We start from the raw sequence: 54606 nt of genomic DNA on the forward strand, positions 1-54606 counted from the left end.
ATGACGTGCTGAAGGCGATCGATCTTGCCACCGGCGTGCAGACCGCGACGGTCAACGCCAACGGCACCGCGACGCTGGCGACCGCAACCGGCCAGTCGAACTCGACGATCAATACGTCCGGTCAGCTCAAGATCTCGACCGGCGTCAATGCCGACCTCTCGATCACCGGCACCGGCAATGCACTGAATGTGTTCGGGTTGGCCGGCAACACCGGCAGCGCGTCGGCGTTCACTGCGGCGCGCACCTCCGGCATCGGCGGCATTGCCGGCAAGACCTTGACCTTCTCCTCCTTCAACAGCGGCACGGCGGTCAATGTCACCTTCGGCGATGGCACCAACGGCACGGTCAAGACGCTCGATCAGCTCAACACGCAGCTTCTGGCCAACAACCTGGCTGCCACGATCGACGCCAACGGCCGGCTGACCATCACTGCATCGAACGACTACGCGTCCTCGACGCTTGGCTCGACGACCGCCGGCGGCGCGATCGGCGGCACGCTCACTTCGGCACTGACGTTCTCGACGGCTTCCACCCCCGTTCAGGATGCGGTTGCGCAGACGGCTCGTGCGAACCTGGTGTCTCAGTACAACAACATCCTGAACCAGATCGACACGACCTCGCAGGACTCTTCCTTCAACGGCGTCAACCTGTTGAACGGCGATCAGCTCAAGCTGGTGTTCGACGAGACCGGCAAGTCGAGCCTGAACATCACCGGCGTGACCTACAACTCCAAGGGTCTGGGCCTCGCCGCGCTGACCGTCGGCGTCGACTTCATCGACAACGCCGCGTCCAACCGCGTGCTGACCAATTTGAACGCCGCGTCGAGCACGCTGCGCTCGGAAGCGTCGGCGCTTGGTTCGAACCTCTCGGTGGTGCAGGTTCGTCAGGATTTCAACAAAAACCTGATCAACGTGCTGCAGACCGGCTCGTCGAACCTGACGCTGGCCGACACCAATGTCGAGGCGGCGAACAGCCAGGCGCTCTCGACCCGCCAATCGATCGCGGTCTCCGCGCTGTCGCTGGCCAACACCTCGCAGCAAAGCGTGCTCCAGCTGCTCCGCTAGTAAGCAACTGAACTAACTCAATAAAATCGGGCGGCGGGGCTTTTGCTCCGCCGCCCTTTTTTGCGTTTTGAGGCAGGGAAGGGCGTACACCAGCCATTAACCCTGTCCCTTAAACCGGCGTTAACCATACTTTAAAGGAGAGCCCCTAAAACTGGACAAAAGCCCGCTTCCGAGATCGCGCGGCCGATTCGTATCCGGTTCAAGAGGAAGACCTGCCAATGTCCAACATCGTTCTCTCGGCGTCCGTTCGCCAGAACCTGTTGTCGCTGCAGTCGACGGCCGACTTGCTGGCCACGACGCAGGAACGGCTGTCGACCGGCAAGAAGGTCAACACCGCGCTCGACAATCCCACCAACTTCTTCACGGCGCAGGGGTTGGACAACCGGGCGAGTGACATCAGTAACCTGCTCGACGGCATCAACAACGGTGTGCAGGTGCTCCAGGCCGCCAATACCGGTATCACCTCGCTGCAAAAGCTGATCGACTCGGCGAAATCGATCGCCAACCAGGCGCTGCAGACCACGGTCGGCTACTCCACCAAATCCAACGTCTCGACCACGATCCCGGGTGCGACGCCGGCGGATCTGCGCGGCACGACCTCTTATGCGAGCGCGACCGCCAACAGCAACGTGCTCTATACCGGTGCGGCAGGCGGCGTCACGCCGGTGACGGCGGCTGCCGCGCTCGGCGCTTCGCTGGGTTCGAATGCCGGCACCTTTGTCGGCGGCACGGTGAACGCGGCCGACGGCAGCACTGCGCTCGCCGGCACGGACACGCTGCTCGGCACCACCACATCCACTACGTTCAGCACGCCGCCCGCGGACGGTGACACCATCACCGTGAACGGCAAGACTATCACTTTCCGCACCGGCTCCGCCCCGGCGGCGCAGCCGACCGGCTGGGGCCTCAATCCCAGCGGAAGCATCGCCACTGACGGCAACGGCAACTCGATCGTCTATGAGGGAACGGCGGCAGCGCCGAAGGCGACCGTCAACGACGTGCTCAGTGCGATCGACCTCGCCAGCGGTGTCAAGACCGCGACGATCAGCGCAGGTGCTGCCACGATCGCGACCAGCGGTGCGACCGTCGGTACGGTCCAGACGCCATCCTCCATCACGGCGGGCGCAGTCACGCTGAAGAGCTCGACCGGTGCTGACCTCAGCATCACGGGCAAGGCCGACTTCCTCAACAAGCTCGGCCTGACGGCCGCGACCGGCGCGGGTAATGCCAGCGTCACTGCAGACCGGTCGACGACGTCGGGCTCGCTGGGGTCGCTGGTCCAGGACGGTTCGACGCTGAACATCGACGGCCACACCATCACCTTCAAGAACGCGCAGACGCCGCAATCGGCGGCGAGCGTGGCCAACGGCTATGGCGTCAGCGGCAACGTCGTCACCGACGGCAACGGCAACTCGACGGTCTATCTGCAGAGCGCGAACCTGACCGACCTGCTCAATTCGTTCGACCTTGCCACCGGCGTCAAGACCGCCAGCCTGTTTAACGGTGCTGCGACGCTCAACCCCACGCCGGGTCAGATTCCGTCGTCGGTGAATTCGAGTGGCCAGCTGGCGATCTCGACCGGCATCAACGCCGACCTCTCGATCACTGGCACCGGCAACGCGCTAAGTGCCTTCGGTCTCAGCGGCAACACCGGGACGGCGACGGCATTCAGCGCGGCGCGCAACTCTGGTGTCGGTGGTGTCGCTGGAAAGACCTTGACGTTCTCCTCCTTCAATGGCGGTACGCCGGTCTCCGTCACCTTCGGCGACGGCACCAACGGTACGGTCAAGACGCTCGACCAGCTCAACGTCCAGCTTCAGGCCAACCACCTGACGGCGACGATCGACGCCAACGGCGTGCTGACGGTCACCACCGTCAACGAATACGCCTCCTCGACGCTCGGCTCGAGCACCGCGGGCGGTGCGGTCGGCGGCACGCTCACCAGCGTCCTTGCCTTTACCACCGCGCAGCCGCCGGTTCAGGATCCCGTCGCGCAAACGGCGCGTTCGGGCCTGGTCAGCCAGTTCAACAACATCCTGGCGCAGATCGACACCACGTCGCAGGATTCGTCCTTCAACGGCGTCAACCTGCTCAACGGCGATACGCTCAAGCTCGTCTTCAACGAGACCGGCAGCTCCACGCTCGGCATCAACGGCGTGGTGTTCAACTCGGCGGGTCTTGGGCTGAGCAATCTCGTCCCGGGCACCGATTTCATCGACAACGGCGCGACCAACAAGGTGCTCACCAGCCTGAATGCGGCCTCCAGTACGCTGCGGTCGGAAGGCTCGTCGCTCGGTTCGAACCTGTCGATCGTGCAGGTGCGCCAGGACTTCTCCAAGAACCTGATCAACGTGCTGCAGACCGGCTCGGCCAACCTGACGCTTGCGGACACCAACGAGGAAGCGGCGAACAGCCAGGCGCTGTCGACCCGCCAGTCGATCGCGGTCTCTGCACTGTCGCTGGCCAACCAGTCGCAGCAGAGCGTACTGCAGCTGCTCCGCTAATTCGCAAACGCAGAATCGAATCTCGAAACGGCACGGCGGGGCTAAAGCTCCGCCGTTCTTTTGAGGGAGTTCGCTAAGACAGGATTAGCTGAGATCGATGTGCATGATGCAGTGCAAGTTTACAGCTTGCATCCGCGCATCTAACCTCGCGCCTACGAAGAACTCCGCGACCCGTAATAATCCGGAGTGCTTCCATGCGTACATGTAAGCAAATCTTAAGCGCTACTGCATAGGGTTGGGAAAGAAATCCTTAAGCCCGTTCAACGGGCTAGGAAGCTTCCAAGGTGTGATTGATGTCGAATTCCGCTGCCTCGGCCTACGCGCGTGTTGCAACGACCACCGCATCTCCTCGTGACGTCGAGGCGCAGACCCTGCTCAAGGCAGCCAATAAGCTCCAGGACGCGATCAACGCCGCTGATCCCTTCAGCGAGCAGACCACGCAGGCGCTGATGTTCAACCGCAAGCTCTGGACCATCTTCCTCAGCGAAGCCATGCGCGAGAACAATCCGCAGCCGCTCGACGTCCGGCAGAAAATCGCCAACATCAGCGTGTTCGTGCTGAGCCAGACTGCTGCGCTTCAGATGAGCCCGCAGTTCGATCACTTCCGCCCGCTGATCGAGATCAACCGCAACATCGCCGCCGGTCTGTCCGGCCGGCCGTAAGGGAGCCTCGTGATGTCCGACATCATGAGCATTCTGTCGACCGCGTATAAGTCCAACGTCCTCTCGAGCACGTCGGGCTCGTCCAAATACGTTGCGGTCGATTCGTCGCTCTACCAGGGCAACTGGACCGGCAGCTATTCCGACGGCAAGAAATTCTCGCTCAGCGTCTCGCAGGTCGATGGCTTCCGCGCAGGTCCACTATCAGAGTGACGGGACGTCCCAGTACCAGCAGGTGCTGATCAAGGATTCTTCCTTTCGCTTCGGAAATACGAAGTTCACGCTGACCGACACGGGTACGGCGCAGATCAAGAACGTCGTCACCGATCCTGCGACCGGTTCGACCTATCTCGATACGGCCCAGGCCAAGCTCGACACCTGATCGTCAGGCGCTGAGGTCCGTGTTGAGCGGACGCGAGGGCTCCGACTTCAGATCCAGTGCATGGAAATAGGCTCGCCGGCGCAGCATCGCCTCGTCGGGGAACTGATTGACCACGGCATCGGTCCGGTCGTTGACGACCTGGAAGACCATGGATGCGGACGCCTGGTCGAACACGACCTGACGCGAGATGTTCGCATTGCTCTGCAGGTCATTGCCCGCAGCCGCGCTCGTATCGCTTGCGGCGACCGTCTGGCTCACCGGCAAATCGGTTTGAACGGCATCGTTCGCCGCCGAGTTCGACGTCGTCACGATCTGCGCTGGGGCCGGTATCCCCACCGGCCTGATGCTGAAATCTGTACTCATGGCAGCCTCCTGGTTGCCTCGTGTGAGTCAAATCCCAACCCCTCTCAATGCGCAACCATGGAACACCAGGATTGAACACCCGGTAAGCAAACGTGACTAACCGCGCGACGCTGTCGCCGCCCGGTTTTTCGTAAAATTGGATGGAGTTCCTTGTCTGCGCTCAGAGCGTGCGGCTGACCGCGAGCGGCGTGATGTGACGCGGGCCAGCCGTGGCGCGGCGTCCTGCCGCCGTATAGGTGTTCGGCACGTTGCGCTTCTGGATCTCGGCATTGACGCCGCGCACGACGCTCTCGGAGACCGCATGCGCGGTCGCGAGTACGGTGAGATTGACCTGAAGCATGGCGCGGAAGGCGTCGTGATGCCGGTGCAGCGTCGAGAGCAGCTCGGGCGCGGATTTCGCAAGCTGGGCCTGGTTGGCTTTCAACTGGTTGACAGCGCCGACGTAACGCCGCGACAGTTCCTGCTTCTGGCTTTCGAGCGTCATCGCCTCGCGGACCTTGCCGGCGCGGACCAGTTCGGTCTCGCGCTCGATCAGGCCAAGCAGGGCGCTCATCGCGTCCATCAGGTCCTCGGTGAGCTTGCGCGCCTCGGCGTTGCCGGGGGTGTTGTTCGCGCGCTGCGCAGGCATCGGCTGACGTGAGGCGTTGAAGTGGTTCATCTCGAATGGACCTTATGCCGTACGAAGAGTGGTTCTGGCCTGCTGCATGATCAGGGTACGGTAGACGTCGCGGGCGATACCGACGCCGCCGGCATTGGCAAAGTTCTTGGAATATTGCTCGGTCAGCATCGAACGCCATACACCGGTACCCGGCGTGTCGCCGAACGGGCCTTCGCCCTTCAGGCCCGAGGTCATCTGCGCGAACATGCTGTTGAGGAACATGCCCTCGAAATCGGTGGCGGTCTTCTGGGTCTTGGCCTGCTGTTGCGGCGAGACTTTTTGAAGTGCGGCGGCGAGCTCGAAGTCGGGCCGGCCGTTGCGGCTTTCGACGGAGAAGGCGGGGTTCGAGACGGCGGCGGTGACGGCGTGCGCCGTGTTGATCATACCGGTCTGCATCACATCACCTCGATATCGGCCTCGATCGCACCGGCGGCTTTGATTGCCTGGAGGATGCTGATGAGGTCGCGCGGGCCGATGCCGAGGCCGTTGAGGCCGTCGACGAGCTGCTGCAGCGAGACGCCGTCCTTGACGACGGCAAACTTCCTGCCGTCCTCGGTGACGCCGACGCTGGAGCGCGGCGTGACCACGGTCCGGCCCCGCGATAGCGGATTGGGCTGGCTCACCTGCGGGCTCTCGGAGATCGTGACCGTGAGATTGCCCTGTGCGACCGCGACGGTCGCGACGCGGACGTCGCGGCCCATCACGATGATGCCCGAGCGTTCGTCGATGATGATCTTGGCGGCGAGGTCTGGATCGACCTGGAGCTGTTCGATCTCGGTCAGGAACGCGACCACGTTGCCCTTGAATTCCGGCGGGATCGTCAACTGCACCGTCGAGGGATCGATCGGCTCGGCGCTTTTGACGCCGAGATAGTCGTTGATCGCCGACGCAATGCGCTTGGCGGTGGTGAAGTCGGCGTTGCGCAGCGCGAGCCGCACGTTCGGCAGGCGATTGAGCGCGAACTCGATCTCGCGCTCGATGATGGCGCCGTTGGCGATGCGGCCCACGGTCGGAACGCCGCGTACGATCTTGGCCGCTTCGCCCTCGGCCTGGAAGCCGGAGATCGCGAGCGAACCCTGGGCCACCGAGTAGACGTTGCCGTCGGCGCCGAGGAGGGGGGTGACCAGCAGGGTGCCGCCGCGCAGATCCTTGGCGTCGCCGAGCGCGGAGACGGTGACGTCCATGCGCGTGCCTTGGGTGGCGAAGGCCGGCAGATTGCCGGTCACCATCACGGCGGCGACGTTGCCGGTACGGATGGTGGCGCCCCGAATATTGACGCCCATGCGCTCGAGCATCGCTTGCAGCGACTGCTTGGTGAAGGGGATGTTGTTGAGGGTGTCGCCGGTGCCATTGAGGCCGACGACGAGGCCATAGCCGATGAGCTGGTTCTGCCGCACGCCTTCGATGTTGGCGAGATCCTTGATGCGCGAGGTCGCACTCGCGGACGCGACCGAGAGCGCCAGCGCTGACAGCACTGCGCAGGCCACCCCAAAAATCTTCACCCAACGAACGCTTGGCATCCTCTGCTCCCCGAGGCTCCTCATATCTCGGACCATCTGCGACACTCCCATGACGAGCTGGTCCGACGCTTTCCTTGCGAGCGCTGTGCCAACACAGGGCGGAGGGCTTAGGCGATTGAAGAGGTTGAATAAATCTGTTGCGACCGATATCAGCCGGTGTTGCCCGTGAGGAGCGAAACTGCCGCCTGTCGGCAGATTTTGCCGGGCCGTTTACGCCCCGTTAACCATAAAGCGGCGAATGTGGCGCATCGATCACCCGGATTGCTTCGATGCGCATCTACGGACCGAATGGCACCACGCTTGGAACGCCGGCCAGCCAGGCCAGGCGAACGAGCTCCGGCACCTTCGTGCTGCCTGACACGACGTCTGCGCAGGACACGCGCGCGGCCGCTGCGCCCAAGGCCTCCGCCAACATCGATGCGCTGCTCGCGCTGCAAGGTATCGAGGAAGATCCGGTCGAGCGCCGCAAGCGCTCGGTCGCTTGCGGCAAGACCGCACTCGACGTGCTCGACGATCTCAAGATGGGACTCTTGTCCGGCAATTTCGACGCCTCGACCGTGATGCGGCTGCGCGATGCGGCGGCGAACCTGAAATCCTCCTCTGGCGATCCCGGTCTGGATTCCGTGCTGTCCGAGATCGAGCTGCGCGTCGAGGTCGAGCTGGCAAAGGCCGGGCAGGGCTGATCGTCATTCCTGCAATCTAAAGCGTCTGCGAAACGGCCTTATGCCGCTTCCTCCTTCAACTGCGCATCGTAGCGGCGCTGGGCGGCGAGCACGTCTTTCAAATTTTCCTCGGCCCAATCGCGCAAAGGATCGACAGCGGCGGCGAGTGTCACGCCGAGCTGCGTGATCGAATATTCAACCGTCACCGGCACGGTCGCGATGGCGCGGCGCGTGATCAGGCCGTCGCGTTCGAGCGACTTGAGAACCTGGCTCAGCATCTTCTGCGAGATGCCTTCAATGGTTCGGCGCAACTGATTGAAGCGCATCGGGTCCTCGCGCAGCAGCAACAGGATCAGCACGGCCCATTTGTCGCCGACGCGATCGAGGATCTGGCGCGTCGGGCAATCGGCGGCATAGACGTTGGGTTTCATCTCGCTTCCTCGGGCTCAGCTCAGCTTGCCGGTTACTCCTATGTAATCAGGTAAGCACAAAGTGCTCTCTTAACACCAGCATTCATTACGATATCTAGTAACTATTGGTTACTACAGAGGCGAAGGAGCCTTCCATGAAGATCGCAGTTGCCGGTGCCTCGGGCCGGGCCGGTTCGGAAATCACCAAGGAGCTGTCCCGCCGCGGCCATGGCGTTACTGCCATCGCGCGGAACCCGGAGAAGATCGCGGTACTGCCGAACGTCACGCCGACCAAGGGCGATGTGCTCGACCAGGCGGGTCTGGCTAAACTCTGGGCCGCGCATGACGTTGCGGTAAGTTCCGTCCACTTTTTGGCGAGCGACCCGCACAAGCTGATCGGCGCGGCCAAAGACTCCAAGGTTGGGCGCTATCTGGTCGTCGGCGGCGCTGGCAGCCTGGAGGTCGCTCCCGGCGTCAAACTGGTCACAACCTCCGGTTTTCCGGCCCAATACAAGGCTGAGGCAGAGGCGGGTGGGGTCTTTCTCGACCTGCTGCGACAGGAAAAGGAACTGAACTGGACCTTCATCTCGCCCTCGGCGCTGTTCATCGAGGGGGACCGGACCACCAGGTTCCGGCTTGGCACCGACCAGCTTCTCGCAGATGCGAACGGCAAGAGCTGGATCAGCTTCGCCGACTACGCCATTGCGCTCGCCGACGAGATCGAGAAGCCGGCTCATCTGAGGCAGCGTTTCACGGTCGGCTACTAGGCTTTTGGCCGCCCCCGGGCCCCTGCGGATAAACCTTCCTGTGCAAGGGCTTGGGGGCGCTAACTGCGCTATTAAGGAAATATTGTCTGTCACAGGTGGCCGCTATATAAGCCCCGGCTCACGGACCCCGTTCCGTTCGCGAGTCGTTGCTTACCCAGATAGGCCGCCCTTGGAAAAGTTGAAAAACTACCGACCGACCGAAAAAGAGCCTTTCATGAACGACCGGCAGAAGGAGTACTTCCGTTTGAAGCTCCTCGCCTGGAAGGATGAGATCCTCAAAGAGTCCAAGCTCACCCTGCAAGCCTTGCAGGAGGAGAACGTGAACCATCCCGATCTCGCTGATCGGGCATCGTCCGAAACCGACCGTGCCATCGAGCTCCGCGCCCGCGACCGCCAGCGCAAGTTGATCGCCAAGATCGACGCCGCGCTCCAGCGCATCGAGGACAATAGCTACGGCTATTGCGAGGATACCGGCGAGCCGATCTCCTTGAAGCGGCTCGAAGCCCGGCCCATCGCGACGCTCTCGGTGGAGGCGCAGGAGCGCCACGAGAAACGCGAGAAGGTCTATCGCGACGAATAGAGTCCGAGCCGCAGAGATGCGGCTCTTTGTTTTTGGACTCACGGTGCCGCTTGAGCGCCGAGACCGGTATTTTGCCTGTCGTTTGCCCCTGCGCGGGTCGACGCTCGCGGAATTGCGAAAATGAATCGCGATCAATGGGCTAGAGTCCATTCCTCCGAGCTCACGTGAGTTCAGATGAGAGACAGCTTTCACTTCAGGTGCGGGAGGTTTTGCGAGTCGCATCAACGAGATCGACCGGCATCGTGAGGCTGTGGCGCAGCGGGCTTCACCCATCGCTGCAACTAGGGCCTCGCGCGGCGCGGCGGGACGGCAAGCGCGCTTTTCCATAAGGCCCAGACCAACTCAATATTCTCTTAAACGCCGGCGGCACCCCGTAATCGTTCGGTCAGGGGGTGAGCAGCGCTTGTCAGGCCCGGGCGGGGATGCTCCACTGCCGCCCTCGATTGTATTGCGTGGGAGGCGGCGCCGATGGACAAAATTCTCGAAGCCGCAAAGGCGATCGCGCTGGCGCGCCGCAACCATGCGCCGCTCGCGGCGCTCGAGGTTCCGCCTGATGACGAGGCCGAGGGCTATCAGGTCCAGCGCGCGCTGCACGATCTTTTGCTGAAGAATGTCGGGCCGCTGGTCGGCTACAAGATCGGCTGCACCAGCCAGGTGATGCAGGACTATATCGGCATCCCGCACCCCTGCGGCGGCGGCGTGTTCCAGAAGGGCGTGCACGACAGCGGCGTCAAGCTCGCGGCCTCCGGCTATGTCCGTGTCGGCGTCGAGTGCGAGATCGCCGTACGCCTGAAGCGCAGCCTCGCCGCCGGCGAGGCGCCGTTCACAGCCGAATGGGTCGGTGAAGCCGTTGAAAGCTATCATCCCGCGATCGAGATCGTCGACGACCGCTACGTGAAATGGGAGACGATGGGCGCGCCGACGCTGATCGCAGACGATTTCTTCGCCGCCGGCTGCGTGCTCGGCGCCTCCGTTCCGCGCTCGTCCGTGCCGGACCTGAAAGCGGTCAAGGGCCGCGCCCTCGTCAATGGCGAGGAGGTCAGCCACGGCACCGGCGCCGACGTGCTCGGCCATCCCCACAACGCACTCGCCTGGCTCGCCAACCACCTCGCCGCCGAAGGCAAGGGTTTGCATGCGGGACAGCTCGTGCTGACCGGCAGTTTGGTGAAGACACTGTGGCTGAAAGCCGGCGACAAGGTGCGGATGGAACTGGACGGGCTGGGGGTGGTGGAGGCGGAGTTCACGTGAACTCTCTCCGTCGTCATTGCGAGGAAGCTCTTGCGACGAAGCAATCCAGAGTCTTTCCGCGGAGGCAGTCTGGATTGCTTCGCTGCGCTCGCAATGACAGAGCTTGTGGCGGCGGCTCAGCCACATTGCTGACCACTGACCTGCAGCTCGCTTAGCAACAAGCAAAATACATGCGGCCCTCGCCAGGGGAGCTGGCGAGGGCCGCGTAGTACATCGTCGTTCGCGCCTAGGTTCGCGAACACGATGTGGGAGCTCGGGAGAAGGCTAGAAGGGCAGCAACACGTCCATCACTTGCTGGCCGTAGCGCGGTTGCTGCACGTCCGTGATCTGGCCGCGGCCGCCGTAGGCGATGCGGGCCTGCGCAATCTTGCTGGAATCAATGGTGTTGTCGCTCTGGATGTCTTCGGGGCGTACGATGCCGGCGACCACGAGCTCGCGGATCTCGTAGTTGACGCGGATTTCCTGTTTGCCTTCGACCACGAGGTTGCCGTTCGGGAGCACCTGGGTCACGACCGCCGCGACGTTGGTCTGCAAGGCTTCCGTGCGATTGACCGAGCCCTTGCCGTCGCTGGAGGCGGTGGAGTCGGCGGTGAGGATGCGGCCGGGCAGCACCTTCTGCGCCTGAACGCCGAGCGTCTTTGCGCCGATGAAATCGGTGATGCCCGAATCTTCCGAGTTGGTGCGGCTGCGCTGGGTCTCGTTGGAGAGGTTGGCCTTGTCGGTGATGTTCACGGTCACGGTCAGGAGGTCGCCGACATGGGTCGCGCGCTGGTCCTTGAAGAAGGCGCGGCTGCCATTGCGCCACAGCGAGTTCGGATTGTACGAGGCGACTTCCGGCTTCGGCATCGGCATCTGCACCGGCTTGTAGCCGGGCTGCGTCGTCGGATTGTCGATCGCCGACAGTTTGGGTTGCTCGCCGATCTGCGACAGGCGATCGATCGATGAGCAGCCGCTCGCGAGCGCGCAAGTGGCGAGCAGCAGGCCGGAAAGCGCGACGCGACGAAGACGGGAAGCCGAACTGAACGAGGACATGACTTACTCTGACTTGGCTGGAGCTTGCGAGGCGCGAACTTGCGGGATCTGGGCTTGTGCGACTTGAGCCGGAGAGGCGGGGGCCTGGACCAGGTTCCGGAGGAGGGCTGCAGTGTCGACGGGTGCGGGCGCTTCGTCGCGCTTGAGCGAGGAGGTCTGCTCGACCGCAGGCGCGATCGGCGCGGACTGGCTGGCGCCCTCCACGGTCACCTGGCCACGGGCGGTGACGATACCGGTCAGCGTACGCTTGGTCTGCAAGTTGAGGACGCTCACGGTGTCGCCCTCGGCGCCGCTCTCGATCGCCTTGCCGCGGGTGGTGAGATAAATCCCCGGGACCTGGTAGATGACGGTGACGCTCTGGTCGCGGGCTACGAATTCGGGCTTGGCGATGTCGGCAACGCGGATCGGCGTGCCGGCGCGCATGGGACGACGAAGCTGCATGCCGACGGCGCGCTCGCGCAGCGCGGGCTCGCCGGTCACTTCGGATTTCGGCCGGCGCTCCTGCGCGACGTCGGAGGATTTCAGCATCTCACTGCGGTCGATGTCGTGGGTCAGAACGGCGACCTCGACGGTCTCGATCGCGGTGCCGGTCAAGCGCAGCTTGGTCGGCACCGGGTTGTTGTCGTTGCTGATTTCGAAGGCGATGTCGAAGCGGCCGCCGCGGGCGTCGTAGCGGGTCGCGACCGGCTGGAGCATGCCGGTGTTGGAGGCGTCGAGCCGCATGTCGGAGACGCCGCGGTCGAAGGTGACGGTGATGTTGGCGGCCTCGCCAAGGCCGAAGCGGCGCTCGAGCGCGGAGGCGACCGCGTTTTCGAGGTCCTTGTTGGCGAGCGTGCGGGCAAGCCGCGTGACCTGGACTTCCCTGATGTCGCCGGTCATCACGCCGATCACCTGCTTGGCGCGGAGCACGCTCAGCACCTGCGCGACCGGCAGCGCGCCGGTGGTGCCGAGATCGGGCGATCGATAGACCGGGATCAGCGCGGCCGAGCCGGCATTGTCGATGAGGTCGCCGACCCGGACCACATCCGAGCTGACTGTGACGCTGGCGCGCAGCGTCGGCGTGGCAATGCCGTCGTCGGCGGCCTGAGCCGGCAGTGCCAGCACGAGCAGGGCGGAGAGGGTGATGAGCGTGGTGCGGATCATGATCATCACCTCAGCGGAACAGCGCCGTGGTCGATTGCATCATCTGGTCGGCGGCGCTGATGACCTTGGCGTTCATCTCGTAGGCGCGCTGCGCGGCGATCAGGTCGCTCATCTCCGACACGACGTCGACATTGGCCTGTTCGAGGCTGCCTTGCGTGATCTTGCCGTAGCCTTCGGAATTCGCGGTGCCGTCCTGCGGCGGGCCGGACGACGTCGTTTCGGTGAACTGGTTGCTGCCGACCGGCTGCAGGCCAGCCTTGTTGATGAAACGGGTCACGCCGATCTGGCCGAGGACGGTGTTGCTCGACGAGCCCGGCAGCGTCACCGTCACCTGGCCCTGCTCGTTGACGGCGATGCCCGAGGCGTTGTTCGGGATCGTGATGGTCGGCTGCACCGGATTGCCCTGCGCGGTGACGACGCGGCCCTGATTGTCCATCTGGAACGTACCGTCGCGGGTGTACTGGTAGGTACCGTCAGGCATCAGGATCTTGAAGAAGCCTTCGCCGGACATCGCGAGATCGAGGTCGTTGCCGGTCTGCGACAGCGTGCCCTGCGTCATGCTGCGCGGCGTGCCGACGGTCTTGACGCCGCCGCCGATGTCGACGCCGACCGGCAGGATCGTGCCCTGGTCCGAGGCCTGTGCGCCGACGCGACGGACGTGCTCATAGATCAGGTCCTGGAACGCGGCGGTCTGCTTCTTGAAGCCGGTGGTGCGCAAGTTGGCGATGTTGTTGGAGATCACCTGAACGTTGAGTTCCTGTGCCGCCATTCCGGTCGCTGCGGTGTGAAGCGCCTGCATCTCAGTTCTCCTTCAATCAGGCCGGAACGTCGGCGAGTTTTTCGATCGCCGATTTGTGGAGGTCGCTCTCCTGCTGGAGCAGGTTGGCGATCGCGGTGTAGCTGCGCATCACCTCGACCATGCGGCTCATCTCGCCGACCGAATTCACGTTCGACTTCTCGACGTAGCCCTGCTGCAGGGTGGACTTGCTGTCAGTCTGCTGGTTGGCGGAGCCGGCGCCGTAGAGATTGGCGCCGAGCTTGGTCAGCTTGGCCGGATCGTCGAACGTCACCATGCGGATCTTGCCGCGGATCGAGTCGGTCTTGGCAGTGCCCTCCAGCACCGTCACGGTGCCGTCGGCGGCGACGTTGATGTCGTGGTCGGTCGGCTGGAACACGATCGGACCGCCGGTGCCGAGCACCAGGTTGCCGTCGGAGGTCATGAGCTGACCGGTGCTGCTGAGCGCGAACTTGCCGTCGCGGGTGTAACGCTCGGCGCCATTGGCCTGCACGGCGAAAAAGGCGTTGCCGCTGATCGCCATGTCGAGCGGGTTGTTGGTCGCCTCCATCGGCCCCTGGCCGACGTCGCGGTAGGTGCCGCGGTCCTGCACATAGGAGACCCGGCGGTCGGAGCCGACGAAATTGTCCTCATGCGCGTTCGAGTTGAGGTACTCCTCGAACAGCGAATGGTCGGCTTTGAAGCCGTTGGTATTGGCATTGGCGACGTTGTTGGCGATGACATCCATCTGCCGTTCCAACGTCATCTGCCGTGACAAGCCGATCAGAAGCGCATTCTGCATCGGTAAATCTCCCCTGCGTGAGATCCGCCATTTCGCTCTCCCAAGCGCCTCGGCCGATCCCGTGAAAGAGGCTGTCAGGTTCTCCCAAACCGTTCAGTCTCACCCCTCTCTGAGCGAAAGCCGTGCCAACTCGAAATAATTCGAAATTACAGAGGCTTGGCTATTTTCCGACGTCGCTGGCAGGGGGCAGAAAGGTTCTGTTAGCCATGTTTGCCCGGCAGATTTTTCCTAGTGGAGACCCAATCGAAAGGTTCCGTTAACCATTATTACCGTAGCGTTTGCTTGTAAGAGGAGCGCTTTGCGCTGGGGCATTTGTATCGCGTCACTGTCTGCCAGGAGGCTTCGCTCTTTCGACCCTTTTTGAGATGAGCGAGCCCGGACGATCATGGCGGATGAAGCGGAAAGCGGCGCAGGCGCGGAAGCCGCTGCCCCCAAAAGCAAGTTCAAGCTGATCCTGATCGTCGTCGGCGCGCTGGTCGTGCTCGGAGGCGGTGCCGCGACCTGGTTCCTGTTCTTCCATCATGGCGACGCCGAGCACCATGCCGAGGCCGCGCCCCCACCGAAGCCGCCGGTGTTCGTCGAGGTGCCAGACATGATGGTCAACCTCGCCGGCGCGCCCGGCGAGCGCGTGCAGTATCTGAAACTCAAGATCGTGCTCGAACTGAAGGAAGAGAAGCAGGTCGAGGCGATCAAGCCGACGATGCCGCGCGTCACCGACATCTTCCAGACCTATGTGCGCGAGCTCCGCTCGTCCGACCTCAACGGCTCCGCCGGCATCTTCCGCCTCAAGGAAGAGCTGACCAAGCGCGTCAACGCCGCGGTCGCGCCGGTGCAGGTCAGCGCGGTGCTGTTCAAGGAAGTCGTGCTCCAGTGAGGATGCAGGCGAAGGTGATGGGCTAGCGTCATGGCCGGCAACGAGCAGATGGACCAGGATGCGATTGCCGCCCAATGGGAGGCGTCGCTCGACTCCGAGGATCCCGCGGAGGCCGCGAAGGCTGCTGCCGAAAACGAACTCTCGGAGACGATGGCCCTGCAATGGGCGGCCATGGTCGAGGATGGCAGCCGCGACCTCGGCAACGGAAAGAATTCCGGCGAGCGGGTGCTGTCGCAGGAGGAGATCGACAATCTCCTCGGCTTCACCGTCGGCGACGTCACGCTCGACGACCATTCCGGCATCCGTGCGATCATCGATTCGGCGATGGTCTCCTATGAGCGCCTGCCGATGCTCGAAATCGTCTTCGACCGCCTGGTGCGGTTGCTGACGACCTCCTTGCGCAATTTCACCTCCGACAACGTCGAAGTCTCGCTCGACCGCATCACCTCGGTGCGCTTCGGCGACTATATGAACTCGATCCCGCTGCCCGCCGTCCTCACCGTCTTCAAGGCCGAAGAGTGGGACAATTTCGGCATGGCGACGGTCGATTCCAACCTGATCTATTCGATGATCGACGTGCTGCTCGGCGGCCGCCGCGGCTCGAGCCAGCTGCGCATCGAGGGCCGGCCCTACACCACGATCGAGACCGAGCTGGTCAAGCGGCTGGTCGAGGTGGTGCTGGCAGATGCCGAACAGGCGTTCCGGCCGCTATCGCCGGTGACCTTCACGATCGACCGGCTCGAGACCAATCCGCGTTTCGCCGCAATCAGCCGTCCGGCCAATGCCGCGATTCTGGTGCGCCTGCGCATCGACATGGAAGATCGCGGCGGCAACATCGAGCTGCTGCTGCCCTACGCGACCATCGAACCGATCCGGGCCGTCCTGCTCCAGATGTTCATGGGCGAAAAGTTCGGCCGCGACCAGATATGGGAAGGCCATTTCGCCACCGAGATCGTCCAGGCCGAGATCTCCGTCGACGCCGTGCTCTACGAAGCCGACATTCCGCTCAAGGAGCTGATGCGGCTGAAGGTCGGCGACACGCTGCCGCTGGACATGCGCGCGGATGCCAACGTCACCGTGCGCTGCGGCGACGTCATGATCACCGAAGGACGCATGGGCCGGGTCGGCGACCGGGTCGCGATCCGCGTGACGAAACCCTTGCGCAAGCCAAGTACGACACTTGCGATGTTCGAGAAGGTGGACGAACAGAACAAGCTGATGGAGGCCCCATGAACCACTCCCTAGGAATGGCGATCGAGACGCTGGTGGCTATCCTGCTGATGCTCACGATCGGCTACTGCATGCTGCTCAACAAGCGGCTGACGCGGCTGAAGGCGGACGAGCATTCGCTGAAGGCTGTCATCGGCGAGCTGATTACCGCGACCGAGATCGCCGAGCGCGCGATCGGCGGGCTGAAGCTGGCTGTGCGCGACGTCAACGAGAATCTCGGCAGCCAGCTTGCCGCCGCCACGCAGATGTCCGACCAGCTCCACAAGCAGCTCGGCGAAGCCGACAACGTGGTGCGCCGCCTCTCCAAGATTGCGATCGCGGCGCGTCCGGTGACGAATCCGGAAATGGCGACCGCGACCGCGCCCGCGGCCAAGCCGTCGCCTGCGAAGGCGGTGGCAGCTGCCGCCGAAGCCTTCTCCGAACGCCGAAGGTCCAACGGTCTTGCCGCATAAAGCCAGGGTATGAAGTCATTCCGTAACATCCGCGTCATTCCGGTCGTCCTGGTTGCGGTCGCAGGTCTCGCCACGCTAAAAGTGGCGGGGCTCGTGATGAATGGCGGCTATGTCTTCGATTACCAGCCGAACTCGACGAAGAAGTCCTGGGCGCAGGAAAATTTGAACTTCCCGACCGGGCGAGACGACCCTGACATCACCGGCTCGACGCATGGCGCGCCAGCGGAAGCGCCGAAGCCGGCCGCGCCCGAGACCAAGCTCGAGGGCACCCCGGTCAAGATGGACGAGGCCCAGCCGCAGGTCTCGGCCTCGGAGCGCGCGATCCTGGAACGCTTGCAGGCGCGCCGCCAGGAGATCGAGTCCCGCCAGCGCGAGATCGATATCCGCGAGAGCCTCTTGAAGTCGGCCGAGAAGCGCATCGAAGGCAAGGTCGAGGAGATGAAGGCGGTGGAATCCCGCATCACCGCGACCCAGGCCGAGCAGAAGGCCGCCGAGGCCCAGCGCTTGAAGGGCCTCGTGACCATGTATGAGAGCATGAAGCCCAAGGACGCCGCACGGGTGTTCGACCGGCTGGAGATGGGCGTGCTGATCGAGATCGCCTCGGCAATCGCTCCGCGAAAGATGTCCGATATCCTGGGACTGATGTCGTCGGAAGCCGCCGAGCGGTTGACCGTCGAAATGGCCCGTCGTGCCAATGGGGGCGGGGATCAGGCTGCCTCCGCCGGTGATCTCCCCAAGATCGACGGCAAGCCGACGCAAAAGCCGAATTGAGGGCTCATACTTAAGAAGTCCTTAATTGGCAAAATCTACATTCGAAGGCATCGGCCGGCACCAGTGTCGGCGTGGACCCGTCGAACCGGAAGAAATGCCGCCAATGGCGCGAGAGGCTGCCGCTGGATCTGTGTCGCGAGCCCGCGCTTTGGCGCTGGGGCTGTCGCGCCATGTCCGAAAGGCGCACCTGCTGGCAGCCTGCCTTCTGATCGGCCTCGGTTCGCCTGTCCAGGCGGCCGATGCGGTCCGGGGCGAGGCGAGTTTTTCGGCCAGCGGCGGCTTCGCCCGTCTCGTAATCAAGCTCGGCGAGGACGTTCCCTCCGAGGTCACGACCGCCGGCTCCATCCTCATCATCCGCTTTGACCGGCCCGTCGACGTTCCCGTCGATCGCGTGCCGGAAGGTGCGCCCGATTACGTCAACTCGGCCCGGCGCGATCCTGACGGCAGTGCGATCCGGCTGTCGCTGGCGCGCCGTGTCACCGTCAACACCATGAATGCCGGCGAGCGCACTTTCGTCGACCTGATGCCGGAAGGCTGGAAGGGGCCGCCGCCGAGCCTGCCTCAGGAAGTTGTCAAGGAGCTTGCCGAGCGCGCGCGTGCGGCCGAGCGTGCGCTGCGCGCCCAACGCGCTGCTGCCGAGAGCAAGAAGCGTCCGCAGATCCGTGTGCGCGCCTCGGTACAGCCGACCTTCGTGCGCTTCGCGTTCGAGATGCCCGACGGCGTCGGCGTCTCCTCCGTGCTCAACGAGCAGAAGCTGACGCTGGCTTTCAACGCCAATCTCAGTTTCGACCTCGCGGATGCCGTCGTCGCAGCGCCGCCGAATGTCGCTTCGATCAAGCAGAAGTCCGATATCGACCAGACCAGTGTCGAGATCGCGCTGATCGGCGATTCCGATGTGCACTCCTTCCGCGACGACAAGAACTACGTCGTCGACATCGCGTTCCAGCCTGACAAAGGCAAGGCGGCTGCGACGCCTGAAGCCACTATCGCGAAGGCCGAATCCGGCGGTCACGGACCCGCCGCCGAAAAGCCGGCGGTCGCAAAGCCGAAGGACGCTCATCGCGAGATCACGCCGCCGACCTCGGAGGCGATTGCGCGCGAAGCCAAGATCGAGGTGACGCCCGAGGCGAAGTCAGAGGCGAAGCCGGAAGCACCCGCCGCGATGCCCCCCGCTGAGGCACCGAAGCCGGCACTGGCGGTTGCAGCACCCGTCACCGAACCGCCGCACGCCCAAGCGCCCGGGGAAGTACCCAAGGAAGCCGCCGCACCGGTCACGCCCGTCAAGCCAGCGGCACCTGCGGTTGCCGAAGCGCCCAAGGAGGTCGTCGAGGAAGCGGCCAAGGAACTGGTCAAGGATGTTCCTAAAGAGGCCGTAAAGGCCGAAACCAAGCCTGCGCCCAAGCCAGCACCTGCTGAGGCGCAAGCCGCGCCGCCGGCTCCTGTTGCCAGCGTCGATGCGCGCCGTGACAGCGATGGCCTGCGCGTGACATTCCCGCTTCCTGTCGCAACGCCGGCCGCCGCGTTCCGCCGCGGCGACACGGTGTGGCTGGTGTTCGACTCGCAGAAGCCGATCGACGTCGAGGCGATCCGCACCAAGGGCGGCGCGATGATCGGTGAGGTCACCCGCATGCCGCTCGAGAAAGGGCAGGCGGTGCGCATCCGTCTCACCCGTCCGCTGGTCTATTCGCTGACCAGCGAGGAGGTGGGCAAGGAGACCAACTGGCTGCTCACGCTCGCCGACAAGATCCAGGCGACGCCGCTGCCGCTGATGATGTCGCGCAACATCACCGATCCAGCGCTCGCCAACATCGCCATCCCCTTTTTCAATCCGGGCCTGTTGCACAAGCTGACCGATCCCGACGCCGGCGACATGCTCTACGTCGTCACCGCGCAACGGCCGGTCCGCGGCTTCATCAAGCGGCAGGATCTCGTCGATCTCTCGCTGCTGGAATCCGCGCACGGCATCGCGATCCGGCCGAATTCCGACGAGGTCGGCGTCGAGGTCGGATCGGATAAGGTCATCCTCGGCAAGAAGGGCGGCCTGACGCTGTCGCCGGTCGACGTTTCGGCCGAGCGCGCACCGACCGCGGTGCGGCCGGTCTTCAATCCCGAGGGCTGGCGCAAGGGCCAGGCGGAAGATTTCTGGACCCGCCAGAGCGATCTGATCATGGCGATCTCGGCCGTCGAGCCGGCGCAGCGTTCGCTGCCGCGGCTCGATCTCGCCCAGTTCTACATGTCGCGCGCGATGTATCACGAAGCCAAGTCCGTGACCGAATTGATGCTGTCCGATCCCCTCAACAAGGAGGAGAGTGCTGCGCTAATCATCCACGCGATCGCGAGCATCCTGATCGGCCGGCCGGCACAGGGCCTGAAGGATCTCGCCAATCCCGTGATCGGCAACAGCCACGACTCGCAGCTGTGGAAGGCGCTCGCCTATGCGCGCCAGGGCAAATGGGCGGATGCCCGCGAAAAATTCAAGAACGTCGAATTCGCCATCGCCTCGCTGCCGCTTGACATCCAGCGCATCGTGACGATGGACGCGATGCACGCCTCGCTCGAGGTGAAGGACTATGCTGGCGCCTCCAAGCGACGCGGCGAGATCGAGGTCATCGGCGTGTCGCCCGAGGCTGCGCCCGGCTTTGCCGTGCTGCGCGGCCGGCTCGCCGAAGCGCTCGGGCACGACAAGGACGCGCTCGACGACTACAAATTCGCGGTCGCCTCGAATGATCGGCCAGCCGCCGCCGAAGCCAAGCAGCTCGAGGTCGCGCTGCGTCAGAAGCGCGACGAGATCAGCAAGGAAGACGCGCTGCGCGAGCTCGAGACGCTGTCGATGACCTGGCGCGGCGACGCGGTCGAGGTCAAGACGCTGCAGATGTTGTCGCAGATGTATTCGGAGAACGGACGCTATCGCGACGCGCTTACCGCGGCGCGCACAGCGACCAAGCTCCAGCCGAACGCGGAAGCCTCGCGCCAGGCGCAGGATCTGGCGTCGGATCTGTTCACGCAGATATTCCTGGGGCCGAAGGGCGACGAGCTGCCGCCAGTCGAGGCGCTCGGGATGTTCTACGAGTTCCGCGAGCTGACGCCGATCGGCCGCCGCGGCGACGAGCTGATCCGCCGCCTGGCCGATCGTCTCGCCTCGATCGATCTGCTCGACCAAGCCGCGGAGCTCCTGCAATACCAGGTTGACCACCGCCTCGAAGGCGCGGCACGTGCGCAGGTCGCAGCCCGCCTTGCCATGATCTATCTCGCCAACCGCAAGCCCGACATGGCGATCACGGCGTTGCGCGCGAGCCGCATCAGCGATCTCTCCGGCGAGTTGCGGCAGCAGCGCCTGCTGCTCGAGGCGCGGGCGCAGAGCGACGTCGGCCGCCATGATCTCGCGCTCGACATCGTCTCCAATGTCTCGGGCCGCGAGGTGCTGCGGCTGCGGTCCGACATTTTCTGGGCGGCGCGGCGCTGGCGCGAGTCCGCCGAGCAGATCGAACTCTATTACGGCGAACGCTTCCGCGACTTCAAGCCGCTCAATGCAGTGGAGAAGAGCGACATCATCCGTGCCGCCGTCGGCTATGCGCTCGCCGACGACTCGATCGGGCTGTCGCGCTTCCGCGAGAAATACGCCCCCCTGATGAGCGAGAGTGCGGACCGGCTCGCCTTCGATATCGCCAGCAAGCCGGCAGGTGCCTCGAGCGCCGAATTCGCCGAAATCGCAAAACTCGCCGCAAGCGTCGACACGCTCGACGGATTCCTCCGCGAGATGAAGCGGCGCTTCCCCGACGCCACCGCGCGTGCACCCGCCGCTCCGCAGGCCAAGGACGAGACCGATCACACCGGCTCGCTGCCGACGATCCCCGTCGTGCGGCAGATCAAGATGACGCGGTAGGAACCTGCTGCTTCTGGCCTCTCGACAGGTGCCGGGCGAGACGGCAACCTATGCGCCTTCATGCCGGGAGAGCGTTGATATGAGCAAGCCTGCCAAGACCGAAGCCGAACTCATCGCCATGGCGCGGGCCGAGTTGAAGGTCCATGCCGACGGTCCCGATGGCTTGACCATCTCGATCGTCCGCGACGGCGATAGCTGGGAGTTCCGCGCCGATGCCGACCAGACGACACGGGATAGGCCCGGCTTCCCCGAAAGTGTCGCCATGCTGGTGCAGATCGGCGATCACCTCAGCAAGCAGTATGACGTGAACGGGTAGGGGCCGATGGCCACTATCCCCCGTAACTCTGCACTAAACTCCCGGCCACCAGCGACCAGCCGTCGACCAGCACGAAGAAGATCAGCTTGAACGGCAGCGAGATCGTCGCGGGCGGCAGCATCATCATGCCCATCGACATCAGCACCGAGGCGACGACGAGGTCGATGATCAGGAAGGGGAGGAACAGCAGGAAGCCGATCTCGAAGGCGCGCTTCAGCTCGGAGATCATGAAGGCGGGGACGAGGATGCGCAGCTCGAGCTCGTCGGGCGTGGCCGGCGGCGGCTCGCCGGAGAGGTCCAGAAACAGCTTCAGGTCTTTCTCGCGAACGTTCTTCTGCATGAATCCGCGCAGGGGGACGGAGGCGCGCTGGAGCGCGTCCTCGACGCTGATCTGGTTGGCGACGAGCGGGCGGATGCCGTCGTCGTAGGATTTTTGCAGCACCGGCCCCATCACGAAGAAGGTGAGGAACATCGCCAGCGCCAGGATCACCGAGTTGGGCGGCGCGGTCGCCGTGCCCATCGCGGTGCGCAGCAGCGACAGCACGACCACGATGCGCGTGAACGACGTCATCATGATCAGGATCGACGGCGCGATCGACAGCACCGTGAGCAGCGCGATCAGCTGGATCGCGCGCTCGGTGACGCCGCCACCGCCCGCACCGCCGCCGCCGCCGAGATTAATGCTGATGTCCTGCGCATGCGCAGGCATTGCGAGCGACGTCGCGGCGATCAGGACAGAAAAAAAGAATACTCTACGCGGGAAGGACGGCAGCCTCACGAAGACGGCTTCGGACGGCCGAGCAGCGAGGCCATCTCGTCTTCGAGATTTTCAAAGCTGGTCTTCTCCGGAGCCGGCCTGGCCGGCGGAGCGGGAGGTGACGGCGGCTCGCTGCGTGCGGCGCGCGGCGGGGCTGCGGGAGGATCCGGCGCAACCGGCGGGGCGATGGTCTCGCCGGAGGGACGACGGAGCGCCGCCTCGAGGCGCTGGGCCATCTCGGCGAGATTTTGCTCGGCACTGGACGGCGCGGCAGCCGCGGCCGGCGGAGCAACGGGCGGAGCCTGCGGCACGGGCGGAGGAGGAGGCGGTGGCGCGGCTGCGCGCTCGGCACGCACCGGCGGCACCTTCACCGGCTCGCTCGCGCGCGGCGGGCGCGGCATCAGCGGCGGCTCGCTGCGCGCAACGCGCGGCGGCATCGGTTCGGGCGAAAAGCCGCCGAGTGCCGGTTCGCCGCGGCGTTCGGCCAGAGCGGGCGCCGGCCGGCGGACTTCGTCGGCGAAGGACGGACGGGCGGGCCGCGGCGGCGGCTCGGGCATCTGCGGCTCGGGATGATCGAGCACTTCGGGTCGCGGCGCTTCGTCGGCCCAGCTGCCGACATCGGGCATCGGGGCGAGGCGCGGCGGCTCGGCGGCGCTGGGACGCTGCGGAATCTGGTCGCGGCCAGCGGCGGCGCGCACGATATTCGGTTCGACGACGATGTCGGTCGGGCCGCCGATCATCAGGAGATGTTCGACATTGTCACGGCGCACCAGCACCAGGCGCCGGCGGCCATCGACCGCGGCAGCGTCGATCACGGCAAGCCGGGGCATCCTGCCGCGCTGAGTGTTGGCGCCGAGCCGGGTGGTCGCGAATCGGCGGACCAGCCACGCCGCGACGCCGATCAACGCCAGCACGACGATGAACGCGACGATGAAGGTGATAGGGCTACCGTTCATACCTGTCCCCGGTAAATGGCGCTTCTCTCGTGCCTATGGTCGGATAGGCCGACCATCGACGTGCGATGCCCCAAAACTGCGATTTCTTAACGTCCCGCGGCATGTTTTGCCGTCCCCAACTCTTAATAACCTATGAATCGCCCGATCCAAAACGACTTCTTGGCCTGTGCAGGGACCGCCAAGCGGTTGGGTTAATATGGCTTTTGTAGCGCGTAGAATCACGGGGGGGAGCAACGCCTGTCTCAATCAGAAACATGGATCCACCGCGCCTTAACCACCTGTTAACCATACACGCGGCAAATTCTGCCTAGCTTCGGACCCCAGGGTCAGCAAGAGGCGGAAGGAGCCGCAACGATGTCCATCAACGATCTTCCGGTGCTGTCGGCGCTTCGCACCAAGATGCAGTGGCACCAGGAACGCCAGCGCGTCCTGTCCGAGAACGTCTCCAATTCCGACACCCCCAATTTCCGGCCGCGCGAGCTGATCGAGCCGAAATTCGACAAGACCGGCGCCCCCACAGGCTCGATGGGGCCGCTGGCCTTGGCCGTCACCAGTGCGTCGCACATGACGCCGTCTGGGGCCTCGAGCTTCGACCAGAACAAGAATGCGGGTTTCGAGACCCGCCCCGCGGGCAATGCCGTCAATCTCGAAGAGGAGATGACGAAGTCCGCCAACAACCAGATGGATTATGCGGCGGTGACCTCGCTCTATTCGAAGAGCCTGCACCTCCTGAAGACCGCGATCGGCAAGGGCTAGAGCTAAGAGAGGCGCATCATGGCGAATGACAGCAGTGACTTTGCCCGCTCGATGGCGATCGCGACCTCCGGGTTGCGAGCGCAGGCCGGGCGCATGCGGGTGATTTCCGAGAACATCGCGAATGCGGATTCGACCGCGTCGACCGCCGGCGGCGATCCCTATCGGCGTAAGGTGCCGACGTTCTCCTCGGCACTCGACCGCACGCTCGACGCGCAGGTCGTTACGCTCGGCAAGATCAAACCCGACCAGTCCAACTTCCGCGTCAAATACGAGCCGAGCAATCCAGCGGCCGATGCCACCGGCAACGTCAAATATCCCAACGTCAATTCGGTGATCGAGATGACCGACATGCGCGATGCGCAGCGGTCCTACGAGGCCAACGTCAACATCATCAGTGCGACGCGCCGGATGATCCAGCGCACGCTCGACATCCTCAAGAGCTGAACAGGACACCTGAGCCATGGCAACACCGTCAATAGCGGCCAATGCTTATGCCAACCTTGCGCGCGTGCTGGAAAATACCGGCGCCGGCAAGGGCAGCGAGGCGAGCGGGCAGTCCTTTGCCTCGCTGCTGAAGGACGCTGTCGGCAGCGTCATGGAGTCCGGCCGCAAGTCTGACGCCCAGACCGTGGCGATGGCCTCCGGCAAGGCCAACGTGATGGACGTGGTGACGGCGGTCGCCGACACCGACGTCGCGGTGTCGACGCTGGTCTCGGTCCGCGACCGCGTGATCGCGGCGTATGAAGACATCATGAAGATGCCGATCTGATGGGGATGGCGAATGGCGAGTGGCGAATTGTTCCCATTCGCAACTCGCTACTCACCATTCGCTTTCTTGCTGCCATCAAGAGAACCAACAACGGAAGTTTGAAATGACCGGACCCGAGACCCTCGACGTCGCCCGCGATGCGATCTGGACCATTGTGATCGTCTCCTCGCCGCTGATGGTGGTCGGGCTCGTGGTGGGCGTGATCGTGTCGCTGTTCCAGGCGCTGACGCAGATTCAGGAGCAGACGCTGGTCTACGTGCCGAAGATCCTGGCCATCTTTGCCACATTGCTACTGGCGTTACCGTTCATGGCCGACGCGCTCCATTCCCACATGCTGCGGATCTCGTCGCGAATCATCGGCGGCTGAGGCACTATGCGCCTAACATGCGCATCGACGTCTCGTTGCTGCCGGCGCTTGCCGCGGCCTTCATGCTCGCCTTCGCCCGGATCGGTGCGATGGTGATGCTGCTGCCGGGGCTCGGCGAGACCAACATCCCGACGCGGATCAAGCTGTCGATCGCGCTTCTTCTGACGCTGATCATCCTGCCGCTGCATCGCAACGCCTACCAGGTCGACATGGGCTCGCTCGCGCCGATGCTGGTGCTGATGCTTCATGAAATCGTGATCGGCATCGTGCTCGGCGCAACCGCGCGCGTGACGCTGTCGGCGCTGCAGGTCGCAGGCGCCGTGATCGCACAGCAGATGGGGCTAGGCTTCGTCACGTCGGTCGATCCGACCCAGGGGCAGCAGGGCGTCCTGGTCGGCAATTTCCTCACCATGCTGGGCGTCACGCTGCTGTTCGCCACCGACAGCCATCATCTGGTGATCGCGGCGTTGAACGACAGCTATGCGATCTTCGCGCCGGGCGAGACCATGTCGAGCGGTGACGTCGCCTCGCTTGCCACGCGGGCCTTTTCCGCCGCGTTCCTGCTCGGCCTGCAGCTGTCGGGACCGTTCCTGGTGTTCGGCCTCGTCTTCAATATCGGGCTCGGCGTGCTGGCGCGGCTGATGCCGCAGATGCAGGTCTATTTCGTCGGCGTGCCGCTGTCGATCTTCGCGGGCTTCATGGTGCTGGCCGTGGTGCTCACGGCGATGATGGGCACTTACCTCGACTACTTCATCGGTGTCATGCACCAGATGCTGCCGCTCAAGTAGGTGATCGATGGCGGAAGACAACGATCCAGAGAGTCAAACAGAAGACCCGACGCAAAAACGTCTCGAAGAGGCGCTTGAACGCGGCGACGTCGCCAAGAGCCAGGAGATCAACACCTGGTTCATGATCGCGGGCGGCACGCTTGTGGTCTCGACCTTCTCCGGCTCGGTCGGTAGTGGATTGCTGACGCCGATGCGCAATCTGCTTGCCAATTCCTGGATGATCAAAACCGACCCCGGGAACCTGCTCGCGCTGATGCAGCAGGTCGAAGTCGCGGTGTTCGCGGCGGTCGGCGTGCCCTTGCTGATGCTGGTGCTGGCTGCGATTGCCGGCAACCTGCTCCAGCACCGGCTGGTGTGGTCGGCGGAATCTCTCACGCCCAAATTCAGCAAGCTCTCGCCGGCTGCCGGCTTCAAGCGCATCTTCGGCAAGCAGGCCGGGGCCAATTTTCTGAAGGGCATCGGCAAGCTCGTCGTGCTCGGTGCGGTCATGACCACGGTTCTGTGGCCTGAGCGGGACCGCATGGAGGCGATGGTCAGGCTCGATCCGATGGCCATGCTGGGCGCCACCACCAGCTTGACCGTTCATCTGCTCGGTGCAGTGGTCGCGGCGCTCGCGATCATCGCCATTGGCGACTATTTCTTCCAGTATCGCAGCTGGTTCCAGCGTCAGAAGATGTCGCTCCAGGAGATCAAGGAAGAGTTCAAGCAGTCCGAAGGCGACCCGCATATCAAGGGCAAGCTCAGGCAGTTGCGCCAGCAGCGCTCCAGGAAGCGCATGATGGCCGCGGTTCCCAAGGCCTCCGTGATCATCACCAACCCGACCCACTATTCGGTGGCGCTGTCCTACGAGCGCGGCATGTCGGCGCCGATCTGCGTCGCCAAGGGCGTCGACAACCTCGCCTTCAAGATCCGGGAGATCGCGCGCGAGCACGACATTCCGATCGTCGAGAACGTGCCGCTGGCCCGCGCGCTTTATGCGACCGCCGAAATCGACAAGGAAATCCCCGTCGAGCACTACCATGCGGTCGCCGAAGTCATCGGCTACGTCATCCGGCTGAAGCGCGGTTTCAGCGCCGCGCAGCAATAAAACCCCCGGAAAGTACCGGAAATGGCTGTAAACTGGGAATCAGCGTACCTTTCGCCCCTGCCGCCCTTGCGTCCGCGGGTCCGATTCAGGCAGGGAGGACCCGACGTGCCCCGTGGCGCGTTGATTCTCTGCCGACAGGCCATATCAGCGTGAAATGACTGCCGAGACCGACCACGACCTGTCACGCGAGCCCGTTGCGGCGCATGAGCCGTCGCCGCGATCTGGCAGCATTGCGCTGGTGCTGCTGGTGGCCACCGGCCTCGTCGCGGTCGCCATCGGGCTGATGACGCTCGGGCGCGCGCAGGCGCAGCCCTATATCCTCGGCATCCTCGCCGTGCTGGCGATGATCGGCCTCTTCAACTTGTTCGCCTTCGCCGCTGGAATCATCCGCTTCGTCGACCGCAATCTCGATGATCCCGTGATGGGTCGAATCGCCGATCACGCCTTCGACGGCCTCGCGGTGACCGATCCGCGCGGCCACGTGGTCTATTCCAACGCGGCCTATCTGACGCTGACCGGCGCCTCCGGCCCGCAGGACGTGAGGCCAGTCGAGCGCGTCTTCATCGGCAACCCTGACGTCTCCGAAGCGGTGTTCCGCCTGCTCAAGGCGGCGCGCGAGGGCAAGCGGCAGCAGGAAGAGGTGCGCATTTCCGGTCAGGACGGCAGCCACGGGCGCTGGCTGCGCATGCGCGTGCGCCCACTCGGCACCGGAAAGCGCGAAGCCAAATATGCGGTGTGGTCGATCGCCGACATTACCCGCGACCGCGAGCGCCAGGAGGACGTGTTCCAGGAACTCCAGCACGCGATCGAGTATCTCGATCACGCGCCGTGTGGCTTCTTCTCGGTCAATCCCGCCGGCGAGCTCGCTTACGTCAACGCGACGCTGGCGAACTGGCTCGACTATGATCTTGCCGAAATCGGCTCGGGCGACCTGAAGCTCGCCGACATCGTCTCCGGCGACGGCGCTTCGCTGCTGTCTTCGATCGTGGCGGTGCCGGGCGAGGTCAAGACCGAAGTCTTCGACATCGATCTGCGCATGCGCACCGGCAAGACCATGCCGGTTCGGCTCTATCACAAGCTTGCCTTCGGTGCCGACGGCGCGCCGGGGCCGTCGCGCACGCTTGTGATCAGCCGTGCACGCGACGAGCGCAGCGATCCCGATCGTGCCGCCGAAGTGCGCTTCATGCGCTTTTTCGACCACACGCCGATGGCGATCGCCACCGTCGATCGCGGCGGCAACGTCGTGCGCGCGAACGCGCGCTACGCCAAGCTCGCGCAGGGCCTCGGGCTCGACAGCGCCAGCAAGTCGATCTTCCGCGCCGTCAATGCGCGCGACCGCCATTTGGTGATTGCGGCCATCAACCAGGCCGCCGAAGGCCAGGCTGACATCTCGCCGGTCGAGGTGGCGCTGGAGGGGACCAAGGAGCGCTGGGGCCAGTTCTTCGTCACGCCGGTGGATGCGGCCGAGAACGACGCTGAAGCTGCGATCGTACATATGCTCGAGACCACCGAGCGGCGCGCGCTGGAGAACCAGATCAACCAGTCGCAGAAGATGGAGACGGTCGGCCAGCTCGCCGGCGGCATCGCCCACGACTTCAACAACGTGCTTTCCGCCATCATGATGGCGAACGACTTCCTGCTGAACGCGCACAAGCCGACCGATCCGTCGTTCCAGGACATCATGCAGATCAAGCAGAACGCGACGCGGGCAGCGACGCTGGTGCGGCAGCTGCTCGCGTTCTCGCGGCGGCAGACGCTGCGGCCGCAGGTGCTCGATCTCGGCGATGCGCTTTCAGATCTCACCATGTTGCTGCGCCGGCTGATCGGCGAGAAGGTCAAGCTCGAGACCATCCACGGCCGCGATCTCTGGCCGGTCAAGGTCGACGTCTCCCAGTTCGAGCAAGTCATCGTCAACCTCGCCGTGAACGCGCGCGACGCCATGCCCGACGGCGGCAAACTCATCATCCGCACCGCCAACGTCAACACCGAGGACGCGGGCAAGCTCGCCTACAAGGGCATGCCGGCGGCGGATTATGTGCGGATCGAGGTCGCCGACACCGGCACCGGCATCCCCGCCGATATCCGCGACAAGATCTTTGAACCGTTCTTCTCGACCAAGGAAGTCGGCAAGGGCACTGGCCTTGGCCTTTCAACCGTGTACGGCATCGTCAAGCAGACCGGCGGCTTCATCTATGTCGATTCCGAGCCGGGGCAGGGCACCTCATTCCACATCTTCCTGCCACGCCATCACGCCGAGCCGGAGGTGCAGGTCGAGCAGCCGGTGGTGGCAGTTGGCGCCGCGAAGGACGCTGCGCCCGGAGCAGGGGAGGCCAAGCCCCGTACCGATCTCACGGGGCAGGGCACCATCCTGCTGGTCGAGGACGAAGAGGGCCTGCGCGCCCTGAACGCACGCGGCCTGCGCTCGCGCGGCTACACCGTCGTCGAGGCCGAGAACGGCGTCGAGGCGATGGAGCTGCTGGACGAACAAAGCGGCGGGATCGATCTCGTCGTCTCCGACGTCGTGATGCCGGAGATGGACGGGCCGACGCTGCTCAAGGCCATGCGGGAGAAGAACCCCGACATCCGCTTCATCTTCGTCTCCGGCTACGCCGAAGATGCCTTCGAGAAAAGCCTGCCCGAGGGACAGCAGTTCGACTTCCTGCCAAAACCATTCACGCTCAGCCAGCTCGTGGCGGCGGTGAAGGAGACGATGACGAAGCAGGGGTGAGGCTTAGCTGTCGCCCCGGCAAAAATCAGGACGACATCGCGGAGATATCATGTGCAAAGCGCCGGTAACTGGCGACCACAGTTCCCGGCCGCACCTCGCCAAACCCACGGCAAATATGGGCTTTGGCCATATCCCCGCGACTGAGGGCCGCAGCCGGGGGTTCCAGAACCGGCTTCCATTTTGTAGAAGGCTGCCCATCTTACTGGCACGTCCCCATGCCGGGGATTTGGGAAACGAACATGAATTTCTCGCAATGGTCCCGCACTCTCGTGAAGACGATTGCCGTCGTCCTGGCGCTTGCGCTGCCGACGGCACTTGCGATGTCCTCCGCTGACGCCCGCGTCGGTGGCGGCTTCTCGTCGGGTTCGCGCGGTGCGCGGACGTTCTCGGCCCCGCCGTCGACTACGACCGCGCCGGGCTCGACCTCGCAATTCAACCGCACCTACAGCCAGCCGGGCGCCGGCATGAACACGGCCGCGCCCGCGCGCGGCGGCCTGTTCGGCCGCGGTGGTGGCTTCCTGGGTGGTCTTGCGGCCGGTTTCCTCGGCGCAGGCCTTCTGGGCATGCTGTTCGGCGGTGGCCTGTTCGGCGGCCTCGGCGGGTTGTCGTCGATCCTGGGTCTGATCATCCAGATCGTGCTTGTCGTGTTCGTGGTGCGGCTGGCGATGTCCTGGTGGCAGCGCCGTAACACGCCGCAGGCGGCCTATGCCGGCACTGACGCCGGTCCGGGACCGCAGACTAGCTATCGCAGGGGCCTCGGTGGAGGTGTCGGCAGTGGTCTTGGTTCAGGTCTTGGCGGCGGTTTCGGCTTCGGCGCCAACAATGCGCCGCTCGAGATCAAGCCTGATGACTACGAGGCGTTCGAGCGCCTGCTCGGCGACATCCAGGCCGCGTGGTCGAATGAGGACGTCGCCAAGCTGCACACGCTCGCGACGCCGGAAATGGTCTCTTATTTCGAGAGGGATCTCGCAGAGAACCGCGCGCGCAATGCCGTCAACAAGGTGACCAACGTCAAGTTGTTGCAGGGCGATCTCGCGGAATCCTGGCGCGAAGGCGAGACTGACTATGCAACGGTGGCGATGCGCTTTGCGCTCACCGACAAGACGGTCGACCGCAACACCGGCGCGATCGTCGCCGGCAGCGAGCAGCCGGGCGAAGTCACTGAAGTCTGGACGTTCGCTCGCCGCGCGGGCAACGCCTGGGAATTGTCGGCGATCCAGCAGACCAACTGATCGCGCGCGATCGGAGACACCAGGGCGTCGTGCTTCCAGCACGGCGCCTTTTTCTTTTGGACGTCTCGCATCGCGGCCCCGGAATAAGCGGACGCGCGTCGGGTTGACATCAGGCGGCCAAATACAAACACAATTGGGAGGACAAGATGATCCGCATCGAGAAATCCGTGACGATGTCAGGCCTCGCGCTCGCCAAGACTGCGCTGGTAATGGCCTTGCTTGCGGCGCCAGCGGCGCAAGCACAGTCGGCTGGCATGACCTTCTTCGTGACCTCCAACGGTCTTGGCAAGGGTGCCGATCTCGGCGGCCTCGATGGCGCCGACGCGCAGTGCCAGAAGCTGGCGCAGGCCGGCGGCGCCGCCGCAAAAACCTGGCACGCCTATCTCTCGACGCAAGCCGCCGACGGCAAGCCCGCCGTCAACGCAAAAGACCGCATCGGCAAGGGACCGTGGCAGAACGCCAAGGGCGTGGTGATCGCCAAGGACGTTGCCGATCTGCATGGCGCGGCCAACAACCTGACCAAGCAAACCGCGCTGAGCGAGAAGGGGGACGTCATCAACGGCCGCGGCGACACGCCGAACCGGCATGACATCCTCACGGGATCGCAAGCCGACGGCACCGCCTTTGCCGCGGGTGACGACAAGACCTGCAAAAACTGGACGTCGAGCACGCAAGGTGCGGCGATGCTCGGTCATGTCGATCGTCAAGGTCTGCGCGACGACGAGCCGTCAAGGTCCTGGAACAGCTCTCACCCCTCGCGCGGACCCGACGGCGGCTGCTCGCAGGCCGATCTGAAGACCACCGGCGGCGACGGCCTGCTGTATTGTTTTGCGGCGAATTGAGAGGCTCTCTCCTCCGTCATTGCGAGCGCAGCGAAGCAATCCAGACTGTCGCCGCCGAGGGACTCTGGATTGCTTCGCTGCGCTCGCAATGACGAGTGTGGGGCGTGAGCATCTGGCCCCCACGCTGACGGAACCTTCGGCTGCGTGTTACATTGGTTCCGTCGCTTCCACGCTCACGGACCCCTCCCATGAAATACGAGCTCTACTACTGGCCCGAGATCCAGGGCCGCGGCGAATATGTGCGGCTGGCGGTGGAGGAGGCGGGTGCGGCTTACGACGACGTCGCACGCGGCCCGCGTGGCACGGCCGCGATGATGAAGATGATGGAAGCCCACAAGGGTACGCCCCCCTTTGCGCCGCCGTTCCTGAAAGCGGGCAAGCTCGTCATCGGCCAGACCGCCAACATCCTGCTCTATCTCGGAGCCCGTCATGCCCTCGCGCCGAAGACAGAAGCCGGAAAACTCTGGGTGCACCAGCTTCAATTGACGATCACCGATCTCGTGGTCGAGGTCCACGACACCCATCATCCGCTCGGCCCTTCGAAGTACTACGAAGACCAGAAGCCGCCGGCGAAGAAGCGCACCGCCGACTTCTGGGACGAGCGCGTGCCGAAATATCTCGGCTATTTCGAGCAGCTTCTCGAGGACAATGGCGGCGCTTACGTCACTGGCCGCAAGGTGACCTATGTCGATCTCTCGCTGTTCCAGCTTGTCGATGGCCTGCGTTACGCCTTCCCCAAGCGCATGAAGGCGTTCGAGAAAAAAATCCCCGGCCTCGTCGGCCTGCACGACCGCGTGGCCGCGCGGCCGAACATCAAGGCCTATCTCGCAAGCGAACGCCGCATTCCCTTCAACGAGCAGGGAATCTTCCGGCGCTATCGCGAGCTTGACGCGTGACTCACCATATGCCCGGCAGCAGGCGGTAGCGCACGCGCGCCGCATAATCGGCATAGCCGGGCAGGCCCGCGATGAGCGTGCGCTCCTCGATGCGGATGCGGACCGCAAGCAGCACCAGGAAGAGCGGCGCAATCGCCAACCCCCACCACGAACCGAGGATCAGCGGCACGCTGGCGAAGAACAGGATCATGCCGCTGTACATGGGATGGCGGACATGGGCGTAGGGCCCCGTCGAGATCACGCGCTGCGCGCGCTCGGTCTGCAGCTTCACCACGGGCGCGGCGAACGAATTCTCGCGAAAGACCCACAACGTGAACAGTGTGGAGGCGAGGAACAGCACGAAGCCGAGCGCCTGCCATGCGGCGTTCATGTTGGATGCAAGATGACGCCGGTCGAGCCCCATTGCGACAAGCCAGCCCAACATCGCCACGACGAACACGACCATGAAGACCTTGTCGGCGGCTGGCTGGTCCCTCTGCAGAACGGGGCGCAGACGTTCGGCCAGAAGCGCCGGATCGATCCGATAGAGCCACCAGCCGCAGATTGGGCCGAGCAGGATGGAGATAACGAGAAGTACCCACGCGCCAGGCCAATGCAGCGTGCCGGCGGCCGCGAACAGCAGCGCGCCCATTCCGGCGGTGAGAACAGTGTTCTGCAGCAGCAGGCGTGCGATCATGCGCGGTTCCCCGGACAGTCTCGCACGAGTATAGCCGCGCTATCCGGCAAAGCTGCGGCCGGACGCGCGAAAAGCCCGGTCAACCGGACCGGGCCTTTCATCGCAGGCAAGCCGGATCAAGCGAGCTGATCGATCCGCGTGCCCTGGCCCGGCGGCAGCGGCGCGGGCGGCGTCGGCTGATAGGTCGGGTCGTTGTCCTTGGTCTTGGTCTGGTCGTCCGGCTGCCTGGTCGTGTCGTAGCTCGGGACCACGACGGTGACAGGCGGCGGCGCAACACTGGAGACGCTCATCCACAAATCCTCACAGATTGAAACGATTGATCCTGCCCCGGAGCGGACGAAAGCTCCGTCAAACCAATCGTTAAAATGCGAGGGATCCGGTGCTGTTTCCTCGTCATTGCGAGCGGAGCGAAGCAATCCAGGCTGTCACCGCGGAGGGACTCTGGATTGCTTCGCTCCGCTCGCAATGACGGAGTGTGTAGCCTACTCGTCCTTCGGCCGCGTGATCGAGATCGCGGCGTCGGTCTTGGTGCGCGTGCATTCCATGTTGAGGCGCTTGTAGCGCATCGCGATCTTGTCGCCGCGCAGCAGCCCCATGCGCTTCAGGCAGCGCGTCGCGCCAGTCGTGGTGTCGTCCTTCGTTACCGTGAAGATAATCGCGGCCGCGGAGGCAACGAGGTCATAGAATTTCGGCGTCGGCTTGCGGTCGCCCTTGGCGTAGAGTTCGTTGGAATAGGTTTGTCCCTGGGAGCGGCAGCCGAGCGACAGCTCCTTCGCCGCCGGGTGGGTGAGGTAGATGATGTTGGCTGCCTTGAAGGTGACCTTCAGCCCGTCGATGCCGCCGGCGAGTTGCTTTGCGATGTCGTCGCACTGGTCCGCGCGCGCAGGCGCGGCGAGGGTCACAAGGCCGATGATGGCGGCGGCGACAACAACCGCGCCGCGGACGTCAAGTTTGAAAATCATGATGAAAAGCCCCTTAGGGCGTGCATTCAACCGTTGCAGCGCGCGAAGCGCAAGGGGTGCAACCCGGCTTGATGGGCACAACCACAGTCACCGGCTGATCGAAGGAGGGCTCCAGAAAATGGCCTCTATGGCACCGAATCGGGATGCCCCGGCCGCGCCGGAACGCCTTCCCTTTGTGGCAAAAAAGCTTAGAACGCTTCTATGCTTAGAGGCCCGCGAGGGCTCCAAAACCCCGAGATTCGCCCATGAACGCTCCCACCGCCTTCCCCGACGCCTCAAAACCCGTTCCGCCCTATAAGCACACGCCGCTGTTCCCGCTGGGCAAGGACGAGACGCCCTACAAGAAGATCGCGGCCGAGGGCGTTCGGGTCGAGAAGGTTTTGGGCAAGGACATGCTGGTGGTGTCGCGCGAAGCGCTGCGGGCGCTGTCGGAGGCGGCTTTCGGCGACATCAATCACTACCTGCGCCCCGGCCATCTGAAGCAGCTCCGCGCGATCCTGGAGGACGGCGAGGCGAGCCCGAACGACAAGTTCGTGGCGCTGGATTTCCTGAAGAATGCCAACATCGCAGCCGGCGGCGTGCTGCCGATGTGCCAGGACACCGGCACCGCGATCATCATGGGCAAGAAGGGCTGCAACGTCATCACCGACGGTGACGACGAGGCCGCGTTGTCGGAAGGCGCGCGCGATGCCTATTTGCGCCGCAATCTGCGCTATTCGCAGGTGGCACCGCTCTCGATGTACGAGGAGAAGAACACCGCCAACAACATGCCGGCGCAGTGCGAGATCTACGCCGAGGGCGATGACGCCTACAAGTTCATGTTCATGGCGAAGGGCGGCGGCTCCGCCAACAAGAGTTTTCTGTTCCAGGCCACACCCTCGGTGCTGACCAAGGACCGGCTGCTCGCCTTTCTGAAGGAGAAGGTGTTGACGCTCGGCACCGCGGCATGCCCGCCCTATCACCTTGCGATTGTGATCGGCGGCACCTCGGCTGAGCTCTGCATGAAGACGGTGAAGCTTGCTTCCGCTCGCTATCTCGACGCGCTACCAACCCACGGCTCGCCCGACGGCAACGCGTTCCGCGATATCGAGATGGAGCAGGAAATTCTGAAGATGACGCAGTCGCTCGGCGTCGGCGCGCAATTCGGTGGCAAGTATTTCTGTCACGACGTGCGGGTGATCCGCCTGCCGCGCCACGGTGCGTCGCTGCCGATCGGGCTCGGCGTGTCCTGCTCGGCCGACCGCCAGGTGCTCGGCAAGATCACCAAAGACGGCGTCTATCTCGAGGAGCTCGAGCACAACCCGGCGCAATATCTGCCGCAGGTCGAGCAGTCGCTTGGCGGCGAGGTCGTCAAGATCGACCTCAACCAGCCGATGAAGGACATCCTTGCGACGTTCTCGAAGTACCCGACCAAAACACGGGTCTCGATGACCGGCACCATGATCGTCGCGCGCGATAGCGCGCATGCCAAGCTGCGCGAGCGGCTGGAGAAGGGCGAGCCGCTGCCGGACTATTTCAAGAACCATCCGGTGTACTACGCCGGCCCGGCCAAGACGCCCGAGGGCTACGCCTCCGGCGCGTTCGGTCCGACCACTGCGGGCCGCATGGATTCCTTTGTCGACCAGTTCCAGGCCGCGGGCGGCTCGATGGTGATGGTGGCGAAGGGCAACCGTGCGCCCGCCGTGCGCGAGGCCTGCAAGAAATATGGCGGTTTCTATCTCGGCTCGATCGGCGGTGCGGCGGCGAACCTCGCCGAGCACTGTATCAAGAAAGTCGAGGTGCTCGAATATCCCGAGCTCGGCATGGAAGCGATCTGGCGCATCGAAGTCGTCGACTTCCCGGCCTTCATCATCATCGATGACAAGGGGAATGACTTCTTCAAGGAGTTGAATCTCGGCTGAGGCTACCTCCCAGCGCCGTCATTCCGGGGCGCGCCTCTTGGCGCGAGCCCGGAATCCATCAGGCTCCAAGGTTGGTGGAAAATGGATTCCGGGCCTGCGCGCTTCGCACGCATCCCGGAATGACAGTGAGCGAGCCTTAAGCTTTCGTGCCCGTGAACGGAAAACTGCCCATCGGGCCGATGCCCATCTCGCCGCTCATGCTGTCGCCGGAGACCTTTCCGATGAACTCGAGCGTCAACGGCATCGGATTGGTGATGGAAACCTTCCAGTTGACGGCGTCGCCGCTGACCGTGCCGTCAAAAATCTCGGCGGTATTGCCTTCCGCACCTTGCGTGCCCGTGAGCGCGCCGCCCGCTTCCTTCAGGCTCAGCGTCGCCTGGCGCTCGCCCATCGGCGTCGTCATGGTCAGATTCCAGTTGCCGTCCACAGCCATTCGCGTCTCCCGAACAATGTCCCGGCAGGCTGCGATGATCCGCAACCCGTCCTGGGTCGAGCCTATAGCGCAACTTGAAGCCGCTGCCTAACACCCCCTTGAGCGGCAATCAGGCGCGGGCGGCCGCGCGCCGCCGGCTGGTGACGACGAGCCGCAACACCACATACTGCACGGCAAAGGCGAGGGCCTTGGCGCCGCCCGCGACCGCCGAGATATAAAACGCCCACAGCTTCAGATCGCCGGTCGATGCGACCGCGATCGTGCCGGCGCCGAGGGCGAACATCAGCGCGGCCCAGGCATAGCCCGCAGCGGTGACGTATTCGGGCGCGGTCTCGACCACGATCGGCGGCATGTAGCGGAGCATCCAGCCGCGCTTGAGCATGATCGCGCCGATGGCGAAATGCGCGATCGCGGGCTTTGCCAGCATGAAGCGGGGATCCTTGGTCAGCAGCGTGACCGTGCCAAGCACGATGACGAGGGCGACGCTTGCATAGGTCATGTAGCCGAGCTCACGCCCCTTGACGCGGGCATAGATCACTTGCGCGATCGCGCCGGCAATCGCCACCGACGTCGCCAGGATGACGTTGTCGGTGACCAGATAGATCGCCAGGAAGACGATGGCCGAGAGGAAGTCGGAAGCGAGGCGGGCGAATACGTCCTTCATGGTCGGTCCTGTCTCACTGGGCTTCGGGCAGCGCGCCGGCGGGCGCACCATACTTGATCTGGCGATATTCGGGATACCACTTGGTGAAATAGATCGCGCTGTTGCGGGCGGCGAAGGCGACCGCGAGGCCCAGCCACACCGGCAGGCCCGGGAAGTAGAGCAGCACGATGTTGGCGGCCATCATCAGCAGGGCGGCCACCGTCCATGCGGCGGTGATGACGTAGTTGGCGGTGAGGAAGCCGGGCATCGCCGCGGTTTCGGCCGGCACGGATTCGATTGCGTATTGCAGCGTGAAGGGCCGGCGCGCCAGCATCGAGCCGAGCGAGATGATGAAGATGCCGATATCGACCGACAGCTTGACGCCGAGCGCGCTCAGCTTCGGATCGAACAGCGCGAGGGTGAGGCCGATGCCTGCAAACAGGATCGTCGAGCCCGCGGCCAGGATCTTCACCGAGCGACCGCGGGCCACGTCGATCGCGATAGTGGCGAGGCAGATCGCGGAGGCCACGAACACGCTGGTCGTGGCCGACGTCACCATCATCAGGAAGGTGTAGACGCCGTAGGGGGCAAGGATCAGGAAAATCGTCATGGTCGCCTCGGTCGAACCAATCTTTACGATGTCAAGATTGATAATTCAGGGTCGATGCTGGGTCAATCGAAATCTTTACAGTGTCAAAATGACGTGAATGACCTGCAGAAACTGAATCGTTGCAATGACTTGATCGGCCAATTCATCGGCGAATGCGGCCCAGGGCAGGCGCGACAGGATGGTCAGAGCGCAGGAGATCAGCAGGCCGATGGCTGGGAGAGGGGGCTAGGCTGCTCCCACCCAATTGCCATGAAAGCCGTCGGGTACGCGATGGCCGAGCTGTACCAGCGCGGCGGGGCCGGCCTCGATGTCGGTGGCATTGAACACGGCGAGGTCGCTGCGGTTTTCGCGCGCGCGCCAGACCACCGCCAGCAGCCAGCCGTCGCCTTCCGCCGCATCTGTCGATCGCGCGACGAACACAGGTTCGGAGATGGTGTCGCCGGTCGGCAGCAGATATTGCCCGAGCCGCTTGCCCGTGCCGTCGACATGAACGATGCCGGACGGTGCGCCGAACATCGGTAGCCTTGGATTGGCGCAGGCGTACCAGCCATGGCGGCTTTTCAGCCCGGCGCGGCGATCGTCGATGCGCGGGAATTCGCCGGTGAGGTCGTCGAGATAGATCTGCTGGAAGCGATCGGTATTGCCGGAGAGGTCGAAGGTCCAGCGGCAGTGCCGGGCGCGCGATTTCTCCGGATCCGTCGGCCGGCCGTCGGGATGCGGAAACAGCGGCGCTTCCTCGAACTGCATGACGTCGGCGACGATGCGGTCGCCGTCCTCCCACGCATTCATGATGTGGAAGACGTAGCAGGCCTCGCCGCGAAACCAGACGATATCCTGTGCCGTCCCGTTGCGCTTCATCACGCCGACATAAGCGCCTTTCTCCGGCTCCCAGGCGTAGGGCGGCTTGCCCCTCATCGCGCGCTCCATGCTGCCGGTGATGGGGAGGATCGGAAACAGCATATGGTTTTCAGTGACGATGAAGTCGTGAACCATGCTGGCATAGGGCGCCTCGAAACGCTCGAAGCGCGTGGCTTTCCCGGATGCGTCGATCGATCCGTAGGAGAGGGCAGGCGTCAGCGGTCCCGCGGCATTGTAGCCGAAGAACACCATTTCGCCGGTGACGGGGTCGATCTTCGGATGCGCGGTAAAACTGCCGGCGACGCGGCCCTGATAATTGTGGTAGCCGCGCGTGGCCAGCGTGCCCGGCTCGATCTCGGTCGGCAGATGCGCCTCTTCGAGCGCAAGCAGCTTGCCGGCGTGGAAGACGATGTTGGTGTTGGCGACCCCGCCATCGCTGAGATTGGCGGGCGCATCCGGCAGCTTGCGGCCGAAGCCGCCGAACAGCGCGCGGCCGGCATCGTGCTCGGCAAGCCATTTCGGCGTGCGGACCCAGCGGTTGCGATAGCTGGCGCGGCCGTTATCGAGATGGAAGGCGTGCAACATGCCGTCGCCCACGAACCAGTGTGCGCCTGGGGATTCGAATTGCGGATTGGGGCCGTTGCGGTACAGCGTGCCGTTCAGCTCGCGCGGCAATTCGCCGACGATCTTGAGGACAGGCGCGTCGGCCTCGAACGGAATCGGTGCGATATTGTTGCTGCGCTCGGCGGTCGCATCCTGCTGCACGGCATATCCCCTTATCTTTACATCGTAAAGATGACATAGAGCCAAGCTCGGCTTCCGTCAAGTGAAATCTTTACACTGTCAATATTGCGTCATATAGCTTGTAAATGGCCAAGAGCAATATCAACGGCAATACCAACAGCAATCCCAAGAGCGAAACAGCGCGAAGCCCGCGCCCCCCGAAGAAGGCATCGGCAGCATCTCGCCCGGCGCGCCGTGCGGCGAGCGTGAAGACCGAGACGCCCTATCACCATGGCGCCTTGCGCGAGGCGCTGCTTGAGGCCGCCGAACGGGTGCTGGAGCGGGACGGGCTCGCCGGCCTGACGTTGCGGGCGGTGGCGCGCGAAGCCGGCGTCTCGCACGCGGCGCCGACCCATCATTTCGGCGATCTCACCGGGCTCGTCAGCGAGCTCGCCGCGATCGGCTTTCGCCAGTTCAACGCGGCGATGGCATCTGCCTGCGACGCGGCCACCTCGCCGCTGGAGCGGGCGCTGGCGCGGCCCAAAGCCTATGTCGCCTATGCCCAGGCCCGTCCCGGCATGTATGGTCTGATGTTCCGCACCGAGCGGCTCGACTATTCCAGGCCCTCGCTGCATGAGGCCGCGGAAACCTCGTTTGCCGGACTTGCCAATGCGATCGGCGCGATGCGGCAGGAGCCGATCAGCGGCAATGCGCTCACCATCGAGCAGGGTGCTGCGATCGCACGGGCCTGGTCGATGGTGCACGGCTTCACGATGCTGCTGCTCGACGGGCGGCTCGAGGATATTTTGGAACGCCTGCCCGAGGGCACGACCGCCGAGCGCCTGCTGGAGGCGATCCTGAAGTCGACGGTGGCAGGAAAGTTGCCCGCTTCTTGATCAGGCGACAGATCGCAACGTTTGGGATGTTTGGAACTCGCGGTCTCGCACATCTTCACTGTGGGCAAGCTTCAAACCCGGTCCGCATAGACCTGACAGCGACGCGGAATCGTTCTAGAAGAGCGGCTTCGCTTGGGCTCTTCCGGCTCTGTCGCGTCCTCGTTTATATCGATCATGCCAGTCATCGCTTCCAGCAAATCCTATCGCGTCGGCCGTTCCAAGACCGGACTTGGCCTCTTCGCCACCATGCCGATCAAAAAGGGTACCCGGATTATCCGTTATTTCGGACCGATCCTGGACTGCCGCATTCCCGCGCAGGACGACATCGAGAACAAATATCTGTTCGAGCTCAACGGCCGCTGGACCATCGACGGCTCGGTGCGCAAGAACGTCGCCCGCTACATCAACCATTCCTGTCGTCCCAACGCCGAATCCGACGTCCGCCCGCGCGAACGCAAGGTCTTCATCCGCGCCATCAAGAACATCGAGGCTGGCGACGAGATCAACTACGACTACGGCACCGACTATTTCAAAGCCTATCTGAAGCCGATCGGCTGCAAGTGCCCCTCCTGCGAAACCAAGCGCAAGAAGCAGCGCGCGGAGGCGCGCGCCGAACGCGCCAAGGTGAAGGTGCGTGCGGAGCGGAAAGCGCAGAAGGCCGGCGCCAACGGCGCAAAGACGAAGAAGAAGCTCAACGGCCACGCCGTTGCCAGGCCGAGCGGGCGCGCGCGGGCATAACCGTCAACGTTGCCGCGCTAGCATTCGTCCGACCTGTTCGCATCCAGCGCCGTTCGTACGGCCGCGGCCAATTCGGCAGGCCGGAAGGGCTTGCGCAAGAACGGCGCAGATCCCGTCGCCGCTTCCAGCGCCGCGGAATCCGCGTAGCCACTCACGAACAGGACCGGGAGCGACGGCTGTACGGCCCGCGCCGCCTTGACGACCTCGGCGCCGTTGGTGCCGGGCATCGAGAAGTCGATGATCATCAATTGCGGGTTGACCGATTTCTGCATGGCCAGCGCCGCATTGCCATGGTCGGCTTCGTGAACGGCGTAGCCGATCTCGGATAGGAAGCTGGTCATGAGGCCGCGGACGTCGTGATCGTCGTCGACCACCAGGATTCGTTCGGCGTGACCGCTTTCGGCCGACCCGGAGGCGTCGGTACCGACGTCGGTCGCCGGGGCCGCCCGGCGAAGCAGCAGTCGAACCGACGTTCCCTTGCCGATCTCGCTCTTGATGTCGACGTCGCCGCCCATCTGACGTACGAGCCCGTAGACCTGGGACAGTCCAAGGCCTGTTCCCTTGCCCGGCGGCTTGGTCGTGAAGAACGGATCGAAGGCGCGAGCGATCACCTCCGGCGGCATGCCGGTCCCCGTATCCGTCACGGACAGCACCACCCTGCGGTCGTCGGAATCGTTGCAGGCCGTCGTGATCGTCAGCGTCCCGCCGTCCGGCATGGCGTCCCGGGCGTTGATCGCGAGGTTCAGAATGCTGACCTCGAGCTGATTGCTGTCGGCAATCACGGACGGCGTGATTGGATCGAGATTGGTCTTGATGGCGACGTTGGCGCCCAGCGACTGATTGAGCAGCTCATAGGTCCCCTCGATCAGGCGATTGATATCGACCGATTCCGTCGCGAGCTTCTGGGTCCGCGAGAACGCCAGGAGTTGTGCAGTCAATTTCGATCCTCGCTCGGCCGCCTTGAAGGCGTTGTCTGCGAGCCGGGTGATACGAGGCTCCGTCGCACGCGACCGGATCATGTCGAGATTGCCGACCACCGCGGTCAGCAGATTGTTGAAATCGTGGGCGAGACCACCGGTCAACTGTCCGACCGCTTCCATCTTCTGGGCCTGCAACAGCTCTGACTCGACCTTCTTGCGTTGCGCAACTTCCTGGCGCAGTTGCCGGTTGGTTTTCTCGAGCTCCGCTGTGCGTGCCCGAACCTGCTCGTCGAGCGTGGCATTCAGCGCGCGCAGAGCATCCTCGGAGCTGCGGACCCGCAACAGGGCGTTGATCGCAGCCGCAAGCTCGAGCGGCTCGGCGGGCTGCACCAGATATGAGTCGGCACCGGCGTTGAGGCCGAGAATGCGGTCGTCGGACGTCGTGAACGTCGCCGACGTCTGCAGCACCATGACTTCCGGCCACTTCTTCTTGATGAAGGCGCAAACCTCGAAGCCGCTGATGTCGGGCAGTTGGACGTCGAGCAGAACGAGCGGGGGCCTGAGTTGCTCGACAAGGCGGAGCGCCTCCGCGCCGGACTTCGCCTCGACGACGTCAAAACCTGCGGCTTGGAGGTCGCGCGTCTTGACGTAACGCTGCGACTCGAGGTCGTCGACGTTCAGGATGGTGATCTTTTCGCCGGCACTCATGAGGCCCCCTGGACGGCATCGCGCAGGAACGACGAGACGCTTTCGCGGGAGATCGCATTCTTGGAGATCAGCCGCACATGTTCGGGCAGGCGTGATCTCAGCACATCATCGATCGTCATCGACGTCGATACGATGACGGGGATGATGCTGGTGCGCTCGTCACCGGCCAGTTGCTGGAGCACCGTGAAGCCGTCCACGGCCGGCATCTGGAGGTCGAGAATGATGACGTCGGGCTGCTTCTCTCGGGCGAGCTTCAGGCCTTCTTCGCCGCCGTCCGCTTCCAGGAAATCATAGCGCGATTCATTGCCGACGATTTGGCGCATCACATAGCGGAACGTCTCGTCGTCGTCGATCAGCAGCACGGATTTGCTGCCATCGCCACGAGCGCCGAGCATGTCGCGATCAGGACTGCCAAGGAAGGTTGGGATGGTCAGCGAGAAAATCGAACCTTGTCCGGCGCCACTCGCAACAGTGAGATCGCCGCCGAGCAGCCGCGCCAGCGACCGTGACAAGGGCAGGCCGAGGCCGGTGCCCTTGACCCTCCGCTGCAACTTGGTGTCGACCTGTGAGAATTCCTCGAAGATGCGCTCGTGATGCTCGGGCGCAATCCCGATGCCGGTGTCACGTACGGCGAAGGTGACGGTCGCGCCATCGTCGCTCGGGCGTGCTGTGACCCGGACTTCGCCTTCCTCGGTGAACTTCAGGGCGTTCGAGATCAGATTGCGCAGGATCTGCGCGACCTTGGCTTCATCGGTGTAGAGCGCCGGCAGTTCCTGCGACGGCTCGAACAGCAGTTCCACGGACGCGCTGGTCAGCAGCGGCTTCAGTGCGCCCCGTAGCGCGCCGAACAGGCTGGTCACGGCGAAACGCACCGGCTTGACCTCGGCCTTGCCGGCCTCGACCTTGGCGAGGTCGAGCATGTCGTTGACGAGATCGAGCAGGCTCTCCGCCGAACGCCTGATATAGCCGACCTGGCGTTCCTGCTCGGCCGAGATCTCACCGTCGATACGGTCGAGCAGGAGACGGGACAGCGCCAGCACCGAATTCAGCGGGGTGCGGAATTCGTGACTCATGTTTGAAAGAAAGCGCGTCTTCAGTTCGCTCGCCTGCCGCAACTGCTCGGCGCGGCCGTCAAGCTCGGCATAGAGTGCGACTACGCCGCGATTGGTGTCACCGAGTTCCTGATTGAGCTGCTGGCTCTCCTCTTCGCGCCGCCGCAATTCCTCCAGGCTCTGCATCAGTTCCCGGTTCTGCTCCCGCAATGCGGTCAGCGGGTCGGACGAAGTTTCCTTCTTCAGGCTGGATGCGATCTCGGTCAGCTTGGCCCGCGGCCATGGATCGATGCGCAACGGCAGCCGGTGGCCTACCTCGACAGTGGTCCCCTTGCCGAGTTTTGAATCGATGCTGAACGTGTCCATCAGCCGGCGCGCGCCGATCAAACCAAGGCCCATGCCGCTTTGCGAGCGGTACTGGCCGTCGAGAATGATCTGGAGATTTTCGATGCCGGGGCCCTTGTCGCAAATGCGGACGACAAATCGTTGCGGCGCAGAACCGGCATCGAGAACGAACTCGGCGCGGCCGCTGCCGGCGTAACCAAAGGCGTTGCGGGCCAGTTCGGAGACCGCAGTCGCAATCCGGGTCTGGTCCTGGCGATCGAATCCCAGCAGGTCGGCGAGACGATGGGCACGCTGGCGCACCACGACGACGTCGCCTTCGTTCTCGATCGGCACCGTCACGATCGGCCAAAGCTTGGAAGATACTGTCATGGTGCAATCACCATTTGGCGACCAGCACGGTCGCATCGTCGCGATGCCGGGTGAAATCACGATAGAGGATCGCTGCGATCAGGGAAGGGTGAAGTGCCGCCAGATTGGGATACCGATCGGTGGTCCAGCTCGAGACCAGCCCGTCCGAATAGAGAATGACGAGACCGCGCTCGAATGGATAGTCGAACGCCTGGATCTTGCGGGCGTTGAAGCCGGCCGTACCGGGCATCGAGACCATCCGTTTGGTCTGCCCCCCGACAACACTCATGCCTGCAACGTTGCCGACCCCGGAAAAAACGATCTTCTTGGTCGAGGGATCGAAGCGCGCGATCGAGACAGCGGCTCCGCGCGTCGAACGGAGCCCGCTATGGATGTAGTCGATCAGGTCGGGCACGGAGTGGCCGCCGTAGCGATGGAACAGCCGCACGGCCTCGACCGAAGCTTCCGCGGCCTCGGGTCCGTGGCCCAGTCCGTCGGCCACGAGCAGCGTCCTGACAGTCCCGTTGTTGGACACGCTCCACGCGTCTCCGCAAACATCCTCGCCAGCTTTGGGAAGGGACACGCCGCCCCAGGTCGAAATCGATGGCGGCTTCTCTGCCGTCGGCTTCCCGGGCGCGACGCGGGCAAGCACGGCCGTACCCAGCCCCGGCCAAGAACCGATGTCGACGAAATGCGACTGCCGGATTACGGAGCCGAGGCCGTGACCCGCGGTGCCTGCGGTCGAATATCCGTCCTCCAAGCATGCCGACACGTTGCTCATGCCCGCGCCCTTGTCCAGCGCGAGGATTTCGATGCCCTGGCTTTCGTTGTCCTCATAGGTGCCAACGAGGATTTCTCCCCCTGAGCCGTGCTTGACGAGGTTGGTCGCAAGTTCGGTCGCGATCAGCGCGAGCTTGCCCTTGTCCGTGTCCGTGAAGCCTGCCCTCTGTGCCAGATCGGTTGCTGTTCGCCTTGCTTCCGCGACGCCGCTTTGATCGTTGACGCCAACGGATTTCATGATCATTTCCAACGCGCGATCATGACTTTGGTGCCTTCGCCGGGTGTCGATGCAATCGAAAATTCGTTGCAGAGCCGCTTGGCGCCGCCGAGGCCGAGGCCCATGCCCTTGCCGGTTGTGAAGCCGTCCTTCAGGGCCTGCTCGATATTGGCAATGCCGGGGCCCTTGTCCTCGAAGGTGAGCCGCACGCCGCGGCGCCCCCCTTGCTCGACAAGCTCCACCGTGACCTCCCCACCGCCGCCATAGTCCAGCGTGTTGCGGGCAAGCTCGCTCGACGCCGTGATGACCTTGGTCTGGTCGACCAGGCTCAATCCGACCTCGAGCGCATAGGCCCGCGTCAGTTGCCTGACCCGAACCACGTCATCCGAGGCCTTGATGTCGAGACGCTCAATCTTCGTCGTCGGCATCGTCTGCCTCCGACTCCGAGAGGCGGCTGTGGATCAAGGCCATCCCGCGTTCGACATTCAGCGCGGTCTTGACGCCCGTCAGGGACAGGCCAAGCTCGACCAGCGTGATCGCGACAGCGGGCCGCATGCCCACGACGACCGTATCGGCGTCGAGGATGCGCGAGACCGCGGCGATGTTGTCCAGCATCCGGCCGATGAAGCTGTCGACGATCTCGAGTGCCGAAATGTCGATCAGCACGCCGCGTGCATTGTGCGCGACGATCTTGCTGGTCAGGTCTTCTTCGAGCGCGGTCGCGAGGCGGTCGTGCATATCGACCTGGATCGTGACGAGGAGTGCGCTCCCGAATTTGAGGATAGGAATGCGTTCCATCGTCAAGCTTCCCGTCCGCCGATCTTCTTATCGGCGGCCGCGGCGCCTTCGATTCTCTTCGTCTTGACGACGGCACGCCCGGTCTGCCGCAATGCGACCGCGAACGCATCGGCCAGCGATGCCTTCGAGATCACGTTCAATTCTACGCCGAGATGCACCATGGTCTGGGCGATCTGCGGCCTGATCCCGCTGATCAGGCAGTCAGCGCCCATCAGCCGGGCCGCAGCGACCGTCTTCAGGAGATGCTGGGCTGTGAGCGTATCGACCGTGGGCACGCCGGTGATATCGATGATGGCAATCTCGGCCTCGACGTCCACGATCGTTTGCAGCAGGTTCTCCATCACGACCTGCGTTCGCTGGCTGTCGAGCGTGCCGATCAGCGGCAGCGCCAGGATTCCGTCCCACAGCTTGACCACCGGGGTCGACAGTTCGGCGATCTCGCGCTGCTGGCGGACGATGACCTCTTCGCGGCTCTTCTGGAAAACTTCGAGCGTGAACAGGCCGAGTTGGTCGAGCAACAGGGTTGACGTCCATATGGTCGACGAGATCTGCTCCGATGACAGCGCGCGGTCGCGATTCAACGCATTGAACAGCGGCTGTTTCAGCGAAAAGATGAAACCGGCGGTTTCGCTGGGTGAGAAGCCCTGCAACGCGCGCGACCGCGAAAGCTCGGCCAGCATCGTCTTGGCCGGCTCATAGGCCGCATTTGCAACGTCGCTGCCGCCCTGGGCCAACGCATCGCGTAACAGGTGAAGAAAATTCCGGGACTGCGCCTGCAGTTCACCTTCCGAGATGCGGCCGGTGTGAAGCGTGCCGGCCTTCTTCTGCAATTCGACCCATTCAGGGAGAATGGTTTGTTCGTTCCGCGTTACGAGCGATGCAATATCGGCTCCCGCCTGCCCAGCCATCATGGTCCTCCTTCATCACGCACAACCGCGTCTACTCGTCTGGAATAGACGATACTCAGGTGTCAAGCGCGCTTGCCTGCATCCTGCTGAATTGGTTGATATTTCCGTTGCTCTCAGCCCGCGCGATCGCTCAGCCTGCCAAGCTGGGAGACCCCCACTATGACGTGCCCCAACGCGCACGGGAACCGTTGGTTCCATTGCATTTGGAATTTGGGCCGCCGTCGCCTTGAGCGCACTTGTGAACATTTCGGCCAGCCCTTCGGCCGAAACACCCTGTCAAGGCGCAAGCGTCAAAATATTCTTATTTACCGAATTTCGGTTTTGTGGTATCGCTATTCCCATCCCGGCCCGTCAAAGGGGCGTTCGCGATCGTCACGATACGCAGGCCGGATGCGGTGGACGCGGCAGCGCCGGCGCGCGACGTGACGACAGGGCGGGCACCCCCGTGAGACGTCACGATCCGCGGCACGACACGGCGCCGTAACAGCGGACTCGTTGGCATTGGGGGCGCGCACACGCCAGGCCCCGATGGACTGGCGAGGACGTCCGCGGACGGAGAAGTCGTGTGGTCCTGACGCCCGGGGTTTGTGCGTCAAGTCTTGCGGTGATGCGTCGGCCCGACCGGGCACGTGCATCAGCCATCCGCAAGGCGACGGGGGCAATAGTGCATCGCTCCCCGAGGAGAGCACGAAGGACACCGTTAAAACCATCCGCGCAGGGAAGGCCGGGCATCCGGCTATCCTGTGGTCCACCCCGTGTGCATTCCTTCGCGCACGGATCACGGGAGCCAGCCGGCGCCCGGCCTTCCCCGCGCCCTCTGTTTCGAAGAGGGCGAGACGGTGCAAAACTCGGGCGAAACGCGCCGCGAGAACGGGAAAGTGTGGCTTTCGCTTGAGCGCAACTTGAAATCGTGCCGCACACGAGAACCTATCCCGTCACCCTGAGGTGGCCGTCTCTTCGGCGGCCCTCGAAGGGCGACAGGCCGGCTGCATCCGGGCCGTTCATCCTTCGAGGCGCGCAAGGGCGCGCACCTCAGGATGACGGAACTAACGTCTCGGCAATCAGCGCCGCATTAAGCCGCCACCACACTCCCGCTCCTCCGCAAGCCCAGATATTGCAGCTCGGCGAACACCCCGGTCGCGATCGCCTGCGCCACGACCATGAGCTCGCCGCTGATGTTCGGCGACACCGTGCCCGAGAACAGCAGCGCGATGCTGCCAACCGTCCAGGCGGCGTTGCCGACCACGACCAACAGCACGAGTGGTTTCGGCACCACTGCGCGGGAGGCGAGCCAGCCGACCAGTGCCGTATAGGCGATCAGGAACAGGCCGGTTTCGCGCAACAGCGCTTCAGGCAGGTTGAAAAGTGTCGCGAACGCGCCGGCGCCGAAGGTGAGGCCGAGTGCTGAGACGCCGCTGAACACGGCGTCGGCGAGTAGGGCGCGGCGGAGGAAGGTGGATGCGTCGATCATCAGAGGTCTCCATGGTTGGGTTAGGTGCGAGGTGAACTCAATGCAGTCCGCGCCACCAGGCGCGGAGCAGGCGGGCCAGGCGGAACGGGCAGAGGCTTCTGCCGACGCTGTGCTCGAAGGCTGTCACGTGTGCGACGACATAGTCGCCGGTGGAATGCACCAGCGGCTCAGGCATGTTGAGGCTGCGTGCCAGCATCCGGGTCGCGAACGCCATCGCGCAGGGAACAAGGTGGTCTGCAAGGGTTCGGTAGAGCAGCAGCGCGATCATGGTCATCTCCTGTGCTCAGGAAGATGCACCGTGGTGGGGCCCAATTCGATTACCTCAGGGGTAATGGATGAGATGAAATGCGCATGCTAGGTTTTCGACCATGAACGCACATGCATCCACGGCACGCACTGAGCCCAGCCAGCCGGTTCATATCGGCGACCATTTGCGCGAATGGCGGCAGCGCCGCCGCATGAGCCAGCTCGATCTCGCGGGCGAGGCGGAGATTTCCGCGCGGCATCTGAGCTTCGTCGAGACCGGCCGCGCAGCGCCCTCGCGCGACATGGTGCTGCGGCTCGCCGATCGCCTCGACGTGCCGTTACGCGAACGCAACGTGCTGCTGGTCGCCGCCGGCTATGCGCCGGCCTTTCCGCAGCGCCCGCTGGAGGATCCCGCGTTGAAATCAGCCCGTCAGGCGATCGACCTCGTGCTCAAAGCGCATGAGCCCAACCCGGCCCTGGCCTATGACCGGCACTGGAATCTGGTGACTGCCAATCGCATGGTGGCGCCGCTGCTCGAGGGCGTCCCGGATCGGCTGCTCGGCCAGCCTTTCAACGTGCTGCGGCTCGCCTTTCATCCCGAGGGACTGGCGCCGCGCACGGTCAATCTCGCCGAGTGGTGCGCGCACCTGCTCGAACGGCTACACCGGCAATGCGAGGCGACGGCCGATCCGGAGCTGATCAAGCTCTACAATGACCTCAAGAGTTATCCCATCCCGGCGCGCGCGGGACCGCTGTCGAGCGACAATGTCGCGATCCCCTTCAAGCTGCGGCATGACGGCGGGGTACTAAGTTTCTTCTCCACCACCATGGTGTTCGGCACGCCGGTCGATATCACCCTGTCGGAGCTGGCGCTGGAGACGTTCTTTCCGGCGGACGAGCGCACCTCCGAATGGCTGAAGGGGACGGCCGCAAAGATGGCCTAGCGCCATCATCCAGTCCCCTTGATCCAGTCCCCTTGCCTCGGGCGGCGTTCGGCTTATCTTTCGACAAAACCGTACCATCCGAAGGAGGCGCTCCATGAGCACCCTAAAACCGCTCCAGATCGATGTCGTCTCCGACGTGGTGTGCCCCTGGTGCTATATCGGCAAGCACCGGATCGAGAGCGCGCTCGCGCTCGTGCCCGACGTGCCGGTCAAGCTGAATTTCCGCCCGTTTTTCCTCAATCCCTGGGTGCCGCGTGAAGGCATCAGTCGCGAGGATTATCTCACCACCAAGTTCGGTTCGGTCGAGGCCTATAAGGGTATCGCGGGGCGCGTGGTCGCGGCGGCAAGCGAAGAGGGCCTTGTTTACAAGCCCGAGCTGGTTGCGCGGCAACCCAACACGACCGATTGCCACCGCCTGATCCTGTGGGCCGAGGCGATCGGCAAGGCGCCCGAGATGAAGCAGCGCCTGATGGAGCTGTATTTCCGCGACGGTGGCGATCTCACCGACGTCAAAGTGCTGGTGCAGGCTGCGGCCGATGTCGGCCTCGATGCCGAGGACGTGCGCAAGCGCCTTGCCACTGACGAGGACGTCGCGCGCGTGTCGGCCGATGCGCAGGAGGCCGCCGAGAAGGGCATCTCCGGCGTGCCGACCTATGTATTTGCGCAGAAATACGCCGTCTCCGGTGCGCAGGATCCGAACCTGTTCGCCCGTGCCATCCGTGAGGTGTCCGCGGAGATCAACGCGCAAGCGGCGGAGTAGCGAACGCTTATTTGCGGAGCAGGTGGATCGCGCGGCGCGCTGTCTCGCGTGCCAAGCCGCGCGCGACGAGCGCTGCACGAATCAGCGCCACCATCGGATCGTTCCGCCGCAGCGGGATCAGCACATCGCCGATTGCAAAGCGGCCGCGCCAGATCGGGTTGATCATGGGATGATCGGGGCTTGCGGTGGAATCCGCGCTCGAAATGGCGGGATCGGCGCAGAGATGACGCGTCAGATCGAGCGTGAGCTGCACGCCCGGCGAATGCTTTGTGAAGCGCTCGTCGATGCCGAGCTTGAAGAAGAAGGCGCGATCCTGATGACGCAGCACGATGCCGGCGGCCACGGGCGTCGCGCCGGCGCGGAGCGTGACGATCTCGCATTGCGCGGTCTCGGCGAGTGCGGGGACGGCGCGGCGAATGAAGGTCGCATCGCCCGCGTCCTGAATCAGCGCGGTGCCGCGCTTGCCCTTCCAGCCGCTGGCTTCGAGCTGGAGGAAGGTTTCGAGCGCGGGCTTGATCTCGTCGGGCTTGCGCGCGACGTCGAAGGTGATCGCGCCGTGCTCTTCCAGGCGGTGGCGCTGCCGGCGCAGCTCCTTGAGCTTTTTCGTGCCGAGAGCGTCGTGCAGCAGCTTGTCGCCATCCTGTGTCGCATCGAGGCTGGCGCGGACATAGGAGCCGAGCACGCGCGGCTTCAGGCCGGCCTGGCCGAGCGCGTCCTTGAGCGATGCCATCGCGACACCGTCAAGCGCGACGTCGCGCAGAACCAGCGCATGCGCGCCGGCCTCGCGCGCCCGTTGCAGCAGGCGCGTTGCGGCCTCGACCGAGGCGTCGCGGTCGATCAACGGGCTGCACAGCGTGCCATAGGGATGCGCGCTCACCAGCGCGGGCAGGGGGATCTTTAGGGCACGCCAGAGCGACACCACCGGCATCAACCCGATCAGCCGTGTCGAGGAACCGCCGCATGCGGACAGGGCCGAGGCCCCGATACGCCCGCGCGCGGTTGCGCTGACGGCGAGCTCCCAGGCAGGCAGGTAATAGCCGTTCGGCTCGACCGCCCGCTGCGCCAGCGCGCGCCATTGGCCGGGCTCGATCGCCGTGAGCGGGACGAGCGCGGGCGTTGCATCCTTCGCTGATGCCGGATTGATCGCAGCCTGATGCGCGATGTCGACCACGTCCCGTCGTCCCCGTTCACGCTAGCCAAGAGCCGGCGTACAAGACCATGCTTAGCGCAAAGATTGGAAAATCCCGTTTGGACGCCACTTCAATTCGAGTGGTATTGTTAACGTCTCATTGAGCATCCGGCTGGCCCGCCTCCGAATGCTATGATGCAAGCTCGCGATCCGGAGGATCAAATGGTCGCCACGTCCTTCACGCCGATTGCCTCGCTCCTCGGCGGCGGGCTGATCGGCCTGTCCGCCGTGCTCCTGATGTGGGCGACCGGACGGATCGCCGGCATCAGCGGCATCGCGGCGCGGTTGTTTCCGCCTTACGACGACCGCGAATTTGCCGGCCGGTTCGCCTTCGTCGCCGGCCTCATTGCCGCCCCCGTGCTGGTACGGCTTGTGACCGGAAGCCTGCCGCCGCAGACGATCGCCGCGGGAGCACCGGTGCTGATTGTCGCAGGGCTGCTCACCGGCTTCGGCACGGTGTGGGGCAGCGGCTGTACCTCAGGCCATGGCGTCTGCGGTCTGTCGCGATTGTCGGTGCGCTCGCTGGTCGCGACCATCACTTTCATGGCGACGGGCGTCGCCACCGTCTTCGTGATCCGACACTGGAGCTGACGGCAATGACCATCCTCGTCCAATTCGTGATCGGCGTGCTGTTCGGCCTCGGGCTCATCGTCTCCGGCATGTCGAATCCGGCAAAGGTGCTGAACTTCCTCGACCTTGGCGGCATCCCGGCGGGGACATGGGACGCGAGCCTCGCCTTCGTGATGGCCGGCGCGGTCGCCGTGACCTTCGTCGGTTTCAGGCATGTCCTGAAGCTTGCACACCCGTTTTTCGCCGAACGTTTTTACGTGCCGGCACGCAGCGACATCGATCCGAAAATCATCGTTGGTCCCGCGATCTTTGGCATCGGCTGGGGATTGGCCGGCTTCTGTCCAGGACCGGCCCTGACCGCGCTCGGCTTCGGCTCGACCTCAGCCGTCATCTTCGTCGTCGCGATGTTCGCCGGCATGGTACTTGCCCGCTTCATCGCGCAGTTTCAATCATCGACACGGATCGCGGCGCCGGTTGATCCGCTCTGACGCCATCCCAGTCGTGATAGGTGCGGCGCTCGTAATACCGGTCGCGTCGCGTGGCGTGATCGGTCGCTAGATCGGCTCGTAGGCTTCCGACCCGCAGATATCATCGGCTTCCGCACGCCGCCTGTCGACGACCTTTCCGCCTGATATCGTCACGATGTAGGTCTGGAGGCCCAACGCCGAGCCGGTGGCCGAGGTAAGTTGCGCGCGGACACAGGCCGTCCAGCCCGGTCCGCGAACCTCGTGATGGGGCAGGGCGACTTGCACCTCGCGCGGATAGGAGGTGTTGAGGAAGACCACTTCGATCTGCTCACGGACCACACGCTTGACGTCAGGCGGCGGTTCGGGCGACGGCTGGTCCGCCTCCTTGAGGCGCATGAAATCGGGCACGGGCGCGCGGCTGTCGGCGAAGCCGCACGCGCCGAGCGCGAGCGCGCCGGCGAGCAGCGCCACATGAGCAACAATCCGCAACATTCGTGAAGGTCCCCTGCGGGCAACAGATAGGCGCGAATTAGACGGGACGAAGTCCCGGCCGATCAACATTTGCTGAAGGGGTAGAACCCGCCACATTGGCTATTAGGGGATTGCAGGCTAGTTTGTACCCTCCATAACGGGGATTGCGCCAATGAGAGTTTTGGTCATGGCCGCCGCGGTGCTGGCACTGACAGTTGCTTCCGCGCAGGCGCAGATGGGCGGCGGCGGCCGGCACCATCAGCAAGATAGCGGCCAGAAGGCGGACAACAAGCCCAAGGTCGACGAGAAGGCCTACAAGGCCGCGCTCGAGCGCATTCCGGAGTCCAGGGAAAAGCATGACCCATGGGGTGGAGCGCGTCCGAGCGAGCCCGCCAAGAAGCCGAAATAGAGCGGGGCGCGTGGTGGCGTGCCGGTTGCGATATCTGGTTGGCCTCGCCGTTCTGCTTGTTGCGCGACCGTGCGTCGCCTGGGAGAGCTGGGGTGGCGATGCCGGCGGTTCGCGCTTCTCGCCATTGCGTGAGATCACGTCCGACAATGTCGGCCAACTCATCCGGGCTTTCGAATTTCACACGGGCGATCTTACGGCGCGTCCGCCTGAGGTAATGCGGCGAACCAAGTTCGAGGCGACACCGCTGCTCGTCGAGGACAGCCTGATCTTCTGCTCGCCCTTCAACGAGG

The 54606-nt window shown here is 64.1% G+C and carries 60 protein-coding genes and 1 pseudogene (1 of these 61 only partly in view); 33 read left to right on the forward strand and 28 right to left on the reverse strand.

Annotation, left to right across the window (positions count from 1 at the left end):
* The 4 genes and pseudogenes from ABIA96_RS25635 to ABIA96_RS25650 all read left to right on the forward strand — a co-directional run.
* Positions 1-1064: DUF1522 domain-containing protein (locus tag ABIA96_RS25635; protein WP_354139821.1), on the forward strand; the 1064-nt coding region annotated here is incomplete at its 5' end.
* A gap of 218 nt (positions 1065-1282) precedes the next feature.
* Positions 1283-3568: a DUF1522 domain-containing protein gene (locus ABIA96_RS25640; protein ID WP_354139822.1), complete on the forward strand. Its 2286-nt coding sequence runs from the start codon at positions 1283-1285 to the stop codon at positions 3566-3568.
* A gap of 293 nt (positions 3569-3861) precedes the next feature.
* Positions 3862-4230 carry a flagellar biosynthesis regulator FlaF gene (flaF, locus tag ABIA96_RS25645; protein WP_027534793.1) on the forward strand — a complete coding sequence of 123 codons (369 nt, stop codon included), beginning with the start codon at positions 3862-3864 and terminating at the stop codon, positions 4228-4230.
* A gap of 12 nt (positions 4231-4242) precedes the next feature.
* Positions 4243-4609: pseudogene (locus tag ABIA96_RS25650) on the forward strand (hypothetical protein).
* A 3-nt stretch (positions 4610-4612) separates the two neighbouring features.
* Here ABIA96_RS25650 and ABIA96_RS25655 read toward each other — a convergent pair.
* The 4 genes from ABIA96_RS25655 to ABIA96_RS25670 all read right to left on the reverse strand — a co-directional run bounded on the left by ABIA96_RS25655 (position 4613) and on the right by ABIA96_RS25670 (position 7150).
* Positions 4613-4972, reverse strand: coding sequence for a hypothetical protein (locus ABIA96_RS25655; RefSeq protein ID WP_354139823.1), 360 nt, complete (start codon positions 4970-4972; stop codon positions 4613-4615).
* 160 nt (positions 4973-5132) lie between these two features.
* Positions 5133-5630: a hypothetical protein gene (locus tag ABIA96_RS25660; RefSeq protein ID WP_354139824.1), complete on the reverse strand. Its 498-nt coding sequence runs from the start codon at positions 5628-5630 to the stop codon at positions 5133-5135.
* A gap of 12 nt (positions 5631-5642) precedes the next feature.
* Positions 5643-6026 (reverse strand): flagellar assembly peptidoglycan hydrolase FlgJ, encoded by a 384-nt coding sequence (flgJ, locus tag ABIA96_RS25665; protein ID WP_354139825.1) that lies wholly within the window; start codon positions 6024-6026, stop codon positions 5643-5645.
* A complete protein-coding gene (locus ABIA96_RS25670) occupies positions 6026-7150 on the reverse strand; it encodes a flagellar basal body P-ring protein FlgI (RefSeq protein WP_354139826.1) in 1125 nt (374 codons plus the stop codon). Before ABIA96_RS25670 ends, flgJ begins: the two co-directional genes overlap by 1 nt.
* A gap of 269 nt (positions 7151-7419) precedes the next feature.
* On the opposite strand from ABIA96_RS25670, the gene ABIA96_RS25675 reads away from it, so the two are divergent.
* Positions 7420-7833, forward strand: coding sequence for a flagellar assembly protein FliX (locus tag ABIA96_RS25675; protein WP_354139827.1), 414 nt, complete (start codon positions 7420-7422; stop codon positions 7831-7833).
* Between the two features lie 38 nt (positions 7834-7871).
* Here the strand turns inward: ABIA96_RS25675 and ABIA96_RS25680 are convergent, their stop codons facing one another.
* On the reverse strand, positions 7872-8243 hold the full coding sequence (locus ABIA96_RS25680) for a winged helix-turn-helix transcriptional regulator (RefSeq protein WP_354139828.1): 372 nt from the start codon (positions 8241-8243) through the stop codon (positions 7872-7874).
* Positions 8244-8377: 134 nt separating this feature from the next.
* Between ABIA96_RS25680 and ABIA96_RS25685 the strand changes: the two genes are divergently transcribed.
* From ABIA96_RS25685 to ABIA96_RS25695, 3 genes are all read left to right on the forward strand, one after another.
* Complete coding sequence (locus ABIA96_RS25685; RefSeq protein WP_354139829.1) at positions 8378-8989, forward strand: NAD(P)-dependent oxidoreductase; 612 nt, start codon at positions 8378-8380, stop codon at positions 8987-8989.
* 214 nt (positions 8990-9203) lie between these two features.
* Positions 9204-9569: an RNA polymerase-binding protein DksA gene (gene dksA, locus ABIA96_RS25690; protein WP_354139830.1), complete on the forward strand. Its 366-nt coding sequence runs from the start codon at positions 9204-9206 to the stop codon at positions 9567-9569.
* Between the two features lie 468 nt (positions 9570-10037).
* Positions 10038-10817, forward strand: coding sequence for a 2-keto-4-pentenoate hydratase (locus tag ABIA96_RS25695; protein WP_354139831.1), 780 nt, complete (start codon positions 10038-10040; stop codon positions 10815-10817).
* Positions 10818-11081: 264 nt separating this feature from the next.
* Here ABIA96_RS25695 and flgH read toward each other — a convergent pair whose 3' ends face one another.
* From flgH to flgF, 4 genes are read right to left on the reverse strand one after another with little or no spacing between them, the layout of a single operon-like run.
* On the reverse strand, positions 11082-11849 hold the full coding sequence (flgH, locus tag ABIA96_RS25700; protein ID WP_354139832.1) for a flagellar basal body L-ring protein FlgH: 768 nt from the start codon (positions 11847-11849) through the stop codon (positions 11082-11084).
* Positions 11850-11852: 3 nt separating this feature from the next.
* Complete coding sequence (gene flgA / locus ABIA96_RS25705) at positions 11853-12992, reverse strand: flagellar basal body P-ring formation chaperone FlgA (protein ID WP_354139833.1); 1140 nt, start codon at positions 12990-12992, stop codon at positions 11853-11855.
* A gap of 10 nt (positions 12993-13002) precedes the next feature.
* Positions 13003-13791, reverse strand: a complete 789-nt coding sequence (flgG, locus tag ABIA96_RS25710; RefSeq protein WP_354139834.1) for a flagellar basal-body rod protein FlgG — start codon at positions 13789-13791, stop codon at positions 13003-13005.
* 16 nt (positions 13792-13807) lie between these two features.
* On the reverse strand, positions 13808-14569 hold the full coding sequence (flgF, locus tag ABIA96_RS25715; protein WP_354139835.1) for a flagellar basal-body rod protein FlgF: 762 nt from the start codon (positions 14567-14569) through the stop codon (positions 13808-13810).
* Positions 14570-14954: 385 nt separating this feature from the next.
* On the opposite strand from flgF, the gene fliL reads away from it, so the two are divergent.
* The 6 genes from fliL (at position 14955) to ABIA96_RS25745 (ending at position 22095) form a co-directional block, all read left to right on the forward strand.
* Positions 14955-15443 carry a flagellar basal body-associated protein FliL gene (gene fliL, locus ABIA96_RS25720; protein WP_354139836.1) on the forward strand — a complete coding sequence of 163 codons (489 nt, stop codon included), beginning with the start codon at positions 14955-14957 and terminating at the stop codon, positions 15441-15443.
* A 30-nt stretch (positions 15444-15473) separates the two neighbouring features.
* Complete coding sequence (fliM, locus tag ABIA96_RS25725) at positions 15474-16676, forward strand: flagellar motor switch protein FliM (protein ID WP_354139837.1); 1203 nt, start codon at positions 15474-15476, stop codon at positions 16674-16676.
* Complete coding sequence (locus ABIA96_RS25730; protein WP_354139838.1) at positions 16673-17125, forward strand: DUF6468 domain-containing protein; 453 nt, start codon at positions 16673-16675, stop codon at positions 17123-17125. Before fliM ends, ABIA96_RS25730 begins: the two co-directional genes overlap by 4 nt.
* A 9-nt stretch (positions 17126-17134) precedes the next feature.
* Positions 17135-17896: a MotE family protein gene (locus ABIA96_RS25735; protein ID WP_354139839.1), complete on the forward strand. Its 762-nt coding sequence runs from the start codon at positions 17135-17137 to the stop codon at positions 17894-17896.
* Between the two features lie 103 nt (positions 17897-17999).
* Positions 18000-21779, forward strand: coding sequence for a tetratricopeptide repeat protein (locus tag ABIA96_RS25740; protein WP_354139840.1), 3780 nt, complete (start codon positions 18000-18002; stop codon positions 21777-21779).
* A gap of 79 nt (positions 21780-21858) precedes the next feature.
* Positions 21859-22095 carry a hypothetical protein gene (locus tag ABIA96_RS25745; RefSeq protein WP_354139841.1) on the forward strand — a complete coding sequence of 79 codons (237 nt, stop codon included), beginning with the start codon at positions 21859-21861 and terminating at the stop codon, positions 22093-22095.
* A 13-nt stretch (positions 22096-22108) separates the two neighbouring features.
* Here ABIA96_RS25745 and fliP read toward each other — a convergent pair whose 3' ends face one another.
* Both fliP and ABIA96_RS25755 read right to left on the reverse strand, forming a co-directional pair.
* Positions 22109-22873 carry a flagellar type III secretion system pore protein FliP gene (gene fliP / locus ABIA96_RS25750; protein ID WP_354139842.1) on the reverse strand — a complete coding sequence of 255 codons (765 nt, stop codon included), beginning with the start codon at positions 22871-22873 and terminating at the stop codon, positions 22109-22111.
* Complete coding sequence (locus ABIA96_RS25755; protein WP_354139843.1) at positions 22870-23808, reverse strand: flagellar biosynthetic protein FliO; 939 nt, start codon at positions 23806-23808, stop codon at positions 22870-22872. The genes fliP and ABIA96_RS25755 overlap by 4 nt, the downstream gene beginning before the upstream one ends.
* A 354-nt stretch (positions 23809-24162) precedes the next feature.
* Between ABIA96_RS25755 and flgB the strand changes: the two genes are divergently transcribed.
* The 10 genes from flgB to ABIA96_RS25805 all read left to right on the forward strand — a co-directional run bounded on the left by flgB (position 24163) and on the right by ABIA96_RS25805 (position 33273).
* Positions 24163-24564 carry a flagellar basal body rod protein FlgB gene (gene flgB, locus ABIA96_RS25760; protein WP_354139844.1) on the forward strand — a complete coding sequence of 134 codons (402 nt, stop codon included), beginning with the start codon at positions 24163-24165 and terminating at the stop codon, positions 24562-24564.
* An 18-nt stretch (positions 24565-24582) separates the two neighbouring features.
* Positions 24583-25008, forward strand: a complete 426-nt coding sequence (flgC, locus tag ABIA96_RS25765; RefSeq protein WP_354139845.1) for a flagellar basal body rod protein FlgC — start codon at positions 24583-24585, stop codon at positions 25006-25008.
* 16 nt (positions 25009-25024) lie between these two features.
* Positions 25025-25333, forward strand: a complete 309-nt coding sequence (fliE, locus tag ABIA96_RS25770) for a flagellar hook-basal body complex protein FliE (RefSeq protein WP_354139846.1) — start codon at positions 25025-25027, stop codon at positions 25331-25333.
* A 103-nt stretch (positions 25334-25436) separates the two neighbouring features.
* Positions 25437-25700 (forward strand): flagellar biosynthesis protein FliQ, encoded by a 264-nt coding sequence (gene fliQ, locus ABIA96_RS25775; protein ID WP_200519485.1) that lies wholly within the window; start codon positions 25437-25439, stop codon positions 25698-25700.
* A 17-nt stretch (positions 25701-25717) separates the two neighbouring features.
* Entirely contained in the window at positions 25718-26488 is a 771-nt protein-coding gene (fliR, locus tag ABIA96_RS25780; protein WP_354139847.1) for a flagellar biosynthetic protein FliR, read from the forward strand.
* A 7-nt stretch (positions 26489-26495) separates the two neighbouring features.
* Positions 26496-27575 (forward strand): flagellar biosynthesis protein FlhB, encoded by a 1080-nt coding sequence (gene flhB, locus ABIA96_RS25785; protein WP_354139848.1) that lies wholly within the window; start codon positions 26496-26498, stop codon positions 27573-27575.
* Between the two features lie 154 nt (positions 27576-27729).
* Complete coding sequence (gene cckA, locus ABIA96_RS25790) at positions 27730-30303, forward strand: cell cycle histidine kinase CckA (protein ID WP_354139849.1); 2574 nt, start codon at positions 27730-27732, stop codon at positions 30301-30303.
* Positions 30304-30518: 215 nt separating this feature from the next.
* Entirely contained in the window at positions 30519-31535 is a 1017-nt protein-coding gene (locus tag ABIA96_RS25795; protein WP_354139850.1) for a Tim44 domain-containing protein, read from the forward strand.
* Positions 31536-31681: 146 nt separating this feature from the next.
* Complete coding sequence (locus ABIA96_RS25800) at positions 31682-32377, forward strand: lectin (RefSeq protein WP_354139851.1); 696 nt, start codon at positions 31682-31684, stop codon at positions 32375-32377.
* Positions 32378-32565: 188 nt separating this feature from the next.
* A complete protein-coding gene (locus ABIA96_RS25805; protein WP_354139852.1) occupies positions 32566-33273 on the forward strand; it encodes a glutathione S-transferase in 708 nt (235 codons plus the stop codon).
* A 1-nt stretch (position 33274) separates the two neighbouring features.
* Here the strand turns inward: ABIA96_RS25805 and ABIA96_RS25810 are convergent, their stop codons facing one another.
* The 3 genes from ABIA96_RS25810 to ABIA96_RS25820 all read right to left on the reverse strand — a co-directional run bounded on the left by ABIA96_RS25810 (position 33275) and on the right by ABIA96_RS25820 (position 34911).
* Positions 33275-33949: a methyltransferase family protein gene (locus ABIA96_RS25810; protein WP_354139853.1), complete on the reverse strand. Its 675-nt coding sequence runs from the start codon at positions 33947-33949 to the stop codon at positions 33275-33277.
* A gap of 116 nt (positions 33950-34065) precedes the next feature.
* Positions 34066-34239 carry a hypothetical protein gene (locus tag ABIA96_RS25815; RefSeq protein WP_354139854.1) on the reverse strand — a complete coding sequence of 58 codons (174 nt, stop codon included), beginning with the start codon at positions 34237-34239 and terminating at the stop codon, positions 34066-34068.
* Between the two features lie 192 nt (positions 34240-34431).
* The gene (locus ABIA96_RS25820) at positions 34432-34911 is read right to left on the reverse strand and encodes a hypothetical protein (RefSeq protein WP_354139855.1); all 480 of its coding nucleotides are present in this window, start codon (positions 34909-34911) and stop codon (positions 34432-34434) included.
* A 245-nt stretch (positions 34912-35156) separates the two neighbouring features.
* On the opposite strand from ABIA96_RS25820, the gene ABIA96_RS25825 reads away from it, so the two are divergent.
* Positions 35157-36812, forward strand: coding sequence for a fumarate hydratase (locus tag ABIA96_RS25825; protein WP_354139856.1), 1656 nt, complete (start codon positions 35157-35159; stop codon positions 36810-36812).
* 136 nt (positions 36813-36948) lie between these two features.
* Here ABIA96_RS25825 and ABIA96_RS25830 read toward each other — a convergent pair whose 3' ends face one another.
* The 4 genes from ABIA96_RS25830 to ABIA96_RS25845 form a co-directional block, all read right to left on the reverse strand.
* Complete coding sequence (locus ABIA96_RS25830; protein WP_354139857.1) at positions 36949-37245, reverse strand: hypothetical protein; 297 nt, start codon at positions 37243-37245, stop codon at positions 36949-36951.
* A 109-nt stretch (positions 37246-37354) separates the two neighbouring features.
* Positions 37355-37909 carry an inner membrane-spanning protein YciB gene (locus tag ABIA96_RS25835; RefSeq protein ID WP_354139858.1) on the reverse strand — a complete coding sequence of 185 codons (555 nt, stop codon included), beginning with the start codon at positions 37907-37909 and terminating at the stop codon, positions 37355-37357.
* A 13-nt stretch (positions 37910-37922) separates the two neighbouring features.
* Entirely contained in the window at positions 37923-38498 is a 576-nt protein-coding gene (locus tag ABIA96_RS25840) for a hypothetical protein (protein WP_354139859.1), read from the reverse strand.
* Between the two features lie 225 nt (positions 38499-38723).
* On the reverse strand, positions 38724-40121 hold the full coding sequence (locus ABIA96_RS25845) for a carotenoid oxygenase family protein (RefSeq protein ID WP_354139860.1): 1398 nt from the start codon (positions 40119-40121) through the stop codon (positions 38724-38726).
* A 104-nt stretch (positions 40122-40225) separates the two neighbouring features.
* Between ABIA96_RS25845 and ABIA96_RS25850 the strand changes: the two genes are divergently transcribed.
* Together ABIA96_RS25850 and ABIA96_RS25855 are read left to right on the forward strand one after the other, a co-directional pair.
* On the forward strand, positions 40226-40975 hold the full coding sequence (locus ABIA96_RS25850; RefSeq protein WP_354139861.1) for a TetR/AcrR family transcriptional regulator: 750 nt from the start codon (positions 40226-40228) through the stop codon (positions 40973-40975).
* 174 nt (positions 40976-41149) lie between these two features.
* Positions 41150-41713 carry an SET domain-containing protein gene (locus ABIA96_RS25855; RefSeq protein ID WP_354139862.1) on the forward strand — a complete coding sequence of 188 codons (564 nt, stop codon included), beginning with the start codon at positions 41150-41152 and terminating at the stop codon, positions 41711-41713.
* Between the two features lie 17 nt (positions 41714-41730).
* Here ABIA96_RS25855 and ABIA96_RS25860 read toward each other — a convergent pair whose 3' ends face one another.
* From ABIA96_RS25860 to ABIA96_RS25895, 8 genes are all read right to left on the reverse strand, one after another.
* Entirely contained in the window at positions 41731-43341 is a 1611-nt protein-coding gene (locus tag ABIA96_RS25860; RefSeq protein ID WP_354139863.1) for a response regulator, read from the reverse strand.
* On the reverse strand, positions 43338-45107 hold the full coding sequence (locus ABIA96_RS25865; RefSeq protein WP_354139864.1) for an ATP-binding response regulator: 1770 nt from the start codon (positions 45105-45107) through the stop codon (positions 43338-43340). Before ABIA96_RS25865 ends, ABIA96_RS25860 begins: the two co-directional genes overlap by 4 nt.
* Positions 45108-45114: 7 nt before the next feature.
* Entirely contained in the window at positions 45115-46104 is a 990-nt protein-coding gene (locus ABIA96_RS25870) for a SpoIIE family protein phosphatase (protein WP_354139865.1), read from the reverse strand.
* 2 nt (positions 46105-46106) lie between these two features.
* On the reverse strand, positions 46107-46511 hold the full coding sequence (locus tag ABIA96_RS25875) for an anti-sigma regulatory factor (protein WP_354139866.1): 405 nt from the start codon (positions 46509-46511) through the stop codon (positions 46107-46109).
* Positions 46492-46881 (reverse strand): STAS domain-containing protein, encoded by a 390-nt coding sequence (locus ABIA96_RS25880; RefSeq protein ID WP_354139867.1) that lies wholly within the window; start codon positions 46879-46881, stop codon positions 46492-46494. The genes ABIA96_RS25875 and ABIA96_RS25880 overlap by 20 nt, the downstream gene beginning before the upstream one ends.
* 2 nt (positions 46882-46883) lie before the next feature.
* On the reverse strand, positions 46884-47789 hold the full coding sequence (locus tag ABIA96_RS25885) for an STAS domain-containing protein (protein ID WP_354139868.1): 906 nt from the start codon (positions 47787-47789) through the stop codon (positions 46884-46886).
* Positions 47790-48861: 1072 nt separating this feature from the next.
* Positions 48862-49260 (reverse strand): hypothetical protein, encoded by a 399-nt coding sequence (locus ABIA96_RS25890; protein ID WP_354139869.1) that lies wholly within the window; start codon positions 49258-49260, stop codon positions 48862-48864.
* 37 nt (positions 49261-49297) lie between these two features.
* A complete protein-coding gene (locus ABIA96_RS25895; protein WP_354139870.1) occupies positions 49298-49528 on the reverse strand; it encodes a hypothetical protein in 231 nt (76 codons plus the stop codon).
* A gap of 100 nt (positions 49529-49628) precedes the next feature.
* Here ABIA96_RS25895 and ABIA96_RS25900 point away from each other — a divergent pair, with 100 nt between their 5' ends.
* Together ABIA96_RS25900 and ABIA96_RS25905 are read left to right on the forward strand one after the other, a co-directional pair.
* Positions 49629-50450 (forward strand): helix-turn-helix domain-containing protein, encoded by an 822-nt coding sequence (locus tag ABIA96_RS25900; protein ID WP_354139871.1) that lies wholly within the window; start codon positions 49629-49631, stop codon positions 50448-50450.
* A gap of 94 nt (positions 50451-50544) precedes the next feature.
* Entirely contained in the window at positions 50545-51210 is a 666-nt protein-coding gene (locus tag ABIA96_RS25905; protein ID WP_354139872.1) for a DsbA family oxidoreductase, read from the forward strand.
* Between the two features lie 7 nt (positions 51211-51217).
* Here the strand turns inward: ABIA96_RS25905 and ABIA96_RS25910 are convergent, their stop codons facing one another.
* Complete coding sequence (locus ABIA96_RS25910; protein ID WP_354139873.1) at positions 51218-52381, reverse strand: GNAT family N-acetyltransferase; 1164 nt, start codon at positions 52379-52381, stop codon at positions 51218-51220.
* 180 nt (positions 52382-52561) lie between these two features.
* Here ABIA96_RS25910 and ABIA96_RS25915 point away from each other — a divergent pair, with 180 nt between their 5' ends.
* Both ABIA96_RS25915 and ABIA96_RS25920 read left to right on the forward strand, forming a co-directional pair.
* Positions 52562-52990, forward strand: coding sequence for a YeeE/YedE family protein (locus tag ABIA96_RS25915; RefSeq protein WP_354139874.1), 429 nt, complete (start codon positions 52562-52564; stop codon positions 52988-52990).
* Between the two features lie 5 nt (positions 52991-52995).
* A complete protein-coding gene (locus ABIA96_RS25920; protein WP_354139875.1) occupies positions 52996-53457 on the forward strand; it encodes a DUF6691 family protein in 462 nt (153 codons plus the stop codon).
* Positions 53458-53523: 66 nt separating this feature from the next.
* On the opposite strand, the gene ABIA96_RS25925 is transcribed toward ABIA96_RS25920, so the two are convergent.
* Positions 53524-53928 carry a hypothetical protein gene (locus ABIA96_RS25925; protein WP_354139876.1) on the reverse strand — a complete coding sequence of 135 codons (405 nt, stop codon included), beginning with the start codon at positions 53926-53928 and terminating at the stop codon, positions 53524-53526.
* 151 nt (positions 53929-54079) lie between these two features.
* Here ABIA96_RS25925 and ABIA96_RS25930 point away from each other — a divergent pair, with 151 nt between their 5' ends.
* Both ABIA96_RS25930 and ABIA96_RS25935 read left to right on the forward strand, forming a co-directional pair.
* Positions 54080-54316 (forward strand): hypothetical protein, encoded by a 237-nt coding sequence (locus ABIA96_RS25930; protein WP_354139877.1) that lies wholly within the window; start codon positions 54080-54082, stop codon positions 54314-54316.
* Positions 54264-54606, forward strand: partial view of a pyrroloquinoline quinone-dependent dehydrogenase gene (locus tag ABIA96_RS25935; RefSeq protein ID WP_354139878.1) — the 5' portion only. The gene runs 1751 nt beyond the window's last position; only the first 343 of its 2094 coding nucleotides appear in the window; the start codon lies at positions 54264-54266; the stop codon falls past the right edge of the window. The genes ABIA96_RS25930 and ABIA96_RS25935 overlap by 53 nt, the downstream gene beginning before the upstream one ends.

The organism is Bradyrhizobium sp. LB11.1 (genome assembly GCF_040549385.1).
GTDB lineage: Bacteria > Pseudomonadota > Alphaproteobacteria > Rhizobiales > Xanthobacteraceae > Bradyrhizobium.

Coding starts and splice junctions, on each gene's coding strand:
- ABIA96_RS25640 (WP_354139822.1), top strand. CDS start 1,283: ATGTCCAACATCGTTCTCTCGGCGTCCGTTCGCCAGAACCTGTTGTCG.
- flaF (WP_027534793.1), top strand. CDS start 3,862: ATGTCGAATTCCGCTGCCTCGGCCTACGCGCGTGTTGCAACGACCACC.
- ABIA96_RS25655 (WP_354139823.1), bottom strand. CDS start 4,972: ATGAGTACAGATTTCAGCATCAGGCCGGTGGGGATACCGGCCCCAGCG.
- ABIA96_RS25660 (WP_354139824.1), bottom strand. CDS start 5,630: ATGAACCACTTCAACGCCTCACGTCAGCCGATGCCTGCGCAGCGCGCG.
- flgJ (WP_354139825.1), bottom strand. CDS start 6,026: ATGCAGACCGGTATGATCAACACGGCGCACGCCGTCACCGCCGCCGTC.
- ABIA96_RS25670 (WP_354139826.1), bottom strand. CDS start 7,150: ATGCCAAGCGTTCGTTGGGTGAAGATTTTTGGGGTGGCCTGCGCAGTG.
- ABIA96_RS25675 (WP_354139827.1), top strand. CDS start 7,420: ATGCGCATCTACGGACCGAATGGCACCACGCTTGGAACGCCGGCCAGC.
- ABIA96_RS25680 (WP_354139828.1), bottom strand. CDS start 8,243: ATGAAACCCAACGTCTATGCCGCCGATTGCCCGACGCGCCAGATCCTC.
- ABIA96_RS25685 (WP_354139829.1), top strand. CDS start 8,378: ATGAAGATCGCAGTTGCCGGTGCCTCGGGCCGGGCCGGTTCGGAAATC.
- dksA (WP_354139830.1), top strand. CDS start 9,204: ATGAACGACCGGCAGAAGGAGTACTTCCGTTTGAAGCTCCTCGCCTGG.
- ABIA96_RS25695 (WP_354139831.1), top strand. CDS start 10,038: ATGGACAAAATTCTCGAAGCCGCAAAGGCGATCGCGCTGGCGCGCCGC.
- flgH (WP_354139832.1), bottom strand. CDS start 11,849: ATGTCCTCGTTCAGTTCGGCTTCCCGTCTTCGTCGCGTCGCGCTTTCC.
- flgA (WP_354139833.1), bottom strand. CDS start 12,992: ATGATCCGCACCACGCTCATCACCCTCTCCGCCCTGCTCGTGCTGGCA.
- flgG (WP_354139834.1), bottom strand. CDS start 13,791: ATGCAGGCGCTTCACACCGCAGCGACCGGAATGGCGGCACAGGAACTC.
- flgF (WP_354139835.1), bottom strand. CDS start 14,569: ATGCAGAATGCGCTTCTGATCGGCTTGTCACGGCAGATGACGTTGGAA.
- fliL (WP_354139836.1), top strand. CDS start 14,955: ATGGCGGATGAAGCGGAAAGCGGCGCAGGCGCGGAAGCCGCTGCCCCC.
- fliM (WP_354139837.1), top strand. CDS start 15,474: ATGGCCGGCAACGAGCAGATGGACCAGGATGCGATTGCCGCCCAATGG.
- ABIA96_RS25730 (WP_354139838.1), top strand. CDS start 16,673: ATGAACCACTCCCTAGGAATGGCGATCGAGACGCTGGTGGCTATCCTG.
- ABIA96_RS25735 (WP_354139839.1), top strand. CDS start 17,135: ATGAAGTCATTCCGTAACATCCGCGTCATTCCGGTCGTCCTGGTTGCG.
- ABIA96_RS25740 (WP_354139840.1), top strand. CDS start 18,000: ATGGCGCGAGAGGCTGCCGCTGGATCTGTGTCGCGAGCCCGCGCTTTG.
- ABIA96_RS25745 (WP_354139841.1), top strand. CDS start 21,859: ATGAGCAAGCCTGCCAAGACCGAAGCCGAACTCATCGCCATGGCGCGG.
- ABIA96_RS25755 (WP_354139843.1), bottom strand. CDS start 23,808: ATGAACGGTAGCCCTATCACCTTCATCGTCGCGTTCATCGTCGTGCTG.
- flgB (WP_354139844.1), top strand. CDS start 24,163: ATGTCCATCAACGATCTTCCGGTGCTGTCGGCGCTTCGCACCAAGATG.
- flgC (WP_354139845.1), top strand. CDS start 24,583: ATGGCGAATGACAGCAGTGACTTTGCCCGCTCGATGGCGATCGCGACC.
- fliE (WP_354139846.1), top strand. CDS start 25,025: ATGGCAACACCGTCAATAGCGGCCAATGCTTATGCCAACCTTGCGCGC.
- fliQ (WP_200519485.1), top strand. CDS start 25,437: ATGACCGGACCCGAGACCCTCGACGTCGCCCGCGATGCGATCTGGACC.
- fliR (WP_354139847.1), top strand. CDS start 25,718: ATGCGCATCGACGTCTCGTTGCTGCCGGCGCTTGCCGCGGCCTTCATG.
- flhB (WP_354139848.1), top strand. CDS start 26,496: ATGGCGGAAGACAACGATCCAGAGAGTCAAACAGAAGACCCGACGCAA.
- cckA (WP_354139849.1), top strand. CDS start 27,730: ATGACTGCCGAGACCGACCACGACCTGTCACGCGAGCCCGTTGCGGCG.
- ABIA96_RS25795 (WP_354139850.1), top strand. CDS start 30,519: ATGCCGGGGATTTGGGAAACGAACATGAATTTCTCGCAATGGTCCCGC.
- ABIA96_RS25800 (WP_354139851.1), top strand. CDS start 31,682: ATGATCCGCATCGAGAAATCCGTGACGATGTCAGGCCTCGCGCTCGCC.
- ABIA96_RS25805 (WP_354139852.1), top strand. CDS start 32,566: ATGAAATACGAGCTCTACTACTGGCCCGAGATCCAGGGCCGCGGCGAA.
- ABIA96_RS25810 (WP_354139853.1), bottom strand. CDS start 33,949: ATGATCGCACGCCTGCTGCTGCAGAACACTGTTCTCACCGCCGGAATG.
- ABIA96_RS25815 (WP_354139854.1), bottom strand. CDS start 34,239: ATGAGCGTCTCCAGTGTTGCGCCGCCGCCTGTCACCGTCGTGGTCCCG.
- ABIA96_RS25820 (WP_354139855.1), bottom strand. CDS start 34,911: ATGATTTTCAAACTTGACGTCCGCGGCGCGGTTGTTGTCGCCGCCGCC.
- ABIA96_RS25825 (WP_354139856.1), top strand. CDS start 35,157: ATGAACGCTCCCACCGCCTTCCCCGACGCCTCAAAACCCGTTCCGCCC.
- ABIA96_RS25830 (WP_354139857.1), bottom strand. CDS start 37,245: ATGGCTGTGGACGGCAACTGGAATCTGACCATGACGACGCCGATGGGC.
- ABIA96_RS25835 (WP_354139858.1), bottom strand. CDS start 37,909: ATGAAGGACGTATTCGCCCGCCTCGCTTCCGACTTCCTCTCGGCCATC.
- ABIA96_RS25840 (WP_354139859.1), bottom strand. CDS start 38,498: ATGACGATTTTCCTGATCCTTGCCCCCTACGGCGTCTACACCTTCCTG.
- ABIA96_RS25850 (WP_354139861.1), top strand. CDS start 40,226: ATGGCCAAGAGCAATATCAACGGCAATACCAACAGCAATCCCAAGAGC.
- ABIA96_RS25855 (WP_354139862.1), top strand. CDS start 41,150: ATGCCAGTCATCGCTTCCAGCAAATCCTATCGCGTCGGCCGTTCCAAG.
- ABIA96_RS25860 (WP_354139863.1), bottom strand. CDS start 43,341: ATGAGTGCCGGCGAAAAGATCACCATCCTGAACGTCGACGACCTCGAG.
- ABIA96_RS25865 (WP_354139864.1), bottom strand. CDS start 45,107: ATGACAGTATCTTCCAAGCTTTGGCCGATCGTGACGGTGCCGATCGAG.
- ABIA96_RS25870 (WP_354139865.1), bottom strand. CDS start 46,104: ATGAAATCCGTTGGCGTCAACGATCAAAGCGGCGTCGCGGAAGCAAGG.
- ABIA96_RS25875 (WP_354139866.1), bottom strand. CDS start 46,511: ATGCCGACGACGAAGATTGAGCGTCTCGACATCAAGGCCTCGGATGAC.
- ABIA96_RS25880 (WP_354139867.1), bottom strand. CDS start 46,881: ATGGAACGCATTCCTATCCTCAAATTCGGGAGCGCACTCCTCGTCACG.
- ABIA96_RS25885 (WP_354139868.1), bottom strand. CDS start 47,789: ATGGCTGGGCAGGCGGGAGCCGATATTGCATCGCTCGTAACGCGGAAC.
- ABIA96_RS25890 (WP_354139869.1), bottom strand. CDS start 49,260: ATGATCGACGCATCCACCTTCCTCCGCCGCGCCCTACTCGCCGACGCC.
- ABIA96_RS25895 (WP_354139870.1), bottom strand. CDS start 49,528: ATGATCGCGCTGCTGCTCTACCGAACCCTTGCAGACCACCTTGTTCCC.
- ABIA96_RS25900 (WP_354139871.1), top strand. CDS start 49,629: ATGAACGCACATGCATCCACGGCACGCACTGAGCCCAGCCAGCCGGTT.
- ABIA96_RS25905 (WP_354139872.1), top strand. CDS start 50,545: ATGAGCACCCTAAAACCGCTCCAGATCGATGTCGTCTCCGACGTGGTG.
- ABIA96_RS25915 (WP_354139874.1), top strand. CDS start 52,562: ATGGTCGCCACGTCCTTCACGCCGATTGCCTCGCTCCTCGGCGGCGGG.
- ABIA96_RS25920 (WP_354139875.1), top strand. CDS start 52,996: ATGACCATCCTCGTCCAATTCGTGATCGGCGTGCTGTTCGGCCTCGGG.
- ABIA96_RS25925 (WP_354139876.1), bottom strand. CDS start 53,928: ATGTTGCGGATTGTTGCTCATGTGGCGCTGCTCGCCGGCGCGCTCGCG.
- ABIA96_RS25930 (WP_354139877.1), top strand. CDS start 54,080: ATGAGAGTTTTGGTCATGGCCGCCGCGGTGCTGGCACTGACAGTTGCT.